The organism is Agrobacterium rubi TR3 = NBRC 13261, assembly GCF_000739935.1.
Classification (GTDB): domain Bacteria; phylum Pseudomonadota; class Alphaproteobacteria; order Rhizobiales; family Rhizobiaceae; genus Agrobacterium; species Agrobacterium rubi.
Genome location: NZ_BBJU01000014.1, coordinates 1 through 57,189 on the forward strand (window position 1 = coordinate 1; position 57,189 = coordinate 57,189).

Consider the following 57,189-nt stretch of genomic DNA (forward strand, 5'->3'; position numbering starts at 1 on the left):
GCTTATCCGAAGCCTTAGAGATGGGCGAGAGGTATCCACGAGTCGATCTCCCCCCTTGAGGGGGAGATGTCCGGCAGGACAGAGGGGGGTAAGCCCCACCCACCATCCTACCCTATACAAAAAGCCCAGATTTTCCCCATGAACCTCTGAAAATCCATGCATTGCAACGCGTCTTTGACCCTTCGCCATTGCAAAGCCGCATCGTGAGCATTATTCCGCATGGCACATACGGTCATTGGACCGCTTTTTGATGGCTGGCCCGGATCATGCGGTTGGGAACAGCGACGAAGGATGATGGATGATGAAGTCTGACAATGATGTGGTGATTACCGGGGTCGGTATCGTGACCTGTCATGGTGTCGGTATCGACGCCCATATTGCGCTGCTGTCGGCAGGCGCTGCACCTGACGCAATCGTCGAAACCGAAAAGTTCGCGCCGTATCCCATTCATCCACTGCCGGAGATCGACTGGTCGAGCCAGATTGGCCGCAAGGATCAGCGTCAGATGGAAAACTGGCAGCGCCTCGGCGTCTTTGCCGCCGGTCTGGCGCTGGATGATGCGGGCCTGAAGACGGATGCAGAGGCCTGCGGCACTATGGACATGATCGTCGCCGCCGGTGGTGGCGAGCGCGATATCAATGTCGATACGCTGATCGTGGATGAAGGCCTGAAGCGCAACGACCGCGAAGTCATGCTCAACGAAAAGCTGACGACCGAATTGCGCCCGACGCTGTTTCTGGCCCAGCTCTCCAACCTCATGGCTGGCAATATCTCAATCGTCCACAAGGTCACCGGCTCGTCTCGTACCTTTATGGGTGAGGAAGCGGCTGGTATCTCTGCCGTCGAGACCGCATTTTATCGCATCCGCTCCGGCGAATCGAGCCACGCACTTGTCGGCGGCGCCTTTGCAGCCGAACGTCCCGACATGACCCTGCTGTTCGAAGCCATCGGCGCGCATGCGCAGGGGCAGTGGCAGCCGCTGTGGTCGCGCTCTGAAGGCGAGGGCGGTGGCATGATCACCGGCTCCGTCGGTGCATTCCTCGTTCTCGAATCACGCAAGCGGGCAGAAGCACGCGGCGCAAAGATTTACGCCCGCATCGACGCCATCGAAGGTGATCGCGGCGCGCGTGACGACAATAAGCTGGAAACCCGGCTGGAGCGTCTTCTTGCGCCTGCAAAGGATGACGAAACGACGGTCGTTTTCTCCGGCGCCAGCGGCTACGACGCCGTGACGGGTCGCGAGAAGGATGTGCTGGCAAAAGTGCTGCCGACATCCGCCATTCGCGGATTCGGCGGTGTCACCGGTCATGGACTTGAAGCGCAGTTTCCACTCGGCCTCGCGCTTGCGGCACTTGCACTGCAAAGCGGCGCAAAGGTTCCAGCCTTCGATACTTCCGCCGAAAAGCCGATGACTTCTGCCGCCACGCAGGCCGTCGTCACCACCGTTGGCCATGTTCGCGGCGAAGGCGTTGCCGTGCTTTCCACAGATGCTTGAGGAGTAGACACCATGGCGTCCAGCAGTTTCAAGGATCACCTCGGTCGTCCCATCGTCGCCGTTACCGGCATGGGCATCATCACGTCGTTGGGCCAAGGGCTCGATGATAACTGGGCGGCGTTGACCTCGGGCAAATCGGGCATCCACAAGATCACCCGTTTCCCGACCGACAACCTGTCCACCAAGATTTGCGGCACGGTGGATTTCATCGAGATTCCCAAGCCCAATTCCGTCGAACGCTCCTTCGCCTTTGCGCGCGAAACCACCATCGAGGCGCTGGCGCAAGCGGGTCTTTCCGGTGATTTCAACGGTCCGCTGTTTCTGGCCGCACCACCTATTGAGCCGGAGTGGAGCGCCCGTTTCGAACTTGGCGACCGTTCTCCACCCGCTGCAAAGCCGGGCGACGCCTATGACCGTTTCATGGCGGCGCTGCGGGAGCGTCCCGATCCTGCGTTTCACGAGGCGGCCCTGTTCGGCGCCATCTCCGAGCGTCTCGCAGACCGTTTCGGCACACGTGGCTTGCCCGTCACCCTGTCCACGGCCTGTGCGTCGGGTGCCACGGCCATTCAGCTTGGTGTCGAAGCCATCCGCCAGGGGCGCACGGACCGTGCGCTGACGGTCGCGACCGATGGTTCGGTCAGTGCCGAAGCCCTTATTCGCTTTTCGCTTCTGTCGGCTCTCTCCACCCAGAACGACCCGCCGGAAAAGGCCTCCAAGCCCTTCAGCAAGGATCGCGATGGCTTCGTGATTGCCGAAGGTGCCGCAACGCTGGTGCTGGAATCGCTGGAAGCTGCCGTCGCCCGTGGCGCGAAAATTCTCGGCATCATCAAGGGCGCTGGCGAAAAGGCCGATAGCTTCCACCGCACGCGCTCATCGCCAGACGGTGGCCCGGCCATTGCGACGATCCGCGCGGCGCTGGCCGATGCTGGTGTTGCCGAAGGCGATATCAACTACATCAACGCCCACGGCACCTCGACGCCTGAGAACGACAAGATGGAATATGGCTCCATGCTCGCAGTCTTTGGCGAAGGGCTGAAATCCATTCCTGTCTCTTCGAACAAGTCGATGATCGGCCATACGTTGACGGCAGCGGGTGCGGTGGAAGCAGTGTTTTCGCTGCAAACCATGCTGACCGGCACCGTGCCGCCGACCATCAACTACACCAACCCCGACCCGACGATTGCGCTCGATGTGGTGCCGAATGTGAAGCGCGATGCGGAGGTTACCGCCGTGCTATCCAACTCCTTCGGCTTCGGCGGCCAGAACGCAAGCCTTGTCATGACGCGGGAACCGGCTTAATCGGTTTCCCAAATCGAAAACAATAAGAACGCCTCCAGGCGAAGGACTTCATTATGCGCGCCTTGCAACTCGTTGATGATCGTAAACTTGAAAGAGTGGACCTGCCCGAGCCGGAAGCTCCTGCACCCGGTGAAGTCACGCTCCGGGTCAAGGCCGTAGCTCTGAACCACATCGATGTGTGGGGCTGGCGCGGCATGGCATTTGCCAAGCGCAAGATGCCGCTCACCATCGGTGCGGAAGCATCCGGCGTGGTCGAGGCCATCGGCCCCGGCGTGTCCAATGTTCTGCCGGGCCAGCTCGTGTCCATCTATGGCGCCCGCACCTGCGGTCGCTGCCACCACTGCGTGGCCGGTCGCGATAATCTGTGCGAAAACGTCGCCGGTGTTCACGGCTTCCATCTGGATGGCTTCGCACAGGAAAAGATCAATATTCCCGCCCGCCAGCTCGTTCTGGCGCCGCCGGGCATCGATGCTGTTGCGGCGGCGCTTGCGCCTGTTACCTTCGGCACCGTTGAACACATGCTGTTCGACAACGCCAAGCTCCAGCCGGGCGAAACCATCCTCATTCACGCTGGCGGCTCCGGCATCGGTTCGGCGGCCATCCAGCTTGCCAAGAAAATGGGCTGCACCGTCATCACGACCGTCGGTTCCGATGACAAGATCGAGCGGGCCAAGGCGCTGGGCGCAGACCACGTCATCAACTACCGCGTGGACCGCTTCGAAGGCGTCGTGCGCAAGCTGACGAAGAAAAAGGGCGTCGATGTCGTGTTCGAACACGTCGGCAAGGACACCTGGGCAGGCTCCATGTTCTGCTTGAAGCGTGGCGGTCGTCTCGTCACCTGCGGCTCCACATCGGGCGTTTCCTCTGAAATCAACCTGATGATGCTGTTCCAGCAGCAGTTGAAACTGCTCGGCTCCTTCGGTTGCCGCATGGAAAACATGGCCGATGCCATGCAGAAAATGGCGCGGGGCCTTGTGCATCCGGTCATCGATACCGAAGTAACCTTCGATACGATCGAGATGGCGCTGGAGCGGATGGAAAGCCGTCAAGTCTTCGGCAAAATCGTTCTGCGGATGGATTGACCCTTTTGAAAATGTTTATAACGCGCATGGTCCTGGCGTTCGAAAACTTTCGCCAGTGGCTGAATGCGACGATTGCCTTTAGCGTTCTGAACCTGCTGAAGCTTTTGCCTGCCGATCCGGCCATCAATTTCGCAGACAGGATGGCCCGCAAAATCGGGCCGAAAACGCCACGCCATAAGCTCATGCTGTTCAATCTGGCGCGCGCCTACCCTGAGAAATCGGAGGAGGAGCGTCTCGAGATTGCCCTGGATAGCTGGGGCAATATGGGCCGCCTTGCTGCCGAATACGTCTTTCTGGACCGCCTGTTCGATTTCGATCCGGCAAACAGCAAGCCGGGCAGGGTGGAAGTCATCGGCACGGAGACCTTTCTGGAGCTGCGCGACAATCCGCGTCCCTTCATCGTCTTTACCGCCCATTCTGGCAATTTCGAGCTGCTGCCCGTGGCAGGATCGGCCTTCGGCCTCGATGTGACGGTGCTGTTCCGCCCGCCGAACAACCCTTATGTGGCAAAGCGCATCTTCGATTTCCGCAAGGAGCGTATGGGCAACCTCGTGCCGTCGCATACCGGTTCGTCCTTCGCACTGGCGCGTCAGCTGGAAAAGGGCGGCGGCATCGGCGTTCTCGTGGACCAGAAATTCCGCAAAGGCCTGCCTACCAAATTCTTCGGCAATGACGTGCTGACCAACCCGCTTTTGGCAAAACTGGTGCGCCAGTTCGGTTGCGATGTGTTTCCGGCCCGCTGCATTCGTCTGCCGGACAATCGCTATCGTCTGGAAATTGAACCGAAGGTCGAGATTCCGTTGAACGAAAAGGGCGCTGTCGATGTTCAGAAGACCGCGCAGCTTCTCAACGACAAGGTGGAAAGCTGGGTGCGCGAATATCCTGGTCAATGGTTATGGTATCACGACCGCTGGCACATAAAGCGCAACATTAAAGACTAGACTATCCATTGTCAGGCCGAATGCCGATATGATCATCTCAGGATTGTGAATGTATATTGTTCTTCACAATTTCTGGCATTTGTTAAAGACCTGACGCGTGTGTTATTTTGCTTTCAGTTTGTATGGGTAGGCTGTTCCTCGTTACGTCATTTTAACATGATATGTTGACGTGGGTCATGCCGCTGGGCCGGAGAGTATCGAGCGTGCGAATGGCGCACAATCATCCGGGGGGGATTTGGGTTGAAAGCGTTGATTGACTTGTTCTGGCAGCGATATTTGGAGTTGAAGGGAGCCGTTGAGCGCAACGAAGCCCAGAAAGTCCTATTTTTGGATCGTGAACTCGATTCGCTGTTGGAAAACATCACCAGCAAGAAGACAAAAAACTCCACGGAAGTGCTCGAGCAATTTCGCTTTGCGATCGATCTCCTCAATGAAGAGGCTGAGGATACGGGTTGCGTTCAACGCAATTCTGAGTTGCTTCGCCGTTTGGTCGACAGATATATCGGTGCTGGCCTGCCCTATGATGGCGTGGCACCCGATGGGGAGCCCGCAAGCTGGAGCCCTTACGTCATTCTGGATGAAGACCGGCTGGATGATCTCAATGAGCGGGTCTTCGTTGTCTCTCCCGGTTATCGAATCAACTACACTAACGCCGTCAATGCCCAATGCTATGAGGTGAAGACCGACGAGATGGTTGGTAAGCACATCGCCGAGTTCATCGGTATTCGCCACTTTCAGCAGGCTTTGCGTGAAAAGCTCGATGCGTGCTTCAAAGGTGAGGCTGCCAAATACACCTATGCCGAAGACATCGATGGCCGCACCGTGGTGCGCTCTTACGAAATGTCCCCGTGCTATTCGCCGTCCTACAAGCTCGTGGGGGCAATTATTGTCGTCAAGGAACTAGCGGACCGCAGGACCAGAGCGGTCGCGTAAATAATCGCTATGTCTTTTGACATGTCAAAATATGTTGAACATCATTTTCAGCGATGTAGCGGCCTTTTGGTATCAAGAGATTATTACAGCGTATAACCGTAATCTCACATAATTTTGAAACGATCGATGCCATTTGAGTATATTTTGAATTGTTTTGTAGTAATTTTATGTTTTGTAAATGAGTTAATTCATCGTCCAGAATGCTACGGTATCGGCGTTCTTCTTATAATAAATTTTAATCAAAGCGATTCGTTACTAGGTAAAATCTAGTGTGTTGACCAATTGAACGCTGATAGTGTTCATGTTACCCGGCGTCGAAATTTTTGGTTCGGTGCCTGGTTTTCTCTTGCGGGTATAGTGCGTATCACCGAAGCATGGAGTTGCCGAACATCTGATATCGGCGTCGAAACTCTTGAACGGATGAAGAGGTCTTTGGTTGAACTCAAATTATGTGGCCGCAGAAATATGGTCGCTGAGTTGGTTCGGCTTTTAAAACCAGGGGGATAAGATGGAGGCTCAACTGCAAGAATTTTTCGCTGCTTTCTCGCTGAAATGCATGCAGTTGAAACATGCCGTCGCCTGTGGTCACGATGATCTTGTCCGTGTGCTGGACAAGGAACTCGAGCCTATCATTGCCGATATTCTCGAGTTCCGGGCGCAGACGCGAGAAGATGCGCATATGCAATTGCAATTCCTCAATGGCCTCATCCGGGATGAAGCCGAGGACCGTTCGATGGTGACCCGTCGCAGTGCGGCGATGTCGATGCTGATCGATCGATATTTTCGGCGCATTCCTGAAGAAAGGGACAGCTTTGCGCAGACTGGCCCCGGAGAAAAGCCGTTCGTGTTCGAAGCCCCGGAGCAACCGCTGTTCAACGAGGCGATTCTCGATTGCCTGCCTGACCGCGTGGCCGTGATCACCCGCGATTATCGCTATCTCTATGCCAATCAGGCCAATGCGCGGTTCTTAAAGCGAACGCCACTGTCGATGATCGGCTGCCACGTCTCCGAGTTTATCGGCGAAGATAGTTTCAACAAAATGGCAAAGACAGCATTCGACCGCTGCTTCAAGGGTGCCACGGTTGACTATATCCACCACGGTCACCGTAGTTTCGACAATTTCTCTACACGTTGCCGCATGACGCCTTTGCGTGGCGTCAATAACGAGGTGTTCGGCGCCGTCGTCGTTCTTCAGGATATCAAGGCCGAGGCAGCGCTGGAGTGTAACTGATACTTCCAGCGGCTAGAGGCCAAACACTCTCGCCCCAATCCACGCGAGTGCACCGGCGTCGATCAAAAGCTTCGTTGCCATCGCTATGCATGAGATCACGAGCAGAGGGCGGATGATCTTGGCGCCGTTGCTCATGGCAAGGCGCGAGCCGAGCTGCGCGCCGATGAACTGGCCAAGCCCCATAATGATGCCGAGTTTCCACATGATCGCGCCGTTGACGGTAAAGATGAGGAAGCTGCCGAAGTTCGAGCCTAAGTTCAAAAGCTTGGTATGGGCTGTGGCTTTCAACATCCCGAAACCGGCAAGCCAGACGAAGGCCAGCATATAGAACGAACCGGCGCCCGGCCCGAAAATACCATCATAAAAACCGACCAGCGGAACGGCCGTCAGCCCGAACAGAAACGGCGTGATCCGGCGGTGGCTGTCGATGTCGCTGAGGTTTGGTTTGAAGGCGAAATAGATGGCGATGGCAATCAGCAGAAACGGCATGATGGCCCGCAAGATATCCGGCGGCACATAGGATGCCGTCAGAGCGCCGAAAATGCCGCCGAGGAAGGCCATGAAGGCCATAGGAAATTGTTTTTTGAGGTCGACATGGCCTTTTCGCGCATAGGCAATCGTTGCCGAAGCCGAGCCGAATTGGGCTTGCAGCTTGTTCGTTCCCAGCGCCTCGAGTGGTGGAATGCCCATGATGAGCATGGCAGGCAAAACAATCAGGCCCCCGCCGCCAGCAATCGAATCCACGAAGCCCGCAAAGATGGCAACAAGAAACAGGATGAGAAAAAGCTGGAGGGCGATGTCTTGCAAGGGAGCATTCCGGAAGGGCTGTGGTGATTGATGGTTCTGTGTCATTGAACGCCACCCTTTGCAATGCTTTTCCCGAGCGGTCCCAGGGGCATTGTGTCATTTGTACGGGTGTTTATGGTGCGCTCGCTGCTTCGCCATTGCTTGGGCGATTCCGCCTGCATAAAAATTCGAGGACATGGCATGCATAAGGTAATTTTCGACACAGACCCCGGCATCGATGACGCAATGGCGCTGCTGTTTCTGCACCGTCACCCGGATATCGATCTGGTCGGCGTTACCACGGTGTTCGGCAACGCACCGCTGGACATGACCACTCGCAATGCGCTGTTCCTCAAGCAGCAATGGGGCATGACGGCTCCCGTGGCCAAGGGCGCAGGCGTGACGTTCGATCCATCGCGCCCGGAAGGCCACTGGCCGACATTTATTCATGGCGATGACGGGCTCGGGAATATCGGTGTTCCCGACACGATCGACTTGCCGCTCGATCCGCGCCCGGCCCACAATTTCATTATTGATACCGTCAAGGCAAACCCAGGCGAAGTCACGTTGATCGCCGTTGGTCGCATGACCAACCTTGCGCTAGCCCTTCGCGAAGATCCCGATTTTGCCGCCTTGGTCAAAGATGTTATCATCATGGGCGGTGCCTTCGACATCAACGGCAATGTCAGCCCGGCCGCGGAGGCCAATATTCACGGTGACCCGGAGGCTGCGGATGTGGTGTTTACCGCGCCATGGCGTGTCACCATCGTCGGACTGGACGTGACGACGGGCACCGTCATGACATCGAAGTTCATGGACGAAATGGCGAAAGAGGGCGGGGCACCTGTCCAGCTTCTGTCCGATCTGTCGCAGTTCTACATTGAGTTCTACAATCAGCGCACTGGCGACGGCATGGTGGTGCATGACGCTTGCGCCTGCGTCTACCTGACCAACCCTGAGCTTTTCGAAACCCGCAGCGGTGCGGTTCGCGTCGTTTGCGGCGGCATTGCCGATGGGCAGACGATACAGAAGCCCGATGGCGTCGGCTTTCCGCCGGGAAATTGGGACGGACACCCCAGCCAGCTGGTTTGCACTGATATCCAGCCTGAACGTGTGCTTTCGGTCATCCGTTCGGCAATTGTGCAGGGCGAGCGCGGCTGATTGGTCGCGCGCGCCGCCAAACTCAGCGGCTTGCCTTGCATTTTTGAAAAAACTCGCGTTATGCAGGTTTTCGTAAAGTCGCGTTGTTTGTTCTGGCTGCGGGCAACTGCGGAAAACCCATTCGTGTTTTCCGGTACATGCGTTACACTTAAACTATACGGGCCCGATCTGTTCGTGTCGGCTGTATTTGAAACCAAACAACGAACGTTTTGTGAGCCGGTCATTCGGTTCATGTCCACGAGGAAAAGATGGAAGAGTTTCACAAGGTCAAGCGTCTGCCGCAATACGTGTTCGAACAGGTCAACCGTTTGAAAGCGAGCGCGCGAGCGGGTGGAGCCGACATTATCGACCTTGGCATGGGCAATCCCGACCTTCCGACACCGAAGGCCATTGTCGACAAGCTGTGCGAAGTCGTTCAGGACCCGCGCACACACCGTTACTCCTCGTCCAAGGGCATTCCCGGCCTTCGTCGTGCGCAGGCCGGCTATTACGCCCGCCGCTTCGGTGTGAAGCTGAACCCGGATACGCAGGTCGTAGCCACGCTGGGCTCCAAGGAAGGCTTCGCCAACATGGCGCAGGCCATCACCGCACCCGGTGATGTCATCCTTTGCCCCAACCCGACCTATCCGATCCACGCCTTCGGCTTCCTCATGGCAGGCGGCGTCATCCGCTCCATGAATGTGGAGCCCGATGAGACTTTCTTCGGTCCCCTGGAGCGCGCCGTGCGCCACTCCATCCCGAAGCCGTTGGCGCTGATCATCAACTATCCGTCGAACCCCACGGCCCACGTCGCATCGCTGGATTTCTACAAGGACATCATCGCATTCGCCAAGAAGCATGACCTCATCGTGCTGTCGGACCTTGCCTATTCGGAAATCTACTTCGACGATGCGAACCCGCCGCCATCCGTTCTGGAAGTGCCGGGTGCGATGGACGTTGCGGTGGAATTCACCTCCATGTCCAAGACGTTCTCCATGCCTGGCTGGCGCATGGGCTTTGCCGTCGGCAACGAGCGTCTCATCAGCGCGCTGACGCGGGTCAAGTCCTATCTGGATTACGGCGCCTTCACCCCCATCCAGGTCGCTGCCACCCACGCGCTGAATGGTGATGGTTCCGATATCGCTGAAGTACGCAGTGTCTATCGCCGTCGCCGCGATGTCATGGTCGATACATTCGGCAAGGCTGGCTTCGAAGTGCCACCGCCCGCCGCCACCATGTTCGCTTGGGCGAAAATTCCGGAAAAATTCCGCCATCTCGGCTCGCTGGAATTCTCCAAGCTCTTGGTCGAAAAGGCCGATATTGCGGTCGCACCGGGCGTCGGCTTCGGTGAAATGGGCGATGATTATGTCCGCCTGGCCCTCGTCGAAAACGAGCACAGAATTCGTCAGGCCGCGCGCAATTTGAAGCGCTTCCTGTCGACTGCGGACGATACGTTGCACAACGTCGTTTCGCTCAACGCCCACCGTTAAGGGCATCAAACCGGGTGGCCGTCTCAGGCCACCTCTCAATTTTTAGCAAATCAGGAATATACCCATGGCAGATTCATTGAGAATCGGCATAGCGGGACTCGGCACTGTCGGCTCTTCGCTCGTGCGCATCCTCCAGCAGAGAAGCAAGGAACTTGCGATTACCTGCGGACGCGCAATTGAGATTATTGCCGTCAGCGCGCGCGATCGTTCGCGTGATCGCGGTCTGGATCTCGCCGGTATTACCTGGTTCGATACGCCCGAAGAGATGGCGAAAAAAGCCGAAATCGATGTTCTGGTGGAGCTGGTCGGTGGTGCGTCCGGCGCTGCCGAAAAGGCCGTGCGCGCCGCCTTGTCTCGTGGCATCCATGTGGTAACGGCCAACAAGGCGCTGCTGGCGAAACACGGTGTCGAGCTTGCCATTATGGCGGAAGAAAAGGGCGCATTGCTGAACTTTGAAGCTGCGGTGGCTGGTGGTATCCCCATCATCAAGGCGCTGCGCGAATCGCTGACCGGCAACCATGTGTCGCGCATTTACGGCATCATGAACGGCACCTGCAATTACATCCTGACCAAGATGGAAAAGGAAGGCCTGTCGTTTGAAGCCTGCCTGAAAGAAGCGCAGCGGCTGGGTTACGCGGAAGCCGATCCAGCCTTCGACATTGAAGGCAATGATACCGCCCACAAGCTGGCGATCCTGACGACGCTTGCCTTCGGCTCCAAGATTGCGGCCGATGACATTTATCTCGAGGGCATCTCGAATATCTCCATCGAGGATATTCAGGCCGCCGCAGACCTGGGTTATCGCATCAAGCTTCTTGGCGTGGCGCATGTGACCGAGTCCGGTATAGAACAACGCGTGCATCCGACCATGGTACCTCTGGACTCGGTTATCGCGCAGGTAGACGGCGTCACCAACGCCGTGGCCGTCGAATCCGACATTCTCGGCGAACTGCTGATGGTTGGCCCCGGCGCTGGTGGCAACGCCACGGCATCCGCCGTGCTGGGTGACATCGCCGACATTGCCAAGAGCCGTCCCGGCGTTCAGCAGGTACCGGTGCTTGGTCGTCCCGCCAAATCGCTCACCGAATACCGTCGTGCCAAGATGAAGAGCCACGAAGGCGGTTATTTCATTCGCCTGACGGTGAAGGACAAGGCCGGTGTTTTCGCCTCCATCGCCACACGCATGGCGGAAAACAACATCTCGCTGGAATCCATCGTGCAGCATTCGCGGGTTCACACTGAAGGTGGTCCGCAGACCATCATTCTCGTCACCCACGCGACGATGGAAGATGCCATCCGCAAGGCGGTCAAAGCCATTAAGAGCGAAAAATATCTGGTCAACGAGCCGCAGGTCATCCGCATCGAACGCACCTGATTGCCGCGACGCAGGTTGGAACTAAACCAAGGCCATCGCCGCAAGGCGGTGGCTTTTCGCATGTGGGATAAAGTCCTACAGTTGGACAACAGATGGAGAGGCGTGTGATCAATATCCGTGCAGCCAGGGAAGGCGAGTCGTCCGTGCTTGCGGCGATCGGGCTGCGGGCATGGGCGAATGCGACATCGGCCATTGGCGTGACGGAAGCGCTGCGGGAAAACGCGCGTGTCGCTTTCGAAAATTTCACGCATTCATCATGGCGCGCCATCATTTTGGCAGAGGCGGGCGGCGTGGTTGTCGGCTGGGCGGCGCGCGAACACTTCGATGAGACGATCACCGATTTCTGGGTCGATCCTGTCTATCAACGCCAAGGCGTCGGCACGGCACTTCTCGCCGACATCGAACGGCAGATCGAGGCCCGCGGTTTGCCTTTGGCCAAGCTGGAAAGCCACGCGCAAAACGATCAGGCCGTGTCCTTTTTCCGCAAGCATGGTTACAGCGTCAGCTGGCTCTCGATGAAATATTCGACCAAACTGGACCGCGAGGTGCAGTCCGTCGGCCTACAAAAGCAACTGGTCGATATGGACATCGGTGGTTACGGGTTCGGCTTTTGAGCCGCTGCGTTCATCGTGTCGAACACGGTTTTTGGCCAGTGTGGTAGGATGACGAAAGACGCTCCAATCCCGATTTGCAGAATGATGATCCAAATCAGATAACGGCGAAACGGTTCTTTTCGCGTTTTATGGCGCAGAAACCGTTGTGCCAGCACGGCGCCTAAGCTTCCGCCCAGCAAAGCCAGCCACAACAGCGTGCTTTCACGCACGCGCCATGTTCCTGTTCTGGCCGCTCTCTTGTCCCACCCATAGATGAGGAAAACGACCAGGTTGAAGGTAAGATAGGTGGCGACGGCCAAGAGTGGGATCATCATGCGATGAGTGACATTGAAAATTGTAAAGGATCCGTATTCAGCAGCATGAAATCTCGTCGCTTCCCGTGTTCGGCGCGACAAGCCTTGCGCCACAGTGCCAATTGTTCTACCTCACCATAGACAGAAATTCCGTATATTAAGAGCTTGATATGACCCTTGTAGACGTGCGCACACCAGACCCGAAACGCTTCATTCCCGGCGCGACCGGCGATTGGGAAATCGTCATCGGCATGGAGGTTCACGCTCAGGTTCTCTCCAATTCCAAGCTGTTTTCCGGCGCGTCCACCACGTTCGGCAATGCGCCGAATTCCAACGTCTCGCTGGTCGATGCCGCCATGCCCGGCATGCTGCCCGTGATCAACGAGGAATGCGTGGCGCAGGCCGTGCGGACTGGTTTGGGCTTGAAGGCACAGATCAATAAGCGCTCCATCTTCGACCGCAAGAACTACTTCTATCCCGACCTGCCGCAGGGCTACCAGATTTCGCAGTTCAAGGACCCCATCGTCGGTGAGGGCCAGATCATCATTTCGCTCGGACCCGACCGTCAGGGCAATTTCGAGGATATCGAAATCGGCATTGAGCGGCTGCATCTGGAGCAGGATGCGGGCAAGTCGATGCACGATCAGCACCCGACGATGTCTTATGTGGACCTCAACCGTTCCGGCGTGGCGCTGATGGAAATCGTCTCCAAGCCCGATATGCGCTCGTCTGACGAAGCCAAGGCTTATATGACGAAGCTGCGCTCCATCGTGCGCTATCTCGGCACCTGTGATGGCAACATGGACGAAGGCTCCATGCGTGCGGACGTCAACGTTTCCGTGCGCAGACCCGGTGAGGGCTTCGGCACCCGTTGCGAAATCAAGAACGTCAATTCCATCCGCTTCATCGGTCAGGCCATCGAATACGAGGCACGTCGCCAGATCGCCATTCTGGAAGATGGCGGCAGCATCGACCAGGAAACCCGCCTGTTCGATCCCGGCAAGGGCGAGACGCGCTCCATGCGCTCCAAGGAAGACGCGCATGATTATCGCTACTTCCCCGACCCAGACCTGCTGCCGCTGGAATTCGACGATGCGTTCATCGAGAAGATGAGCAAGGATTTGCCGGAACTGCCGGATGACAAGAAGGCGCGGTTTGTCAGCGAACTCGGCCTGTCGGTCTATGATGCATCGATCCTCGTGTCTGAAAAGGCGATCGCTGATTATTACGAGCTCGTTGCCGAAGGACGGGATGGCAAAATTGCTGCGAACTGGGTGATCAACGATCTCTTGGGTGCGCTGAACAAGGCGAGCAAGGGTATCGAAGAGACACCTGTTTCCGCCGATCAGCTGGGCGGCATCATCGATCTCATCAAGGCCAACACCATCTCCGGCAAGATCGCCAAAGATTTGTTCGAGATCGTCTGGAACGAGGGTGGCAATCCGGCGGAGATCGTGGAAAGCCGTGGCATGAAGCAGGTCACCGACACCGGCGCCATCGAAAAGGCCGTGGACGAGATCATCGCTGCCAACCCGGATCAGGTCGAAAAGGTCAAGGCCAAGCCAACGCTTGCCGGCTGGTTCGTCGGTCAGGTCATGAAGGCCACCGGCGGCAAAGCCAACCCACAGGCTGTGCAGGAACTGGTCAAGGCGAAGTTGGGTATCGAGGAGTAATCACTGCTGGCTGGGATTATCTCGGCTTACAGTGTTAGACTGAAAACATCGCTTCCGTCATCCTCGGGCTTGTCCCGAGGATCTAACGAACCACAACATCAAACGTGGTCAGATCCTCGGGACAAGCCCGAGGATGACGTCGAGTGGAGTTAGAGATCGAGTGCGACAATGCCGGGATTTCTCCTGGCTTTTCCATTCTTAGATGGAGCAAGACGTGTTTTTCATTCGCACCGCCAGTGAGCGCGATATTGAGCCGGTGAGGGCGCTTTTGGCGCGCACGTGGCACGCCACCTTCGACGCGATCTATGGAGCGCCACGGGTCAGTGAACTGATCACGCAGTGGCATTCTCCGGCTGCGATGAAAGAACGCGTCCAGAAAAAGGGTGGCGAGTTTCTGGTGGCGGATGATGGCAAGCGCATCGGTGGCATGGGCTATGCAGCGATGTCAGCCAAGATGTCGAAAACGGCTTTGCTACACCAGCTCTATGTCGATCCACATTTTCAGCGCCAAGGCGTTGGGCGCGATATCTTCGCGGAGCTTGAGACGTGTTTTCCCGACGCCGAAATCATGCGCCTCGAGGTGGAGCCAAAAAACACCGCCGCCATTGCCTTTTATGAAGGGCTGGGTTTTGTCGAGGTCGATCGAGTGGAGCGCATGGCCGGGGTTGAGGGACTGCCGGGCATCGCCATGGAAAAGACGCTGGCCCGATGACCGAAGCGCGAGACCATCTCATCATTCGTTTTGCGCGAGAAACTGACCTTCCTCATCTCGTCGCGATGTTTGCCGCTGATGATGTGGGCGGCCACGGTGACACGGTGGAAGAAGCGGCAATGCCGGATTATCTGGCGGCCTTTCACGCCATCGAGGCGTCTCCCAACGAGACGCTTTATGTGGCGGAACTGGATGGAGAGGTCGTCGGTACGTTTCAGACCGTGATTCTCACGAAGCTCGTCGGTCGCGGTGCTGTGACGATGAAGATCGAAGCGGTCCAGACGCGGGCTGATATGCGTGGTCGCGGCATCGGTGCCATTATGATCCGTCATTGTATCGAGGATGCTGGGCAGCGCGGTGTGAAAACGATCGAGCTGGGATCGAATATGGCGCGGCTCGATGCCCACAGGTTTTACGAACGGCTGGGGTTCGACAAGCGACATTTCGGCTTCAGCATGAAGCTGAAATAGCGGCGGCTGGAACGGGAAATACTGGACAATTGTTGCATGGAGCGGCATAAGCTTGTGCTGTGCTGCGCACATCAAATCGCTGCGGTGCACTCAAGCCCGAGGAACTGATAATGAAGACTCTCCTGACGCAAATCTTCACCTGGTGGAACGGCCAGACGATTGGAACGCGCTTTCACACATGGCGTTTCGGCAAGAAGGTCGGCACGGATGAGTTGGGCAATACCTATTACGAAGGCGGCACCACATCCTGGGGCATGCCACGTCGCTGGGTCATCTATAATGGTTACGCCGAAGCCTCCGCCATTACGCCCGGCTGGCATGGCTGGATGCATTATCGCACCGACGTTCCGCCGAGCGAGGAAAACTACGCTGCTCGCGAGTGGGAGAAGCCGCATCTGCCGAACATGACCGGCACATCGAAAGCCTACCGCCCGCAGGGCTCGCTGGCTGTTGCCGGTGAACGTCCACGCGTAACCGGCGACTACGACGCCTGGACGCCCGGCAACTGAGTAGGCCGGCGAGGGTGGTTTGCCTTTTGCGTTTCAGCGCGATTTGCTGATGCGAACGACGTAGGCAGTCACCCGTTTTTGCCACATTCCGCCTGTAGGCGTTGAGCCCGCACTGATGGTGCGGGAAATCTTTCTGGAGACGGTTCGATATGGGAAAATTCACGCGAGATGGTTCTTTGCGTGCGCTGGCTGTGTCGCTTGTCGCGCTTTCGGCCACGGCTGTTACCGTGTCTTCCGCTTCCGCAGCCCGCATCGAAAACCGCGTCGCCGTCTTTTCCGGCATCGACAAGATCACTGGCCGCATTACATCTTTCGATGTCTATCTGAACGAAACCGTGCAGTTCGGTGCGCTCCAGGTCACGCCAAAGGTCTGCTATTCGCGTGACGATACCGAAGCGCAGAAGATTGATGCCTTCATTGAGGTCGATGAAATCACCCTCGACCGCAAGATCAAGCGCATCTTCACCGGCTGGATGTTTGCCGACAGCCCCGGCCTGAATGCCGTTGAGCACCCGATCTACGACGTGTGGCTGACGGGCTGCAAGCAGGATTCGGACGTGCCTGCTCCGACGTCGGCCAGCAAATAATCCCAACAGTCAGAATGTCAGGCTTGGTCGATTGACGGCGGGCTCAAGCATTTTCGCATACTCGGCTTTCGGAACATCGATCGCGCCGAAGGTCTTGAGATGCTCAGTCGTGAACTGTGTGTCGAGGAGAGTGAAGCCTTTTTCGCGCAAGTGCTCGACCAGATGCACGAGGCAAATCTTAGACGCATTGGTGCGGCGCGAAAACATGCTCTCCCCGAAGAAAGCTGAGCCGAGCGATACGCCATAGAGGCCACCGACAAGCTCGTCGCCCTCCCACGCCTCGACGCTATGCGCGTGGCCGATTTCGTGCAGTTCGGTATAGAGGCGGCGGATTGTGGCGTTGATCCAGGTGCTGGGGCGGTCGTCGGCTTGCTCTGCGCAACTGGCCATCACACCTTTGAAATCCGTGTCGAAGCGAATGTCGAACGGACGTTTGCGAATGACTTTGGCAAGACTTTTGGAAACGTGGAAGTCATCGAGCGGGATGATGCCGCGCATCTCCGGCTCGACCCAGAAGAGTTCCGGGTCATCTGCCGAATCGGCCATGGGAAACAGGCCGATGGAGTAGGCGCGCAGCAGAATGTCGACATCGATGTCGCTGTTTCTGCCGCGCCGTCCCATCTCTTACTTCGCGTCGCCGGCCAGATATTTTTCCAGCCAGTGGATGTCGTAGTCGCCCTTCAGGATGTCTTCGTTTTGCAGAAGGTCCTGAAACAGCGGCAGAGTTGTCTTGATGCCGTCCACCACGAACTCGTCGAGCGCCCGGATCAGACGACGAATGCATTCATCGCGATTGCGTCCGTGGACGATCAGCTTGCCGATCATGCTGTCGTAGTATGGCGGGATTTTGTAGCCCTGATAGGCGCCAGAATCGACGCGAACGCCGAGGCCACCGGGTGTGTGGAAGTAGGTCAATGTACCAGGCGACGGCACGAAGGTGCGCGGGTCCTCGGCGTTGATGCGGCATTCGATGGCGTGGCCATTGAACTTCACTTCGTCCTGCGTGACCGAAAGGCCTTGGCCGGAGGCGACGCGAATCTGCTCCTGCACGAGGTCCATGCCGGTGATGGCTTCCGTGACCGGATGCTCCACCTGAAGACGGGTGTTCATTTCGATGAAATAGAACTCGCCATTCTCATAGAGGAACTCGATGGTGCCAGCACCTCGATATTTCAGCTTACGCATGGCATCGGCGCAAATCTCGCCGATCTTCATACGCTGCTCAACGGTGAGTGCTGGTGAGTTGGCTTCTTCCAGAACCTTCTGGTGACGGCGCTGCAACGAGCAATCGCGTTCACCCAAATGGATGGCCTTGCCTTCACCATCGCCGAACACCTGAACTTCGATGTGGCGTGGCTTGCCGAGGTATTTTTCCATATAGACGGCGTCATTACCAAAAGCGGCAAGCGCTTCGGAACGGGCCGTCGAGACGGCTTCCTCGACTTCCGATTCGTCCTTTGCGACTTTCATGCCGCGTCCGCCACCACCGGCCGTTGCCTTGATGAGAACCGGGAAGCCGATCTTGCGAGCGATTTCCAGCGCGTTCTCAGGCTTCACTTCGCCGTCAGAGCCGGGAACAACGGGAATGCCCAGTTCCAGCGCGGTCTGCTTGGCGGTGATCTTGTCACCCATGATGCGGATGTGGTCGGCGGTCGGTCCGATGAAGGTGATGCCGTGGGCATCGAGAATATCGGCGAACTTGGCGTTTTCCGACAGGAACCCGTAGCCGGGGTGAACGGCATCCGCGCCGGTGATTTCGCAGGCCGCAACGATCTGGTGGATGTTGAGGTAGCTGTCACGCGAAGGCGGTGGGCCGATGCAAACGCTTTCGTCGGCAAGGCGCACATGCATGGCATCTGCGTCTGCCGTGGAATGCACTGCGACAGTTGGAATGCCGAGTTCCTTGGCGGCACGCAACACGCGAAGGGCGATTTCGCCGCGATTGGCGATGAGGATCTTGGATACCATGAAATCAGCCCTTATTCGATGACCACGAGGGCTTCACCATACTCTACGGGCTGCGAGTCGTTGACGATGATTTCCGTAACCTTGCCGGACTTCGGAGCCGGGATCTGGTTCATGGTTTTCATGGCTTCAACGATCAGAAGCGTCTGGCCTTCCTTGACGGTTGCGCCGACTTCGACGAACGGACGTGCACCCGGAGCAGAAGAAAGATAAACGGTGCCAACCATTGGCGACGTGACGGTGTTTGCCGGGTTGCGGGCAGGGGCAGCAGGAGCGGCGGTGCCAGGTCCAACCGCCGGTGCTGCGGCTGCAGGGGCGGCAGCGGGCGCCGGTGCGTAATGTGTGGGTGCCGTTGCATAAATCGGCGCGGCAGGCGCTGCACGAGACACACGAATGCGCAAATCGTCCTGCTCGACTTCGATCTCGGAAAGATCGGTGTCGTTGAGAATGTTCGCGAGGTCGCGGATCAGTTCCTTGTCGATACCGTTTTTCTTTTCAGACATGACAAACCCTATTTCTGATTGTTTCTTTTTATGCCGTGATATTCTTCAAGGCGTTGAGCGCCATGATGTAGCCATACGGCCCGAAACCGCAGATCATTCCCTTTGCGGCGGGCGCTATCATCGATTTATGGCGGAATTCCTCGCGTGCGTGGATGTTGGAAATGTGCACTTCCAGCACAGGAACAGAAATGGCGCGTATGGCATCATGCATCGCAATTGACGTGTGGCCATAGGCGCCGGGATTGATGACGACACCGGCGGCGCGCTCGCCAGCCTCATGCAAAAGGTCAACCAGGGCGCCCTCATGGTTGGACTGATGACACTCGACCGTAAAGCCAAGCTCTTCACCAGCCTTCACGCAATCGGCCTCGATGTCCTTCAGCGTCTTGCCGCCATAGATGCCGGGCTCTCGTTTTCCCAACATGTTGAGATTGGGGCCATTCAGGACGAAGATTGTGTTGCTCATTTGCAGTTCCGTCAAAAAATCAGGGCCACCTATAGACCGCGTAACCTCCAAGGAAAAGCCCCGAAGCGCGCAAACAACCTCTTGTCCTTAATCTTCTGGGCTTTCTGCGTGTTTTCGAGCGTATTTTATGAGCAAGTCGCCTTGCCGCAGCTGCGCATATTGGCAATCTTTTCTTTCAACGGCACAGCGCCGACAGCGCCAAACACGGCCTCATTGCCGATAATGTAGGACGGCGTACCCGTGATGCCGAGATTGGTGGCAAGCTGGTAGGTTTCCTTGACCTGCGCATCATTGGAGTTTTCCGCCATGGATTTGCGGATATCCGCTTCCTTGATGCCGAGCGTTTCAGCGACTTCGATGGCGCTTTCTTCATTGGCGCGACCGGTGCTGCCGAGCAATGTCCGCTGGAATTCGGGGTATTTCTCCGGCGCGATCAGCTTTACGGCGTTCGAAACCTTGTGGGCTTCCACCGATTCGGGTCCAAGAATAGGAAATTCTTTCAGAACGAAACGGACGTTCTTGTCGGTTTTGAGGATCGTGTCCACATCGCTCATGGCGCGCTTGCAATAGCCGCAATTGTAATCGAAGAATTCGACCAGCGTGACATCGCCCTTGGGGTTGCCGAGCGACAGATCGTATTTCGATTCGAAGATGGCCTTCTGGTTATCGGCCACGGCATCGGCCGCCTTTGCATTGCGCGTTTCATACTGTTTGCGCTCAAGAGCATCCTGCACTTCCAGCATGATTTCTGGGTTCTCGATCAGATATTCCTTGATGAAAGCGCCGAACTCTTTTTTCTGCTGATCATCCAGCGCGTGCGCGGGCAGGGAGACGAAAAGGGTCGAAAGGGCCGTCAGGCAGGCAAAGGCTGTGGATTTGATGGAAAGTGCCATGGGGTCCTCGTGGTGTCATGGGCAGGTGCGATGTCTCACCTCACGCATTACCTTAATTTCATTCAATTGCCATATCGCAAATTAAATCTCTCCGTTGCGATCTTGTCATTGTGAAGGCCGTCATAATGCGGCACATCTTCCCATAGAATTTCGAGAAAGAGTATATTTTTGATTACCTTGTCCAAGCGAAGTGCGGTTGAGCCATTCCATGCCATGGATATTCTGGCGGAGGCGAATCGACGCAGGCAGGCGGGACGTCCTGTTATCTCCATGGCTGTCGGCCAACCATCCCATGCAGCACCCAAGGCATCGCTTGCGGCCGCCGAAGAGGCACTCAAGCATGGTCGGATCGGCTACACCGATGCGCTGGGATTGCGTGAACTGCGCGAGGCAATCGCGACAAGCTACAGGCTGCGCCATAGCACGATCATCGATCCCGCGCGCATTGCGGTGACCACGGGGTCATCGGCAGCGTTCAATCTGGCATTTCTCAGCCTGTTCGATGTGGGCGACGCCGTCGCCATCGCGCGGCCTGGATATCCAGCCTACCGCAACATTCTCAAGGCGCTGGGTCTGACGGTCGTTGAAGTGCCGGTAACGGCCGAAACCGGCTATACGCTGACGCCTGCGAGCCTCGAGCGCGCCGAAACCAGGGCCGGGCGAAAGTTGAAGGGCGTGCTTCTGGCAAGTCCTGCAAACCCCACCGGGACTGTGACGGGGCGTGAGGCACTGAAGCGCCTGGTGACCTATTGCGACAGCCGCAATATCGCGTTCATTTCGGATGAAATCTACCACGGTCTGACATTTGTCGGCGAAGAGACGAGTGCCACCGAAATCAGCGACAATGCCGTCGTCATCAACTCCTTTTCCAAATATTACTGCATGACCGGCTGGCGTATTGGCTGGATGGTATTGCCGGAAGTGCTCATCCGCCCGATCGAATGTCTGGCCCAGAGCATGTATATTTCGGCGCCGGAGCTGTCGCAGCTTGCCGCAATTGCTGCCTTTTCCGTCGAGGACGAGTTGGATGTCTACAAGGAAAGTTACCGCACCAATCGCGACTTCCTTTTGAGCCGCCTGCCGGAGCTCGGGCTGCCGCTGGTTTCGCCGATGGATGGTGCTTTCTATGCCTATGTCGACATCAGCCGATACTCGAACGACAGTATGGAGTTCGCAAAGCTGATGCTGGCGGAAATCGACGTTGCCGCCACACCTGGTCTCGATTTTGATCCGGTCGACGGCCATCGTGCGCTGCGATTTTCCTATGCGGGTTCGGAATCCGAGATAGCCGAGGCCGTCGGGCGTATTGCAGGCTGGCTCAAGTAAAGCTACTCAACAGCTTGCAGCTTTGCTGTGCTTTCCCATCAATGATTTTGGTTCGTCCTGATCGGTCATTCGCGATATTCTCTTTCCCAAAATGATGGGAGAACACGATGACGACAGATAAGGTAGCAGTGGTAACGGCGGGTGGCAGTGGCATGGGGGCGGCTGTTGCCAAGCGTCTGGCCGCTGATGGTTATAAGGTTGCCATCCTCTCATCCTCCGGCAAGGGTGAGGCTCTCGCAACCGAACTTGGCGGTATCGGGGTCACAGGCTCCAACCAATCCAATGACGACCTACAGCGGTTGATCGACCTGACACTGGAAACATTCGGACGCATCGACGTGCTGGTCAACAGTGCGGGGCATGGCCCTCGCGCGCCGATCCTCGATATTACCGATGAGCAGTGGCATACGGGCCTTGATGTTTATTTGCTGAATGTCATTCGCCCGACTCGCTTGGTGACGCCCACCATGGTGTCTCAAAAATCCGGCACGATCATCAATATATCGACGGCCTGGGCATTTGAGCCCAGCGATATGTTTCCCACATCTGCTGTGTTCCGGTCAGGTCTTTCCGCCTTCACGAAAATCTTTTCGGATACCTACGCGCCTGACAATGTGCGGATGAACAACGTCCTGCCGGGCTGGATCGACAGCCTACCAGCGACCGAACAGCGCCGGGAGATGGTGCCAATGCAGCGTTACGGAAAAAGTGAAGAAATAGCCGCCACCGTCGCCTTTCTTGCCTCCGATGGTGCCGGTTATATCACCGGTCAAAACCTTCGCGTGGACGGAGGACTAACCCGTTCTGTGTAAACGACATTAGTGCTAATAAGCGCATTTTGCGTTCGCTCTTACTCCAGCGAAGGCCTGTCATTCCAGGGAATCCGGTCATTTTGAAGGAACCACGTCGTTATCGCCGCGTTATTCAACCCAAGGGTAAGCGTTTCAATTTGAACACGACACTCGTGTAAGAAAACAGGTGGTCTGATCCATGGGACAGAGAAATCCAATTGCCAGACAAGTGGTCTTGGTTGTCGAAGACGATCCGCTGCTTCGCATGATGGCGGTTGATCTCGTGGAAGACGCAGGTTTCGACGCGATCGAGGCGTGTGATTCGGACGAAGCTGTCGAAATATTGCAAACGCGCCCAGATGTGAAAGTTCTTTTCACCGACGTCGATATGCCCGGCAAGATGGATGGTGTTGCACTCGCCAATTGGGCACGCCGAAGCGTCGTGCCACTGGGTATCGTTCTGACCTCGGGTCACTACAGGCCAGAAGATGAGGATTTACCAGACCGGAGTATTTTCTTCGCCAAACCCTATGATTTCGAAAAGGTCATGAAGACGCTGAGACTTATGAGTGCGTGAGGCGGAAGTTTCGTGTTTGCTAATAGGTAACCATAGCTCAAACGTCTGTTTAGCGATTAAGTGTTCTTAAAAGACCTCTGTTTATAGTGTCCCTCAAGGCTATAAGAGTTTTTGGGGGTACTATGAACTTTCTGGGAATCACAGGCATGCAGTATTCTGGCGTGCCATTTCACGACACACGAATATTGCTTGCTGAAGATTCCAACGTCTTTACTCAGATGATCGGCGCGAGGCTCAAGGAGCTGCTGGGTTTGAGCGTTGAGGTGTGCCGGAACTTCGAAGAGCTGCAGGAATGCTACGAGCGTTCTTCCGAAGAAGTTACTCTCGCCATTTCCAATATCAATCTTCCAGGCGCTGAAAATGGCGAGGCTTTGGAATATCTTGTCGATCTTTCGATACCGACGATCGTTTTCACCAGCACCTTCCATGAAGACACGCGTGAGAAGCTCATCACCAAGGAAGTGGTCGACTATATCCTGAAAGACAATGTCTTTGCGGTCGATATGCTGACGGAATCGGTTTGCCGCTTCCTCACCAACCACCGTCACCACGTGCTCATCGTCGATGATAGTCCAACGGCGCGAGCTCTGCTCTCCAGCCGCCTTAAGCGTTACAATTTCCGCGTCAGCCTTGCTGAGAGCGGTGCGAAGGCGCTGGAAATTCTCAAGAACAATCCAGACATCGGTCTTGTGGTGACGGATTACAACATGCCTGATATCGACGGCTTTGAGCTGACGCGGCGCATTCGCACCATGCGCGGTTCGCATGAGTTGCGCATTATCGGTGTTTCCTCGTCCACGAACCGCCTTCTGTCTGCACGCTTCTTGAAGGCCGGCGGTAACGACTTCATGCTGCGTCCGTTCATCGACGAAGAATTTTATTGCCGCGTCAATCAGAACCTCGACACGCTTGTCCAGATCAAGTCGGCGAGAACGCAGAACGCTAAGGCTGCTGCATAAGTCTGAAAGAGCAGGGCCGTCAGGTTTCCTGCTCTATCGGCCTGCCCATGGCAAGTTTTTCGGATAGTTCCGGGCCAAGCTTATCCACATAGGCTTGGTCCGGTGACGTTCCCAGAGCATCCAGCGTCTTGGAGAAGAAGCAGCGCGCCGCAGCCGCCGCCACGATGTCGAAGATTTCGGCATCGGTCAGGGCATGGGTTTTGAGAGCATCGATATCGGCTTGCGTCACCGACGTCGCATCGCGAACCACATTTGTCGCGAAAATCATGATGGCGCGCTCCTGCTCGTTGAGGGGCGCATCGTCTTCGATGTTGACGATGGCTTCCAGCTCGTCTTTGGAGACGCCGTCGCGTGCCAGAACGGCGCCATGCGCCAGCATGCAATAGGAAGAGCGCAGTTCGCGGGCTGCGGCCAGCGTGACCAACTCATAGCGCCTCGGCTCGATATTGCCACGAAGGCTGACCAACAGCGCACTCCAGCTTTCCATGACCTCCGGGCGATGGCCGAACGCGCGGTACATATTCGGCAGATAGCCATGAACATGCTCGGCACTATCGTACATCTCCGCAATCTTGCGGCTGGTTTTCGGCTCTGGCGGCGCGATGAACATCGGGTTCTCCTGCATTTCAACTGCTTCTAAAATGCGTGAGTGCGAGATTGGATCATTTTCAGCCGATGTTTTTTGTCACAGCTGAGATTCGAGCGGCAATATCCCCATAACTATCGTCATGATACGGCGGCTGAGGCTGGCGTAGGGCTCGCTGGCATAGTGCTGCGGCTTGCCCTTGACGACACCGTTCCAGACGACGTTACGGCGCTGGTTCAGCGTGAGTTCAAAGCTCATTTCCTGGCGGATTTCTTCGCTGAAGATAGCGTCCATTTCCTCGACCAATTCAGGCGATGTGAACAGTACGCCCATTTCGGTGTTCAGCGACATCGAGCGGGGATCGAAGTTGAGGGAGCCGATAAAGCCGATCTCACCATCGCGCGTGAAAGCCTTGGTGTGGAGGCTGGCCTGACCGGAGCCACGCAGCGAAAAAGAGGAGTTTTGATCCGCCAAAGCGCGCAGTTCATGGATTTTGATGCCGTTGATCAACAGGGGGCGTCTGTAGCGCGAATATCCGGCGTGGACGGCAGCGACATCCGTGGCGGCCAGTGAGTTCGTCAAAACGCAGACCGAAACGCCGTCTGCCGAAAGGCGCGACAGGGTTTCGACGCCTTTCAGACCGGGAATGAAGTAGGGAGACGTTATCCGAAGCTTAGTCGTCGTCTCATCCATGATGGGCAGCAGGGTTTCCATGACGTAGTTATGACCATGGCGTCGCTTGCCGGCGGCCTTCTCTGGCGGGTCGGCAACGACCTGCACGGTTTCCACCCAATGCAGCTTGTCGGAGTTGAGGAAGTCGCCGGAATGGTGCTGGCTTTCGACCTGTGCCAGATAGGGCTGTGCTGCGCTGCCGGCCGCCAAGGCATCCATCCGGCGTCTCAATTTCGCGAGCTTGTTGGGGCGCCTTGCGAGCAACGATCTGACCGGCACCGCAACCGCACTGTTCCAGTAGTCGTCGAAAATCTCCTCTGCCTGACCGACACAGTCTCCATGCGCGATGACATCGAAATCTCTGAAATTCGCCAGCTCTGCGGCGTCGAAATAGGCGTCGCCAATATTACGCCCGCCAACGATCAAAACCCTGCCATCGGCAATCCAAGCCTTGTTGTGCATGCGCCGGTTGACGCTGCGAAACCGCAGGACCATCTCCAGCCCGCGACGGAACACGTTTTCCCTTGCTTTCGTGGGATTGAACAGTCGCAGTTCGATATTGCGATGGCTATCGATGGCGTGAAAGGCGCGATCGGGAATCGAGACGCCCAGATCATCGAGAAGCAGACGCACGCGAACCCCACGGTCCGCAGCGGCGATGACCTCACGCATCATCAGCTGACCAGTCAGATCGGCGTTCCACATGTAGTACATGAGGTCGAGGCTGCGGGCGGCTGCCCTCGCAGAGCCGACGCGGGCCGCAAAAGCGCCGAGGTTGGACTGGACGAGGGAGAGCGCGTTCGGCTCTTGGCGTCCATTGCTGACATGTTTCCAATGGAGGTCAAGCGGGGTCGCATCGTCCACTGTCGGCAATGCCGTGGAAGCGATTTTGATGATGATTTTGTCGCGGTGGCGCGATGCGAGTGCCATTGCGGCCACGATCATCACAACAAGCAGAACACAGATGGCGATCGTTACATTCACAGCGATAGGGTCACCTGCATCAGTTGTACGCTTTTATATCGGTTGAAATCAATGGATTTCAATGCCGCGCTTGTCGGCTTCTTCCTTGATGATGTCTTCAACGATCTCGCGTTTTAGTCCGGGATTTCCGAGCAGGTAATCATCGGCGATTTCGAAAATGGATTTGGGGCTTTCCGTGCGATTGAGGGTATCGAGATCCTGGCCGATTTGCTCGCGCAGTTGGGTGTAGTCATCCATCGTCGTTCCTCCATCATGTGGAGGTAGAATGCGCGGGCGGTGTCTGGGTTCCTGTCGCGTTTGAAATGAGGATATTGCATTGGCAGGCCACGCCAGCCATAAGCGACAGATCAGGTGCTTGCCTCTGGGCGGGAGAATCGGGAACGCGGTGAAAATCCGCGACGTGCCCAACGCTGTAAGGTGGACGCGTGTTGCCATAGGCCACTGAGATAATCGGGAAGGCGGCAAGACGGGGTTGAAGCCAAGTCAGAAGACCGGCCTGATATGATAGACCGAACCGCATGGACGGCGGCAGGTTTTGAGGAGGCGGGTCGTTTTGCGGCGCGCGCCTTGCATTGTTGGGGATTAACGATGCCACAGGACGACTTCGATCACGCGCTGGTGCCAGCGCAGGAATTTTCCGACGTCGACAAGCAAGCCGTTTACCGCGCCATCGAAACGCGACGGGACGTGCGTGACCAGTTTCTGCCAGAGCCACTTTCCGACGACTTGATCGACAGGTTGCTGAAAGCCGCCCACGCTGCCCCCTCCGTCGGCTTCATGCAGCCGTGGAATTTTACGCTGGTGACCGACGAAGAGGTGAAGCAGCGCGCGTGGGAAGCTTTCTCTCGTGCCAATACGGAAGCTTCTGAAATGTTCGGGCAGGAACAGCAGACACTGTATCGCAGCCTGAAGCTCGAAGGCATCCGCAAGGCTCCGCTGTCGATCTGTGTGACTTGTGATCCGACCCGTGGAGGCGATGTCGTGTTAGGCCGCACCCACAACCCGCGCATGGATGTGTACTCGACCGTTTGCGCCATCCAGAACTTGTGGCTCGCTGCGCGGGCAGAGGGCGTCGGTGTGGGTTGGGTCAGTATCTTCCACGACGACGACATACGCGATATTCTAAGCATTCCGCCACACATCGAAATTGTCGCATGGCTGTGCGTCGGGCATGTCGACACGCTCTATGGAGAGCCGGAACTGGCGGTGAAAGGCTGGCGGCAGCGTCTGCCACTGGAGGAATTGGTGTTTCGCGACAGATGGGGCGCGAAATAATAGAGTAACCCTATTGCTGCTGAGGCTGTGCACCCTTCAGAGCCGGGTTTTTCAGGTCGATGCGGCTTTGCTCTTCCGGCAGGAATTGCGGACCGACCATGCGCACCTTGTTGTTTGCCGGATCGTAATCCCGCTCTGGCACGGGTTCCGCCTTAGCCTCCGGCTTGATATCTGTCGGCTTGGTGGCGATATCACCCTTCGGTGACGTGATGGTGGTGATGCTGGAGCCGTTTTGCAAAGCGGTGGACTGCGGCGCTTTCGCCTGGTTTTCCTGCTTTTTCATCTGGTCCTGATAGGCGGCCATGTTGCAACTGCAAGAAGGCCCGCGGCTAGAGGCGGGATTGTTGCGGTAAGCAAAGGCGGTTGGCATGGACGCATAGGGCTGGCCGGTTTTCGCAGACACCATATCCGAACTCTCCTGGCCTTCCATTGCGTGGTAGAACAGTTCCGTCTGCGTGCCGGGGCACATGCGCTGGCACTGCGCGGCTTGGTCGCGGAAATCCAGCGGTGTGGCATCGGACGAAATCGGGAAGAACGCGCCGTCGCAGGTGCGCACGCACAGCGTTCTCAAGCCGCCCTGCATCGGCATATTGGGCGATGGGGCGTAGTCTGAGTGATCGGGTTCATTGAATGGATCGCCGGGGCCACGAATATCCTGATCCTGCGATGGATCAGTGGATGCCATGGACGGCGACTGTTCATCGAGACAGCCATTCTGATCCAGCGCAGCCATGATGTTCTCGCGGCTGTTTTGCGCATTATCGGCACGCTGCGCGGCCAGCATTCGGTCGCGATCTTCCGCAATCATCGCGCGCTCAGCCTCAGCCTGTACCAGCGCATCGCCGATTTCGCCGCACATCTGCGCGTTCGGATTGCCGTAAACGATGATGCTGCCCGACGAGCAGCCATAGCCGCGCATGTCGTTCTTGATGCGGCGGATGAGAATATTCTGCTGTGCCAGCGCACTGGCGAAGCGACGAATCTCGGCGGTGTTGCCCATGATGCGCGTCGGCTGGGTCAACTCGGCCCGCAAGTCATCGCATATGTCATTTGCTTGCACCGACAGGGGTGCCGCGAACAGAACCGTTACAAGTGTGCCGATCAATCGGCCTCGGCGCGGGATCAATTGTCTGTCCGTTTCCGGCCCGCAATCCTGCGTGCCATACCCTGTTGATCGTCGTCAGCGGAATGCGGACGACGAATATGCATTCAGGATAACATAGGGCCGTGCCGCAAAGCGGCAACAGCCAGTTCAAAATTGCGTTAACCCGGACTTACACCGAAGGGTGTGAGGCCTGAACAGTCGCAAGGGCTGCCATGTTGACCACACCACGCGATGTCACCGTCGGTGACAGGATGTGAACGGGCAGGGCGGAACCTAGAAGGATCGGGCCGACATGCAGGCCTTCCGTCATGGTGCGCACGACGCCGAGCGTGATGTTGGCCGAATCGAGGTTCGGGAAGACCAGCAGGTTTGCTTCGCCCGACAGCGCGCTGTTGGGCATGGCTCTCTTGCGCAGGATTTCCGATAGCGCCGATCCGCCCTGCATTTCGCCGTCGATTTCAAGTTCCGGCGCTGTACTGCGCACCAACTGAAGCGCACGACGCATCTTGCGGGCACTTTCCGAATCGCGCGAGCCGAAGTTGGAATGGCTGACCAGGGCTATCTTCGGCGTGATGCCAAAGCGCTTGATTTCCTTGGAGGCGAGGATTGCCAGTTCCGCGATATCTTCTGAGGTGGGCTCGTAATTGACGAAAGTATCCGTCAGGAAAATCGCGCCCTGCTGGGTAATCAGCAGGCTGAGACCGCCAAAAGTGTGGGCGCCCTGGCTCTTGCCTATGATTTGATTGACGTCGCGCAGATGGCGGTCGAAGCGTCCTTCCAGACCGCAGATCAGCGCATCGGCCTCGCCGCGCTTGACCGAGAGCGCGCCGATGACGGTGCTGTTGGTGCGCACGATTGTGCGTGCTGCTTCCGGGTTGATGCCGGCGCGACCGACGACTGCAAAGTAGTCGTCGACATATTCGCGGTAGCGCGGATCGTCTTCGGGGTTCACGACGGCAAAGTCGGTATTGGGGCGAATGCGAAGGCCGAAACGCTTCAGACGGGTCTCGATGATCTGCGGGCGACCGATGAGGATGGGAACGCCGGTGCCTTCTTCCAGCAGAACCTGGGCTGCGCGTAGCACGCGTTCGTCTTCGCCTTCGGCAAAGATGATGCGTTTCTTTTCTGCCGTTTTCGCCAGATTGAAGATCGGCTTCATGATGAAGCCCGAACGCCAGACGAATCGGTTCAGCTGATCGAGATAGGCGTCGAAATCGGTAATGGGGCGCGCAGCTACGCCGCTTGCGGCGGCCGCACGCGCAACGGCAGGTGCGATGCGCAGGATGAGACGTGGATCGAACGGCGAGGGGATGAGGTAGTTCGGGCCGAAAATGGGAGTCTCGTCGCTATAGGCTTTCGCCGCGACTTCCGAGACTTCTTCGCGTGCCAGTTCCGCAATCGCGTGGACGGCGGCCATCTTCATTTCTTCGTTGATGGTGGTCGCACCGCAATCAAGCGCGCCGCGGAAGATGTAGGGGAAGCACAGAACGTTGTTGACCTGGTTCGGAAAGTCCGAGCGACCGGTGCAGATCATCGCATCCGGGCGGGCTGTGCGCGCCAGTTCAGGCATGATTTCCGGGTTAGGGTTGGCCAGTGCCAGAATGAGCGGCTTTGGTGCCATGCGAGCCAGAAGCTCCGGCTTCAAGACACCGGCGGCGGACAGGCCGAGGAACACGTCGGCACCATCGATGCTCTCGCTCAGAACCCGCTTATCGGTCTTTTGTGCATAGACTTCTTTCCACTCGTCCATCAGCGTGTTGCGACCTTCGTAGACGAGGCCTTCGATGTCGTGAACCCAGATGTTTTCACGCTTTGCACCGAGTACGACCAGCAGGTTGAGGCAGGCAAGGGCCGCAGCACCCGCACCCGATGCCACGATCTTGACCTCGCCAATCGTCTTGCCGGCCAACTCCAGCGCGTTGGTGACGGCTGCGGCGACAATGATGGCAGTGCCGTGCTGGTCATCGTGGAACACGGGGATGTTCATTTTCTCGCGAAGCTGGCGCTCCACTTCGAAACATTCCGGGGCCTTGATGTCTTCGAGGTTGATGCCGCCGAAGGTGGGCTCCAATGCCGAAATGGTCGAGACCATGTCGTTGATGCCGGGAGCGTCGATTTCGATGTCGAACACGTCGATGCCAGCAAATTTCTTGAAGAGAACCGCTTTGCCTTCCATCACGGGCTTGGAAGCGAGAGGGCCGATATTGCCTAGGCCGAGAACAGCCGTGCCATTGGAAATGACGGCGACCAGATTGGCGCGCGCGGTATATTCGGCAGCCATTTCTGGGTTTTCATGAATGGCAAGGCAGGGAGCGGCAACGCCGGGCGAATAGGCAAGCGCCAGATCGCGCTGGTTACCCAGCGGTTTGGAGGCTTGGATTTCCAGTTTTCCGGGGCGCGGGTAGCGGTGATAGAAAAGCGCCTGTTCTTCCAGATCCGCATTGGCGTTGGTGGTTTTCGTGTTGCCCGTTTCCTGAGAACTCATTCTGTCACCGCTTATTTCAAGTTTCTTCGAGGCCTTTGCATACAACAATCAGCTTGTGCGTACAGCCGTTTATTTTACCTGATAAAAGCAAAGTCGGTACTTTCGCTTGTGCTCAAAAGAGAGTTTCGCGTGCTGAATTGCCCCTTTGTCATCTTGCTGAAACACGAGTCTGTTTTTCCAGTGATGAAGATTGCCGAGTACAGGGGGAAGAGTTCCATGGCCGGGCAAAGCGAAACCAGACAGTTCAGAACATTATTCATTTCCGATGTGCATCTTGGCTCCAAAGCCGCCAAGACGGATTTCCTGTTGGATTTCCTGCGATACCATGAAGCCGAGACGATCATTCTCGTCGGTGATATCATCGACGGCTGGCGTCTTCGCCGCAACTGGTACTGGCCGCAGGGCTGCAACGACGTGGTCCAGAAGCTGCTGCGAAAGGCCCGAAAGGGAACGCGCATCGTCTACATTCCCGGTAACCACGACGAATTCCTTCGCGAATTTCCCGGCACGCACTTTGGCGGTATCGAAGTGGCCGAGCGGATGATCCACGAAGCTGCCGACGGCAAGAAATATCTGGTCATTCACGGTGACGAATTCGACGTGGTCGTCCGCAACGCCCGCCTGCTCGCCTATCTGGGTGACTGGGCATATGATGCGGCCATTGCCATCAATGTGCTTCTGGCCGCCGTTCGTCGCCGGATCGGGCTTCCTTACTGGTCGTTCTCGGCCTGGGCGAAGCTTCAGGTGAAGCATGCCGTCAACTTCATTGGCGAGTTCCAGCGCGTGGTGGCGGATGAAGCGCGCCGCAATAATGTCGACGGCGTTATCTGCGGGCACATTCACCACGCGGTGATGGAAGATATTGACGGTATCCGTTACATCAATACCGGTGACTGGGTGGAAAGCTGCACGGCGGTTGCCGAGACGATGGATGGAACATTCGAACTGATCACCTGGATGAAGTCCGATGATCAAACCGAAGAACATAGCGTTGGCGAGTTGGAGCCTATCGCATTCCCCAAGCTCATCGGCAAATACGCGGCTTGAAAGCAGGCGTTTTGTTCAGCCCCAGAGTTGCGGCTCTGGGGGGTGAACGAGCGATCCATCATAGATCAGCCCTGGAACATGATCCCGCGCCAGCAGTAGCGGGCCGTCCAGATCGGCAAAGGCCGTATCCTGCGCCAGCAGGACGGCCGGTGCCATGCCAAGCGATGTGCCGAGCATGCAGCCGACCATGACCGTATAACCAAGCCGATCCGCCTCGCGCTTCATGAGTAGGGCTTCTGTCAGCCCGCCCGTCTTGTCGAGCTTGATGTTGATGGCGTCGTAACGGTCGCGCAGAGAGGCCAAATCCGTCGTCAGATGCACGCTTTCATCCGCACAGATCGGAACGGGCCGGGCAATGCGCGAGAGGATGTGGTCTTTGCCGGCAGGAAGTGGTTGCTCGATCAGTGCGATCTTCAGTTCGGCGGCGAGAGCGAAATGATGCTCGACATTCTCTTCGGTCCATCCCTCGTTGGCATCGATGATGATCTGTGCGCCAGGTGCTGCGGCGCGCACTGCACGAAGGCGGGCTTCATCATCGACCGTGCCGGTTTTGATTTTCAACAGAGGGCGGTGGGCGTTTTCAGCGGCTTTTGCCGCCATGCTGTCCGCGTCGCCGAGTGAAATCGTATAGGCGGTTACGATTGGCTGTGGTGGCTTCGTCAGGATCGATGCGGCGACGCTTTTGCCCGAAAGCTTGGCCTCAATATCCCACAAGGCACAGTCCACTGCATTGCGTGCCGCGCCTGGTTTCATGATGTCCTGAAGTGTCACTCGGTCCAGACCGTCCGCCACGGCGTCTGCCAGTGCACGAATATCCGCCATGACGCCCTCGATGGTCTCGCCATAGCGAGCGTAAGGAACGCATTCGCCAATGCCTTTGACCTCGCCGTCACCAATCGTGCAGCGAACCACGTGAATTTCGGTGCGGCTGCCGCGTGATATGGTGAAACTGCCAGCAACAGGGAATGTTTCGGCTGTGGCTTCAATGTAACGACGCATGAAAATTGCCTTAGAGGTGACGAATAAACCTGTAAACAGACGAAAAATCACCTGTTTTCATCCGCAGGGCAGTGGCTTGCTGATCCGGCAGTCGATATGAATCGTTACAGAATCTTTAAGAAGCTGCATTCGCTTGGAGCAAGATGCAAGAACTTCAGACAAAACAACAGGCGCAACCTGCATCAATCTCAGCCGATGACAACGCTGAGGGTGGCAATGCGCGCTATGTTCTGAGTGGCTCCTGGCGTAACGCCAACATTCATCCCGTGCTGGCCGATATCGAAAAAATCGAGAAGTCCGGAAAAGGCAGCCCTGTTACGGTTGACCTTTCAGATGTTGATGACATCGATACGACAGGCGCATGGATTTTGCGCCGCATGAGCTATCGGCTGGAGCAGGCTGGTACGCAGGTCGCATTTGAAGGCAATGAGCGGGTCGAAGGCATCATCACCGCTTTGCCGGATGAGGCGCCGCTGCCGCCAAAGGACACGAATAAAAAAGGCATCGTCGAGCGCATATTCGACCCGATCGGCAAAAACGTCTTGCAGGCGGGCGCCGATTTTCTGGCGGGCATGTATATTCTGGGCTCTGCCGTTCGCGGCGCGCAGATGAAGCTGGGGCGAGGGCGCGGCGTTTCGCCGGCGGCCATCGTCAACCAGATCGACCATATGGGCGTTCGCGCCGTTCCCATCATTCTGCTGATGTCATTCCTGATCGGCGCGATCATTGCCCAGCAGGGCGCGTTCCAGCTGCGGTATTTCGGCGCCGAAGTTTTCGTGGTCGACCTCGTCGGCATCCTGCAATTGCGTGAAATCGGCGTGCTTTTGACCGCAATCATGATTGCCGGTCGTTCGGGAAGCGCGATCACCGCCGAAATCGGCTCCATGAAAATGCGCGAGGAAATCGATGCATTGAAGGTCATCGGGTTGAACCCGGTGGGCGTGCTGGTGTTTCCGCGCCTCGTGGCGCTGACGATTGCGCTGCCGCTTTTGACCATCATTGCCAACTTTGCGGCGCTGTTCGGTGCGGCCGTGGTCTCGCTTCTGTATTCTGGCATCACATTCGAGGTCTTCGTATCGCGTCTGCATTCGGCGGTGGAAGCGTCCACCATCGCATCGGGCATGATAAAGGCACCGTTCATGGCGCTCATCATCGGCATTGTTGCTGCCGTCGAAGGCATGAAGGTTGGCGGCAGTGCAGAATCGCTGGGTCAGCACGTGACATCGTCCGTGGTAAAGTCCATTTTCGTCGTGATCCTGGTCGATGGCGTCTTCGCTATCTTCTATGCAGCCATCGATTTTTAAGGAGAGGCTGTGCAGGACCACGCAGTGAAGACAGACGAAAACAAGAAGAAAGACCGGGAAGTCATTCTCTCGGTGGAAGGTGTGACAGTTGCGTTCGGGGATAAGGTCGTTCTCGATAATCTCGATCTCGACGTTTACAGAGGCGAAATCCTCGGCTTCATCGGCCCTTCGGGTGCCGGTAAGTCCGTGCTGATGCGCGCGGTTCTGCGTTTGCTGCCCCGCCAGGGTGGAACCATCAAGATTCTCGGGACGGATTACGACAAGGCGACGGAAGAAGAGCGCATGGGGCTGGATACACGTCTAGGCGTGCTGTTCCAGCAGGGCGCGCTGTTTTCCGGCCTGACCGTCAAGGAAAACATCCAGCTTCCGATGCGCGAATATCTGGATTTGCCGCAGCAGTTGATGGATGAACTCGCTGCGTTGAAAATCGAGATGGTGGGCTTGGCAGCCGACGCCGCGGACAAGTATCCGTCCGAACTCTCAGGTGGCATGATCAAGCGCGCAGCACTGGCCCGCGCCTTGTCGCTCGATCCCGATCTCGTTTTTCTGGATGAGCCAACATCCGGGCTTGACCCGATCGGTGCTGCTGAATTCGATATGCTGATTGCGCGGCTGCGCGATTCGTTGGGCTTAACCGTCTATATGGTGACGCACGACCTCGACAGCCTGTTTTCGGTCTGTGACCGCATAGCCGTTCTCGGCGACAAGAAAGTCGCCGTCGAAGGCACACTCGAGGAAATGTTCGCGAGCGACGATCCTTGGGTTCAATCCTATTTCCGCGGAAAGCGGGCACGCGCCGTCGTTCTTCCCGATGGCACGCAACACATTCCGGGGAGTGACGGATAGCCATGGAAACAAAGGCAAATTACACCATCGTCGGAATTTTCACGCTGATCATCATCGCAGCCGCCTTTGGCTTCGTGTATTGGATGGCGGAATTCGGACGCGGCGGACCAACCGCCCAATTGACGATCCGTATTCCAGGCTCTGCCAACGGCCTGTCCGTCGGTTCGCCGGTACGGTTCAACGGTATTCCCGTGGGCACCGTGCGCGGTCTGTCTATCGACCGTGATGATCCGGCCTATTCGATTGCGTTCACGGAGGTGCAGGCCGATGCGCCGGTGTTTCCGTCCACCCGCGCTGTTCTTGAAATTCAGGGCCTGACGGGTGCTGCCTATATCGAGCTTTCCGGTGGCCGTAACAATGAAGAAAGGATTTTGCAAAAGTCCTTCGACACCGGTGTGCCGGCAGAATTGACCGCCGACCTTTCGAGCGTGACCAACCTTCTGGCAACGGCCGATAAGATTTTGAAACGCGCTGATGGCGCCATCGGTGAGCTGCAGGGCTTCGTGCAGGATGCGCGCGGACCTTTGACACAGACGGTGCGCAACGCCGAGAAATTCTCCACTGCTCTTGCGGCAAATTCCGATGGCATCGAGAACTTCCTCGAAAGCCTGAGCTCGCTCTCCACGACGGTTCAGTCGGTTTCGGTTCGTCTCGACAGCACGCTGACGGCAGTCGAGGATCTGGTGAAGTCCGTGGATTCGCAGAAGATCGATTCGATCCTGAGCAATGTCGACAAGGTCACGTCCGATGTTGCGTCTGCCTCAGGTGGCATTCAGGACGTGATGGAAACGGTTCAGCGGACCTCGCGCAACTTCGAACAGGCGAGTTCCGAGGTTCAGGTTGTCGTGAAGCGTGCCGATACACTGTTGGCATCGGTTGATGCAGCAAAGGTCGGCAACGCCGTGGAAGACGTTTCAGCGGCGACGGCCGATGTCCGTCAGGCCATCTCCACCTTCCGCCAGATTGCTGACGATGTCGGCACGCGTCGTCCTGACATTGATCAGGCGATTGCCGACTTCACCGATATGTCTCGCAAGCTGAATGCCGCGTCCAGCCGCGTGGATGGAATTTTGGCGAAAGTCGATGGTTTGCTGGGAACCGACGACGCCAATTCGCTCTTCTCCAAGGCACGTGAGACATTGGCATCGTTCAAGGCTGTCGCTGACAATATCAACATGCGCGTTGGTCCTATCGCAGACAATCTGGCACGGTTCTCCAGCTCTGGCTTGAAGGACTTCCAGGCACTGATTGGCAGCACACGCCAGACGGTGGACAATCTGAACAACACGATCACGAATTTCGATCGCGATCCGCAGCGCCTGATCTTTGGTGGCGAGAACGTGAAACAATATGATGGCCGAACAAGGCGTTGACGGGGGTAGGAATTTGAAAGTTTCGTTGATGCATTGGCAGGGTAATATTCCCGGCCGGACCAAAGTTGTCGTCGTGATGCCGTTGCTTGCCGGGTTGCTGGCCGGTTGCGGCAGTGCCAAGAACGACACGTTCGATCTTTCGGTCTCCTCGACACCGGTGACGCAGGGCGCATCGCTGCGCTCTCGCCAGTTGCTGATTGCCGAACCGACGGCCCTGAAGGCGCTGGACAGCGAAAACATCGTTGTGCGCCTGTCGGGCTCGGAAGTTCAGTATCTGGCCAATTCGCAGTGGAGCGACCGCCTGCCGCGCATGGTGCAGTCCAAGCTGGTGGAAGCTTTCGAAGATACTGGCAAGCTTGGTGGCGTTGGCCGTCCGGGGCAGGGTCTCGCGATCGACTACCAGGTCGTGACCGATATCCGTGCCTTTGAAGTCGATACGACGAAGAACCTCGCTACCATCGAGATTTCCGTGAAGTTGCTGAACGACAAGAACGGCACCGTCAGAGCGCAGGAGGTGTTTCGCTCCAGTGCACGCGTCAATGGTTCAGGCAGCGCAAATCTCGTGAAAGCTCTCGACAGCGCATTCGCGTTGTCGTCGCGCGAAATTGTCAGCTGGACGCTGCGCTCGCTCTAAGTAACGGCCTATTGAAAACCCAAACGCCGCGTATCTGACGATGCGCGGCGTTTTTGTTTCCGGGTTATTTCGCCGCGTTCTCGGTCTGCCATTCTGGCAAGGGAAACAGCCTGTCGTAGCACCAGTTGAAGACGAAGGCGTAGACCACGTAGAAGAGCGCGAAGGACACGTCCATGACGAGCGCGTGCATGATGCTGATGTCGAGATACCACGCGATGAAGGGCATCAGGACCAGCAGCAGGCCGAGTTCGAACAGCACGGCATGCGCGACGCGGATGGCCACTGTCTTTTGCGTCGTGCCCAGCTTGCGCTGCATGACGTGATCGAAGCCTAGATTGTAGAGGTAATTCCACGCCGTGGCGATGGTTGCGCTGACCACGCCGACGACACCGATATCCTCAGCCGGCATGCCGAAGACGACAGATCCAAGCGGTATGATCAGAGCAAGGCCGATGATTTCAAAGCTGAGGGCGTGACGGATACGATCACCGATCGTTCGCATGGGGATTCTCCAGAAAGTCCGGGCCGTCCCGTATGCTGTTGCCCCAATGGCCGAGGTCGTCCTCGCTCGCTCCATATAAATCCTGTGCCGGTTTTCTTCAAGTCTGTTGCTCCACCCTAAAAAAAGCCCTCCCGGTTGGACCGGAAGGGCTTGATCTGGTGCCGACACGTCAGTGCTTAGCTGAAGCGTCCGGCCGCATGGGCAAGCATCGTGTAGACCTTGCCAGTGTCAGAGGTGAGGTACGATTGCGTAACCGTGCGGTCGCGGTCCGTTCTTGCGACATCTGCCAGCAGTTTTTCAAAATCGGAGATGTAGCGATCGACGGCGGTACGGAATTCCGTTTCGCGTTCGTACTTGCGCTTGATCTCGTCAAATGTCTGCTGACCCTTCAGCGTATAGAGGCGGCGTGTAAACACGTCGCGTTCGCCACGCTGGTAGCGGCCCCACAATTCGACCGACGCATCGTGATCGATGGCGCGGGCGATATCGACGGAGAGCGAGTTCAGCGATTCCACGACGTGACGCGGGTTGCGGGTGTCGCTGGCGCGTGTCTGCGGTTCCTGCTGTTGGCGTGGCGCAGGAGCAGACTGTGTCGTCGTTTCCTGGCCGTCACGCGAGGCACCGCGAAGGAGATCGCTGATCCAGCCGCCGCCTTCTTCGCGGCGCTGTACAGGTGCTGCGAGACCCGCCTGCGGTGGAGCGTTTCTCGTTTCCGCTGGTGCGGTGTTGCGGATGATCGGAGCCGACTGTGTTGGCTGCTGCTGGATCGGGCGGGGCGCTACGGGCGCAGGTGCGATGGCCGCAGCTGACTGTTCGCGGGCTTCCACGCGCGGTGGCTGCGGTTGAACGGGGGCAGGTGCGGGCGCCGCCACCGGCGCAGCCTTTGTTGCTGCGATGGCGCGGGCTGCAGGCTCTGAAATTTCCAGCTGCTGGGTCGAGCGACCGACGAGCTGCGAGATGTCCTGCAAGGCCTTGATCTGCTCGGAAACGGCGCGGCGCATGGCAGCGGCACTTTCCTTGGCTTCTTCCGGCAGGTCGAATGCGCCGCGCTTCAGTTCTGCTCGCGTCGAATCCAGTTCCTTGCGAATATCGGCGCTGGAGCGGCGGATTTCGTCGGTCGCACCGGCAAAGCGGGTCACGGCCTCTTCGACCGCTTCACGCAAGGTCTCGCGCAGCACGGCTGCTGCTGCATTCGACTTATCGGTCGCGTTGCCAAGCAGCTTGTCCACATCGGCAAGCGACGTCGCGACGCCGCCGCGAAGGCGGTTGACCAGCGCGTCGGAGTATTTCTGTGCTTCGGCCATCGTTCCTTCGATGGAGCGGCTTGCATCCTCGCCGGCAGAGAGCAGCGCGCCGCGCATGTTCTGTGCTGCGGTTTCAGCGCGCTTCTCTGTCTCGTCGAGCGAGCGGCCGATCTCGTTGAAAGATGAACCAAGGTTGTCGCGCAGCTTGCCCGCGACGTTGGATGAGCGCTGTTCGACATCGGCAAAGGTCTGTTCGACCATGCCCATCACGCCCCGCATGGAGGATTCGATTTCTTCCGAGCGGGTCAATAGACCGACCGAAAGCGTGCGCAGGGCTTCCTGGCGCTCTTCCAATGTCCCGACAAGGCTCGTCTGTGCGGCGTTGAGCAATTCGGACGCTTGCGACAGAACGGTAGAGTGTTCTTCAAAGCGACCGACAATGCCCGCGACCTGAGACAAGGTCTGGCCCGAGATGTTGGTCAGGCGGTCGATCTTGCCTTCGAGTAGGCGGCTGGAGCTGGACAGCATGTCCGAAGCACGGGATGCCGATTCCGAGAAGCTCGACGTTGCCGTGTTGAGAGACTGATCGGCGGCCTTCAGTTCCTGCGATGCGCGAACGACGGCAACGTTGAGGTCATCGACCGCGCCGGTCACGACATCAGCCATGCCGGAGTGCGTTTCGGTCAGCATCGTCGTGCTCTTGCGGGTCGCCGCAACCAGCTTTTCGGCAGCGTCGTTACCCGCCTTGGCGTAATCATCGATGGCCTGCTCGACAAGCTGCGCCATGCCGCTGTTGCTTTCGGCCAGCAGGCTTGCGCTCTGCTGTGCGGCGGTGACGATTTTTTCTGCCGCGTTCTGGCCGACCGTCGCGTAATCGTTGACGATAGGCTTGGCTTTTTCTTCGATGAGGCGGGACAGTTCGGCAGAGCGGCTGGCCAGCATGGAGTTGAGTTCGCGGGTGCGGGTATCGAGCGTGGTGCGGATGGATTCGCCGCGGGCGTCCAATGCGCTTTCGGCGTTGGACAGCGTTTCGGAGATCGCGCCGACCTGCGAACGCACGACGGCCTCGGCTTCCGCGACCTTGTTGACGATCGCGTTTCCAGCCTCCGAGAAGGTCTGTGCGACGGCGGCAGCCTGGCCTGAAAGGCGGCCCTGCGCATCTGAGATGCGACCGACGATTTCATCCGAGCGCTGTTCGATAGCACGGGTAAATTCGTCGTTACGGGCTCTGACCTGCTCGGTAAATTCTGCGCCCGTTTTGGCCAGAAGCTCAGTGGAGCGCAGCGCTTCGCTGTCCATGCTTTGCGTTGCATTGACCACGGCATCACGCAGGCTGACGGCGAGACCAGAGGCCTTGCCTTCGATTGTGCGGTTGACGTTATCAAGACCGATGGTCAAGGCGCGGTCCATGGTGCCGAGACGCTCATCGATACGAGCCGTGCCAGTATCCAGCACACCGGCAATGCGCTGCGTGGCGTCGTCGCTGGTGCGCACGAAATCAGCCGTTTTACCGTCCAGCGTGTCGGAAATCTTGCGGCTGGCCTCTTCGATGGAGGTGTTCACATTGCCGAGATTCGTCTGGATGCGATTTTGCAGGCTGTCGATGTTGGTTTCCAGCCGCGCACCGGTCTCATCGAGACGCGTGGAAACGGTGCTGACCGACTGTTCGACGCGCGACGACAAAGCGTCGGCAGCACTGCCGATTTCGCGAGCGGCGTCGCCAATCTTGTCGGCCACGACACCGGCGCTGTTTCTGAGGCGCTCTTCGAGCGTGGCACCGCTGGTATCAATGGTGCGCTGAAGCGCCTCCTGCTGGTTTTCCAGCGACATTTCCAGCATGCTGGTGCTGGATGCAATCGTGGTGCCCAACGACATAGCCTGCTCGGACAGAAGATCGCTCATACGCTCTTGTGCCGAACCCAGGGTTTCGGCGAGTGCCGAATGATTCTGATCCAGAGTAGAGCGCAGCTGTTCGTGCGAGGACACCAGATTGTTTTCGAGGCGCGAGACGCCGCTTTCCATGGTGTTGGAGAACCTGCCAGCACCACCTTCGATGGCTGTCTCGATGCGATTGGCGGCCGTGTTGACGGTCTCTTCAATCAGGATGCCGTTGCGCTCCACGGTTCGCGTGATCGCATCGGCCTGAACGCCGAGCATAGTGTCGAGGCGCAGGTGTCCGACCGCGAGTGCTTCTTCGATGGTGGAAGCAGTGGAGGCCAAGCGATGTTCGGCACCCGCCACGGATTGCGTAAGGGTCGCCGTGCGGCTGTCGAGCGTTTCCGTGATGCGCTCTTCTGCTCCAGAGATCGCCATGTCGATGGCGAGCGAGCGGCTGTCCATGGCATCGGCAATACGGTCTTCGACACCCGATACGACATTGGCAAGGGCTGCTGTACGGCTATCGAGCGTATCGGAGATGCGACCTTCGACGCCGGAAACAGCGCTGGTGAGCGCATTTGTACGGGTATCGAGTGTTTCTTCCAGACGCTCCTGCGCGCCTGAGAACGCCATATCGATGGCCATGGTGCGGCTATCGAGCGTATCGGCAATACGTTCTTCAACGCCGGAGACGACATTGTTGAGGGCAGCTGTTCTGCTGTCGAGCGTTTCCGCAATGCGGTTTTCGACGCCGGAAACGACCGTGTTGAGCGCAGCCGTGCGGCTATCGAGTGTTTCTGCGATCCGCTCTTCGGCACCTGAAAATGCCATGTCGATGGCCATGGTGCGGCTATCGAGTGTGTCGGCAATGCGGGTCTCAACACCGGCAACGGCGCTGGTCAGCGCGGTCGTGCCATTGAGAAGCGTATCCGAGATCCGGCCTTCGACGCCAGACACCACCGTGTTGAGTGCTGCCGTGCGGGTGTCAAGCGTTTCAGCGATCCGCTCTTCTGCACCCGAGAATGCCATATCGATGGCCATGGTGCGGCTGTCGAGCGTATCAGCAATGCGTTCTTCGACGCCGGAGACGACGTTGGAAAGCGCGCTTGTGCGGTTGTCCAGGGTTTCCGCAAGACGCTCTTCGGCAGTCGAAAACGCCATATCGATAGCCATTGTGCGGCTGTCAAGCGTATCGGCGATACGTTCTTCGACACCGGAAACGACGCTGTTGAGTGCGGCTGTTCGGCTGTCAAGCGTTTCGGCAATACGGTCTTCAACACCGCTGACGGCATTGGTGAGAGCTGTCGTGCCGTTGAGCAGCGTGTCCGAAATGCGGCTTTCGACGCCGGAGACCACGGTGTTAAGGGCTGCTGTGCGGGTATCCAGGGTTTCCGCAATGCGCTCTTCCGCGCCTGAAAAGGCCATGTCGATGGCCATGGTACGGCTGTCGAGCGTATCGGCAATGCGTTCTTCGGCACCGGAAACAGCACTGGTCAGCGCGCTGGTGCGGCTATCGAGTGTTTCAGATAGGCGCTCTTCGGCTGTCGAGAAGGCCATGTCCAAAGCCATGGTACGGCTGTCGAGTGCGTCAGCGATGCGCTCTTCCACGCCCGATACAACGCTGCTAAGAGCTGAGGTACGGCTATCGAGGGTGTTGGCGATACGGTCTTCGACGCCCGCAACGGCGTTATGGATCGCAGCGGTGCGGCTGTCGAGCGTATCAGCCAGACGGTCTTCGACACCGGAGACTGCGCCGGTAATTGCGGCTGCGCGGCTGTCGAGTGTTTCGGCCAGGCGACGCTCGACATCGGCAACGATGCTGTTGATGGCGGCTGCGCGTTCATCGAGAAGGGCTGCGAGGTGCTGGGCTGTACCGGAAACGGAGCCGGTTATGGCCTCAGTGCGGCTTGCCAGCGCATCGTCGAAACGGTTCTGGCTGTCGGAGAGGGCGCTGACCAAAGCTGTGCTGCGTTCCGCCAGAACGGCATCGATCTTTTCGTGTGTGGTGCTGAACGCGCTGGTGATTTCCGTTGTGCGGGCGCCAATGGCGTCGCTAAGCTCGCGGGTGTGGCTTTCGAGCGAGCTTTCCAGCATTTCCTGGCCGGTACCCAGTGTCGTCGCCAAGGCAAAGGACTGGTCGGTGAGGGCGGTGCTCAAACGCTCAATGCCGGAATTCAACGTGCTGTCGATGGTATCGGTACCACCGGAAACGGTCTCGTTGATCCGTGCGAGGCTTTCCATCAGCTTGCTGTCGAGGCTGCCGGCGCGCTGGTCGAAGGCGCTGGTGAATTCGGCAACGCGCTCGTCGAATGCAGAGTTGACGAGGCCGACGGTGGTCTGAAGCTTTTCTTCGAAGAGGCCCGAACGCAAATCCAAATCCATGATCGCATCATCTGCACTGCTTTGCAGGTTCTGACGGAAGGAGAGGCCTTTTTCTTCCAGCGTTGTCGTCAACTGATCGAGAACGTTATCGAGCGAGCCGCCGATGACCTGCTGGCCGCGGTCGATATTCTGGGAAATCTCTTGGGTGCGCTTGGTCAGGATGTCGTTGAGCAGGCGCGTGCGGTCTTCGAGAACCTTGTTCAGGTTTTCCGTACCGCTGCTGACCGTGGAGGCCTGGGTCGCGAACTGTTCGAGCAAGAGGCGGCCGCGTTCATCCAGCGTGGTGCTCAAATCATGCAGGCGCAGATCGAACTCGTTGGAAATCGTGGCGCCAGATGTGTTCAATGCCTGAAGCAGATTGTCTGTCTTAGCGGCAATCAGCGTGCCCATGGCTTCCGTCGAAATTCGCGATTTCTCGAGCAAGGTCGCCGAACGGGTATCGATCATCGACGCAAAAGCCTCGCCGCTGGTGGCAAGGCGCATCGACAGTTCTTCACCGACGATCGACAGTTCTTCCTTGATCTGATCTTGCGCACCGATGATGGACGAGCGGATGCGCTCGGCATGATTGATGATGGCGTCGCGTTCTGCGCTCAGTTCGTGAACGAGGCTGCGGACACGCAACTCGTTGTCGGCATAGCTGCGCTCGAGTGCGTTCACTTCGGAATGCACGAGTGTTTCAAGCTCGGTCGCGCGGGCAATCGTGCGCTCGATGCCGTCATTCATCGCCGAAACTTCACGACGCACGGCCTGGCCGACCGACATGATGCGGTCGGATGCAATGGTTTCCGGCTCGGAAAGGCGCAGCGCCACTTCCGCCATGGAACGGGCAGCGTTGCGCAGATCGCGGGCGCGCGCCATCATGATGGCGAAGGCAAAGAACAGCATGATCGGCACGATGATGCCGATGATGATGGCCATGACTCCTGGAATGGCGAAAAGCTGTGCGAGCGACGAGACGTTCCAGATCAGGTCGCCATAGATGACATTGGCGAGACCGACGCCAGCGATGGCCCATAGAGCCGAGACGATGCTGGCGTTGCGAAGGGCAGCCGTAATCGAGCCGGCGTCCAGCGATTTCAGGATCATGGCGGGGCTGCGCTTGGAACCGTCATTGGCAGCTTCGAGAGAGGGCGATCGTGGGGCTTGTTCGGGGGCAGGGCGTTGTTGTTGCTGCGGCTCGGCCGGACGGGCTCTGGATTGATCTGGCACTCTGGTCTTTTCTGACACTTTGGCCTCCGCAGACTTGGGAGTGGTTCGTTTCCGAGGCTCCGGCTGGGTTTCGTACGCGCCGAGCTGCAAGGCATCTTCCAATGCCTGAAACGCAGTCTCGTCGATCGAGTCGCTGATCTTATTATTCGCCATGCGGTTACGCCTCGTTACATATACGCCCGGCCTCATGCCGTTCATCCGCTCGCCGCCGCTTACGAATATCCGCCACCATGCCTCAAGACACGATACCTGCCGGTATATAGTGCCTCGTTTCTTACTAAAGTCCTGAGAGCCGGTCGCCCAGCTGTCAGGCAAGATTACATCCACATGCCGGATTTACAAAACTTGAACGAAAGTCATGCGGCACGCAGTACCGTACTGACACATTTGTGGCTTTGAAACAATTAAAGCGACGCCCCAGTCTGTGCCAAGTGGCGGTTTGTTAACAGTTTTTAAACCTCGGTAGCAGGTGGAACGCCTTGTTTCGTATAAGTTTAACATAAATTAACCATAGCGGAAGATTTCCACTCTCGTTGTGCCCCAATTTAAGCTCATCGCAGCCCTAACCTGATTTAAAGCAGGACATATCTGCTTCAAAACAAGAAGCTGTACCCAAATGAGGAAATCTACAAAATGGCAGCGGTGAGTATCGCATTCGAAGCACCCGACAATTCGTTCGGTGCGGCCCCGGTCGGCAGCAAGCCAATCGACTTTGTCCATCTGGCGCGTCAGACCATGGGCGATAAGGAGCTGGAGATCGAAATCCTGCAGCTGTTCACTCGCAACGCCCGCACCTTGCTGCATGAACTTGCCACCGCCAACGATAACCAGATGAAGATGATCGCGCATCGCCTGAAGGGCTCAGCGGACGCCGTCGGCGCCTTCAAAGTATCGGCGACCGCAGAGGCAGTCGAAAATGGCAGCCGCGATAGTGCCGCTTTGGCAAAGGTTGCCGCTTCGGTGATCGAAGCCGAAAACTTCATTCTCAAGCTCTGCCGCTGATCTCTGTTTTCAGGGCATAGTCACAAGGCCGGTTTCGCCTGCATCCGTATAACGGGTTGCCAAGCGGACCCGGCCTTTCTATTTGTCTGTGGTCGGATCTGCTAAAGTCATCTGCGTCGCTCAGAGAAAACCAAGCGGGTGGCATTAAGAGATCCGACGTCTTCACATCTCAAACCATCATTTCTGGATTTCCGACATGACCAAACTGACCATCGTTGCCTTCGACGGCACGCAGCAAGAGTTCGATGTGAGCAATGGCTCCACCGTCATGGAAAACGCCGTGCGCAATTCCGTACCCGGCATCGATGCCGAATGTGGCGGCGCCTGCGCCTGCGCCACCTGTCATATCTATGTCGATGACGCCTGGAGTGAGCGCGTCGGCCCGCCGGAGCCTATGGAAGAGGACATGCTGGATTTTGCGTTCGACGTGCGCCCGACATCGCGGCTGTCCTGTCAGATCAAAATGACGGATGCGCTGGATGGGCTCGTCGTGCATGTGCCGGAACGCCAAGGCTGATCGAACCGCGTTTGCTGATCTTTCCAGCCACAAAAAACCTCGCTGTCCGTTTCGCGGGATAGCGAGGCGAGGTGGGAGCGTCACCTTGGTCGGGGAGGAATGTCCAAGGTTCAAGACGCGCCGGGAGAACCAGTCTGTCCGGATTGATATGATAAAAAATTCTACTGGAAATTGAATACATCACGGGCGAGCCTTAAGCTACGCCAAGAACTCAACGATCATTATCCGGCTGCGTATTGAGATTCACGGATTTCTGGTTGCGTTAAAGCTTTAATAAATGCAACCAAATGCCGAATTTAAAATAATATTCGCCTATATCGTTCTATCTTGATGACTTCTGCTGGAGCCTGTGGGTGAGCAGGCGGCTCATCCGTGCATCGAAATTTTTCGACTCGACCACGTCGAAACGCATCTGGTCTTTGTCATGCGCATTCATGACCTCCTGCGTTGTTTTCGTGACAAGTGCCTGCATCTCCTCACAACTATCTTGCGGGCGAAGCGATTGTAACCGTTTGTCGAGGGTGCGGGCATAATTGCGAGCGATTTCCGCATGCCGCTCCTCGTGTCGTTTGATATCAGCTGATAACGTGTCCCAGATGAGAGCCAGATCGGCTGTCGTGCGACGTCGATTTGTCCAGCGCGGCAACAGAATTTTCGTGTGGAGTTTTACCTCTACCGTGCCGACGCCGCATTTTCGGTCTTTTTCGACATAGGTGATTTCGCCACCGAACTTGATTTCCGTGGCACCCGGGTGACGCGCGCCTGTCGCCTTTGTCATCGGCCCTCGGTGAGAAAGCTCATGATCCAAATCCTCTGCCGTCTTGCCGCCAATACTGAAATAGGAGAAGGATTTGGTCATCACCGCTTCCGCATCTGCGGATTGCGGAAGCGTCAGTAGCAGGGTTAGAGAGAGGAGGGCGCAAACTGCGCGGTAGTGGTGCTTCATTGCCCGGCCTTCCGGTTGAACTTGACGGATGATTGCGGCATAGAGCGGCCAGCGTGATGCGGGGTGGAGGGACCACGCTCCAACGCGTCGAGCCTATGCATTGCGATTGCCGAAATTCGATTTGGATTTCAACGGCAATGCTGTAGGCGGAGTGAAGGCGATATGAATGGTGGGCACTCCGTTGTTCCCGAAAGGCGTTACGTTCCGTGATAACAGCCAGTGACAATGTGTGGCAAGTCGCACATGGGCGCTCCCTGAAACTTGATGGGGATGGCCTTATTATGGCTATCGTCAATGCGACACCGGATTCGTTTTCAGACGGTGGTCGATACCTAGGCGAAGAACGAGCCGTGTCTCACGCGCTGGCCTGCGTAAGGGATGGTGCCCATATCATCGATATCGGTGGAGAATCGACGCGGCCTGGTGCGGAGCCCGTGACGGCGCAGCAAGAGCAGGACCGTGTTCTTCCGGTCATCGAGTGTTTGGCGAAAGAAACCGATGTTTTGATTTCGATCGATACCTATCGAGCGGAAACGGCAAAGCTGGCCGTGGAGGCGGGCGCTCACATCGTCAACGATGTCTTCGGTCTGCAAAAAGATGAGAAGATGGCGGGCGCGGTGGCCAGCACGGGTGCGGGCGTCTGCATCATGCATACGGGGCGAGAGCGGCAGACACTGCCCGACGTTATCGCCGACCAGTTCGCGTTTCTCAACCACTCGCTCGACATCGCGGCCAAGGCCGGCATTTCCCGCAACGCGATTATGCTCGACCCAGGTTTTGGTTTTGCCAAGGACACCACTGAAAACGTCGCGCTCATGTCGCGTTTCGATGAGCTTGCCGCTTTCGGTCTGCCTATTCTGGCGGGCACGTCGCGCAAGCGCTTTATCGGTGCTCTGACGGAACGTGATGACGCGGAAGAGAGAGATGTCGGCACGGCGGCAACCACTGCCATTCTTCGCCTAGCGGGCGCTCATGTTTTCCGTGTACACAATGTAGCGATGACGCGTGACGCCCTCACAATAGCAGACGCCATTCTGGCGCATAAAAAACAAAACGGGGAGGGGCGATATTGAGCCTTTATACGATACTTTTGAAGAACTGTTCGTTTTTCGCCCGCCACGGTTTGCTGGAGCAGGAGGAAACGCTGGGTCAGCGCTTCTTCGTGGATGCGGAGATGGAGGTCGAGGCCGGAAACGCACTCGAGACCGACGACATCCAAAACACGGTCGATTATGGCGTTGCTTTTGCCGTGATCGAGAAGATCGTGGCTGGCCAGAGGCGGTACCTCATCGAAGCCCTGGCGAACGACATCGCCACGGCGTTGCGCAGCCGTTATCCGCAGATCGTGCGCGTAAAAATCACGGTACGCAAGCCATCAGCACCCGTTCCCGGCATTCTCGATTATGCGCAGGTCAGCATAGAGCAGCATGGGTGATGGCATGACTTTGGCAGCACTGGGCCTGGGTGGTAATCTCGGCGATCCGCCCGCTGCGATGGCGCAGGCGCTCGACGCCATTTCGCGCCATGACCATTGCCGCTTGGTAGCCGTGTCGCAGCTTTACAGCACGCCGCCTTGGGGCAATACGGATCAGGCCGACTTCTTCAACTGTTGTGCCCTTGTCGAGACCTCGCTGGAACCGGAGGCGCTTCTGGACCTCTGCCTCGACATCGAGCGGGGAATGAAGCGCGTTCGCGACGAACGTTGGGGACCGCGCACCATCGACATCGACGTGCTGACCTATGGCGATGCCGACATCGTCACCGAACGCGTCGAGATTCCGCATCCGCGCATGACTGAGCGGGCATTCGTTTTGATACCTCTGTCCGATATCGCACCGGACTTGGTGGTTAAAGACCGAACGATTGCTGACTGGCTTGACGATGCGGATACGACCGGCATCAAACGCGCAAACAAAAAACGGGAGTGGTGGGCACTCCCGTTTTCGTCAGTCTGAGTTGATGTGTCGGATTATGGTTTGATCGATCCGACCGGCATCTGATCGATGTTGCGGGCCAGTGTCAGTCCGATCACCGGGACCATCTGGTCTGCGACCTTGACGGAAATCGTGATGTTCATGGATGTGTTGTTGGTCACGCGGGCAACCATGGCACCATTCAGCTTGGCGCGGTTGATGCCGACAACGACCTTGTCGCCGCTGACCTGGCCCGAAACGATATCAAGTCCTTTGCCTTCTGAGCCGTCCAAGAACTTGCCTTCGTAGCTGTTGCCCTTCTTGGCAATGACAGCGGACATGGGTTGCTTGAAGACGCCAACGCGGCATGTGCCACCTAGCTTGATGCCGGTTTCTTTGTCGCCAATCGGCTCGCCGGTCAGGTCGCAGGTGAACTTGGTGCCTTTGTATTTGCCCGCAACGATTTCGCCGGGGCCAGACCAGGCGCCGGCAACGGAGCCGAAGAACACGTCATCACGTGAAGCGGCCTGGACGTCTGAGACGGCAAGTCCGCCACTGACGGTCATTACGGCGGCAAGTCCGCCCAGTAGCGAAAAGAAGCGCGAATACATGATACTTTCCCTGGCGAATTGGCCGCTGTGTGTGAGTATCAATTTATGTCGCGAATGGTTAATGCTTGGTTTAATTCCACGCAATTAGCCGCTGGCATCGTAACCTTTCGGGGCAGCGAAGCCTTGCAGATCAGGGCTTTTCGATGGTTTTGGCACCTCTTAAATCAGGTGTGAGATCGGATACGAAGTCACCGATGCCCGGACGTTTCAGTGCCTTGAAAGGCAAGGGGCGGCACAGATCCATGGCGGCGATGCCGATTCGGGCTGTCATCAAGCCGTTGATCACGCCTTCGCCCAATCGCGCCGAAAGCCGCGAGGCGAGGCCATGGCCAAGCACCTGTTGCGCAATGCCGTCGCCCACCGCGATCGAGCCTGTGACGGCCAGATGGGCGATGACATCGCGCAGCAGCCGCAACATGCCGAGCGTGCCAGGACGGCCGCCATAAAGCTCTGCCATCGTGCGCACCAGCCTTGTGACCTCGAACAGCACATAGGCGAGATCGACCACAGCGCGCGGGCTGACCGCCGTCACCACGGAGACGCGCTTGGACGAGTTCAATATGAGAGCACGCGCCTGCCGGTCAAGCGGGCTCAACAGCTCGCGTTCGGCAAGGTCGATGAGGTGAGGACCATCGATTACATCGTTTTCAGTGTCCTTCAGCGCCGCGCGGCCTCTGGCGGTTTCAGCGCGGTGAGACAGGATGGCGTTCAGCCTGACAATAACAGCGCGGGCGGCTGACGGCTTTTTTTCGAGTGCCGCTTTTTCCGCATCCAGTTTCAGCGACTGAACGGCATTGAGCCGCATGATGCCCATCGCCTCGCGCCCAACCAGAACAAGGACGGCGAAGATGGCGATGACAAGTGCTGCACTTGCGGTGTAGCCCAGCCAATCGGACCGCGAAAACAGATCGCGTATCAGCTGGTCGGCCCACACTCCGAAAGCAAGCGAGAGAAGCACGCCAAAGGCCCCGATCGCCAGCTTGCCGAAGGAGAAACGGTGCTTGCGGGGCGTTGCAATGGGAAGGGCCGCAGCGTCAATTTCTTCTGGACCGATGAACGGGTCTTCCTCATCCGGTGTCATGGAGATGTCAGCATCGAAGCTGCGCGGTGCGCGTTTCGGTTCTGCGGCTCGGTCTGCTGCAGGTTCGCTTTCGAGCGTGAAGGCGGCGGGTCTGCGACTTGTCGGGGTGGCGTCGTCTTTCATGCGAGTTTATCTCCGAACAGGAACTGCATGGCGCGATCGAGCCTGATGTGCGGAACGGAAAGTTTGATGCCGCCGGTGCTTTCCTCTAGCTTGGGTGGGCGGAAGCGCACGACATTCACATCCGGCAAGCTGGCCGCTTCACCTTCGACATCAAGCACGCGGAACATCGGTTCAGGGTCTTCGGGCAGATCGCCGGGGAAAATGGCTGTGGTGCGATTGCCATCGAAAACCTCGCCGTTGATCTTTTCGCCTGACATGGGTGTTCCCACAATCACGGGCAACGATTGGCCGTCCTGACGAACGCTCGCCTCCTTGGTGGCGCGAACCGACGCCAAGGCCATGACTTCGATGCCCGCACCACTCATGCCGATCGTGGTGATCGCGCGGTCCACCAGACGGCGTGTCAGGTTTTCCAGCCGGTCGTGGCTTTCGTGATGAAGATGGTCGGCCTTTGTTGCGGCGACCAAAACCTTGTCGATGCGTCGGCCAATCAATGATGATAACAGGCTGTTCTTGCCGGGCCGGAAGCAGGCGAGCACGTCACCCAAAGCTCTCTCAAGGTCCTGCACCGCTTCCGGTCCGCGATTGACGGCCTGTAGCGCGTCTATCAGCACGATCTGACGATCCAGCCGAGCAAAATGCTCGCGGAAGAAGGGTTTGACCACGATGGATTTGTACGCCTCGTAGCGACGTTCCATCATGGCGCGCAAAGAGCCTTTCGGCGCTTTCTCATCTGTGAGGCCGGGAAGCGGAGAAAAGGTGAGGGCAGGCGACCCTTCGAGATCACCCGGCATCAGAAAGCGTCCGGGCGGTAGCGTCGAGAGCGAGCGCTCATCCGACTTGCAAACGCGAAGATAGGCAGCAAAGCTTTCCGCCAGTCTGCGCGCCGTCATTTCATCGGCAGGCGCGTTGATGTCGAGCGAATGGGCGATCTCCAGCCAGTCGCGGGCAAGATCGGCGCGCACGCCGCCACCAGCCAGCGCCACGGTGGCGTCGCTGAACGTCTTGTAGTCCTGGTTCAGCAACGGCAGGTCCAGCAGCCATTCGCCGGGGTAATCGACGATATCGATGGCGAGTTTTCCCGATGAGAACCAGCGACCCCAGCCACTCGCGCTTTGATAGTCAAGCGTGATGCGCAGCTCGGAGATCGCGCGAGTGGAATCCGGCCAGATACGGTCCCGCACCAGCGCCTGAATATGATCTTCATACTGAAAGCGCGGAATAGCATCGTCCGGCTGTGGTTCGAGCTGCACGTTCGAGACGCGCCCGGAGCGAATGGCTTCAAACAGCGGCAGGCGGCCACCATTCAGAAGGTTGTGAACGAGCGACGAGATGAAAACCGTCTTGCCCGCACGCGAAAGCCCCGTCACGCCCAGCCGCAAGGTCGGATTGGTCAGTGCGCTTGCGCGGTCTGCCAGATTGTCGATCGCAATCAGCGCGCTATCGGTGACGGAGGTAAAGGATGGCGGCAATGAATGTTTCCCACAAAATATTTCAACGTTCTGGAAATATATAGGTCGGCGGCTTGCCCAAAAAAGAAGCGGCTCCGGGAAAGTTTTGCAAGGCTGTCAGAGGTCAGGGCGCGATGAATTCCCGCATCTGCCATCGTGCAGCGTCGGCGTTGCTTTCGGATGCGGCATCAAGCACCACAAGCCCGGCCGTCGGAAATCCATTTGGAAGGGTGTGCTCCATTCCATGTGTCCCCAGCAAAGCCTCGGCGACGGCCTCGATGGTCGGGTTATGGCCGACCAGCATGACCGATTGTGCCGAGCTATGCCCGGAGATTAGCGCAAGGTAGGTCTCGACTTGAGCGTTGTACATCTCATCGACATAGGTGATCTCGAAGGCATCATTGAAGGCCCGCCTGACGGCCTGCGCCGTTTCCCGGCATCGAACTGCAGTAGAACTGAGAACAACGTCGGGAACAAAGCCTCTTGTCGCCATGCGCTCACCGATCAGTTCGGCTTCGGCGTAACCCTTGTTGTCGAGTTGTCGGTCGAAGTCGTGCTCGCCCGGATTTGCCCAGGCAGCATTCGCGTGGCGCAACAAGTAGACCCGGAATGGTGGCGGTTGAAGCACTGGCATGTCCGGATATCCTACTCGACTTTAAACATCGCCCAGCAGCCTTACATGAATAGACGGGTACCTCGCAAGTGGCGTCCGGTATAGGCAAGTCCTGATAATGTGATGAAAGAAATAATCCGTGTTTTGCGAATAGAGCTTAAAAAATAACCCTTTAGCTGAATTTTATGACAGATTTAAAAATGTCCGAAAACTGTTCTGCGCACTTGAACGGCCATACGTCATTGGAGTATACCCGCGCAATATGAGATGTTCTTCGAGGAGAATCGCGTGAGTGAGAAGATCGATCTTAGCAGCTATGTGCTCTCGGAAAACGATGAGTTCATGAATGCCAATCAGCGGGCCTATTTCAGGTCCAAGCTGATTGCCTGGAAGAACGACATTTTGAGAGAAGCGCGGGAGACCCTTGGTCATCTCGCAGAAGAAAGTGCCAACCACCCCGACTTGGCAGACAGGGCATCATCTGAAACAGACCGGGCCATCGAACTGCGTGCCCGCGACCGTCAGAGAAAACTCATCTCAAAAATCGACGCTGCTCTTCAGCGCATTGACGATGGCACTTACGGCTACTGTGAAGAAACAGGCGAGCCCATCGGCATCAAAAGACTGGATGCCCGCCCCATCGCCACACTCTCCATCGAAGCCCAGGAACGCCACGAGCGCCGTGAGAAAGTCTACCGCGACGAGTGAGTGGTCTTACAGAGGTTTCTGAGATTTAAGAAATAGGACGGCCGTTTCGGAAGCGAAGCGGCCTTTTCTTTTGGGCGCATTGTTGTCGATTGCTGCTGACAAACGCGCTGGTGTTATCTCCTATCTTCGCGCCATCCAAGCGGACCCGTCCTTCACTCCATTGAGCGTGTTCGGATTTACTCAACCAATCGCATACCCCAAAAACGAAAGAGGCCCCGCCATGCGGAGCCTCGATCTCTTGGGTTCTATCAGCGTGGCTTAAAAGAAGCCGCGTCTTTGCCACCAGCCGCCCTTGCGGGGCTTGGATGGGTCGCCTTCGGCACCGTCTGTTGATGCCGAGGCTGAGGTGACGACCGGCTCAGAGGACGAGACGTTTTCACCGCGGTTGGCGCGAACGGGCTTTGCGTTTTCCGCAGGCACTTCGGTTCCCAAATCAGCAGATGCTTCTCCGACTTCCTCGATGGCTGCTTCGGAGACTGTTACGTTCACGACAACTGGCTCGACGGTTTCGACAGGCGCAGGGGTTGGTGCCGGGGCAACAGCAGGTTCTGCTTCTGCGGATGCTTCAGGTGCTGTTTCCTTTGCCTTGCGGGTGCGGCGTGGCTTCTTCGGCTTTTCCGTTTCTTCCACGGTTGGCGTCGGTGCTTCGGCCTCGACTGCTTCTACGACGGCGGGCTCTTCGACGCCCTCGATCGCAGCGGCGGCAGCACCGTCTTCGACAGCTTCAGATGTTTCAGGCTCAGTGCCATCCTCATCGATGATGTTGCCATTTTCGTCACGGTTGCGACGTCCACCCCGTTTGCCACGGCGGCGGCGTTTGCGCTTGCCATCGTCGCTGGAGGTACCATCAGTCGTTTCCAGCGTAGAGGTTGAAGCCTCGTCGTCGGATTCGCCTTCGGCATCATCGTCCTGATCGTCGGATGACGTGTCATCATCGGAATCGCCTTGAGCCTCAGTGCCATTCTGGCTGCCCTTGCCGCGACGACGACGACGACGCTTGCGCTTGCGCTTGCCATCTTCGGCCGTATCGGCCTGAGTCGGACGTGCTTCTGTCTTCTCGGCCTTGACGACGACTTCTTCCTCGTCTTCATCCTCATCGGCCTCGATGATGATGTCGTCTTCCTCTTCTTCGAAGGCAGGAAGCATCTGGATGAGGCTTTCGATCTTGACCGGGTTTTCGACGGCTTCACCGCGATCGATCGCGAAGTGCTGCGCACCGACGCTGGCATCAGCCGCGATGATGATGGCAACGCCGAAGCGGGCTTCATAATCGACAATGGTTGCGCGCTTGTGGTTCAGCAGATAGAGCGCCGTGTCCGGTGTGCAGCGAACCGTGATGTTGTGCGTGGTGTTGCGCAGCAGATATTCCTCGACGCCGCGCAGAACATGCAGAGCTATGGAGGATTCGGAGCGAACATGGCCCGTGCCGCCGCAATGCGAGCAGACCTGGGTTGTGGATTCCAGAACCGATGCGCGGATGCGCTGGCGCGACATTTCCAGAAGGCCGAAATGCGAGATGCGGCCGACCTGAATGCGGGCGCGGTCGTTCTTCAGGCAATCCTTGAGCTTCTTTTCGACGGAGCGATTGTTGCGCTTTTCTTCCATGTCGATGAAGTCGACGACGACGAGACCGGCAAGGTCGCGAAGACGCAGCTGGCGGGCCACTTCTTCCGCGGCTTCCAGGTTGGTCTGAACGGCTGTCTCTTCAATCGAGTGTTCGCGGGTCGAACGACCAGAGTTCACGTCGATCGCAACCAGAGCTTCCGTCTGGTTGATGATGAGGTAACCACCGGACTTCAACGTCACCTGCGGCTGCAACATACGGTCGAGCTGCGCTTCGATGCCCGAACGCGAGAAGATCGGATGAATGTCGCGGTAAGGCTGAACCACCTTGGCATGGCTCGGCATCAGCATCTTCATGAAGTCTTTCGCTTCACGATAGCCTTCTTCGCCTGATACTATGATCTCGCTGATGTCCTTGTTGTAGAGATCGCGGATCGAACGCTTGATGAGCGATCCTTCTTCATACACGAGGCAAGGAGCCGTGGAATTGAGCGTCAGCGTGCGGACGTTTTCCCACAGACGCATCAAATATTCGAAGTCGCGCTTGATTTCGACGCGGGTGCGGTTGGCACCGGCTGTGCGCAGAATAACGCCCATGCCCTGCGGTACTTCCAGATCGCGAGCGATTTCCTTGAGACGCTTACGGTCCGTCGGCTGGGTGATCTTGCGGGAGATACCGCCGCCACGCGCCGTGTTCGGCATGAGAACCGAATAACGACCAGCGAGCGACAGATAGGTTGTCAGCGCAGCGCCCTTGTTGCCGCGTTCTTCCTTGGCAACCTGAACCAAAAGGATCTGGCGGCGCTTGATGACTTCCTGAATGCGGTACTGCTTGCGTGGCTTACGCGAAACGCGGTCCGGAACTTCTTCCATCGCATCTTCGGCGCCAACGGATTCAATGACTTCCTTTTCGTGATGTTCGTCATCATCATCGTCGTCATCGTCATTACCACGACGGCTAAGACCTTCGACTTCTTCGGAAATCGTGTCGGTATCGACCATGGCAGCCATTTCGCCGCCCTTGCTGCCATCGTCTTCAGAACCATCGTCCGAAGGGGCTGCATCGGCAGATGCTTCATCTGCTTCGGTCTTTTTCTTCGTGCGGGGACGACGAACGCGCTTCTTCGGCTTTTCGTCTTCGGTTGGTGCTTCTTCAGCAACAGCCTCGACAACTTCGACGTCGGTTTCGACCGGCTCTGCGGCGATCTCGGCAGGTGTATCGGCCTCATCGGCGGCGTCGGTTGCCGAAACGATACCGATATCCGGCTGATCGGCCTGGGATAGATCAACGGAGCGCGACGCCGCGGACGATTGTTCGTTTGGCGCGTCGTTGGCGGATTCGAAATCGTCGTTACGACGGTGATCTTCGGCTTCCGCTCTCAGCAGGGCCTGCCTGTCGGCCAGGGGAATCTGGTAATAATCCGGGTGAATTTCTGCAAAAGCGAGAAATCCGTGGCGATTGCCACCGTAATCGACGAATGCTGCCTGAAGGGAAGGCTCTACGCGTGTCACCTTGGCAAGATAGATATTGCCGCGGATTTGTTTTTTGTGTTCGGACTCAAAATCGAATTCTTCGATCCGGTTTCCCCGAACGACGACTACGCGTGTCTCCTCTTCATGGGAGGCGTCGATAAGCATTTTGTCTGCCATGTAAGCTGTGCTCCTCGGCGCAGCCCTGTCTTATACGAGAACAGGCCCGCCGCAGGGACGGGCCTTTCATCTATGGTCGAGGGTGTGCCGGAAATGAAGTTTCTTGCCCGGCGTCTGTAAACTGGCAGCATCCGAACACATGGCAGAGCATAAAGCCTGCTCGTTGTATCCGGTTCATATGAAAGCTGCTGCAACGACATCATTGGCCAAGCGAGAACGACTTTAATAAATAGACCCCGAAGGATCCGATGAAAATGCTCTCCTCGAGCGTGCGGTGGCATGCCACCGGGTATTGTTCTGGCCACGGCCAGAATTGATCCAGTTTCAGGAGAAAAATGCAGCGACGGCAGATGATTGCCCGATTTTACAGCGC

At 57.4% G+C, this 57,189-nt stretch carries 52 protein-coding genes and 1 riboswitch; of the genes, 31 read left to right on the top strand and 21 right to left on the bottom strand.

All coding sequences use genetic code 11. The features are described from left to right. The first annotated feature begins 298 nt into the window (after positions 1-298). The 6 genes from RRU01S_RS11140 to RRU01S_RS11165 all read left to right on the top strand — a co-directional run bounded on the left by RRU01S_RS11140 (position 299) and on the right by RRU01S_RS11165 (position 6,981). Positions 299-1,495 carry a beta-ketoacyl-ACP synthase gene (locus RRU01S_RS11140; protein WP_045230366.1) on the top strand — a complete coding sequence of 399 codons (1,197 nt, stop codon included), beginning with the start codon at positions 299-301 and terminating at the stop codon, positions 1,493-1,495. A gap of 12 nt (positions 1,496-1,507) precedes the next feature. Next, positions 1,508-2,794 (top strand): beta-ketoacyl-ACP synthase, encoded by a 1,287-nt coding sequence (locus RRU01S_RS11145; RefSeq protein WP_045230367.1) that lies wholly within the window; start codon positions 1,508-1,510, stop codon positions 2,792-2,794. Between the two features lie 53 nt (positions 2,795-2,847). Beyond that, complete coding sequence (locus RRU01S_RS11150; RefSeq protein ID WP_045230368.1) at positions 2,848-3,876, top strand: zinc-binding dehydrogenase; 1,029 nt, start codon at positions 2,848-2,850, stop codon at positions 3,874-3,876. A gap of 11 nt (positions 3,877-3,887) precedes the next feature. Next, on the top strand, positions 3,888-4,817 hold the full coding sequence (locus RRU01S_RS11155) for a lipid A biosynthesis lauroyl acyltransferase (protein ID WP_045230369.1): 930 nt from the start codon (positions 3,888-3,890) through the stop codon (positions 4,815-4,817). A gap of 282 nt (positions 4,818-5,099) precedes the next feature. Further along, positions 5,100-5,750 (top strand): PAS domain-containing protein, encoded by a 651-nt coding sequence (locus RRU01S_RS11160; protein ID WP_338082026.1) that lies wholly within the window; start codon positions 5,100-5,102, stop codon positions 5,748-5,750. 508 nt (positions 5,751-6,258) lie between these two features. Continuing rightward, positions 6,259-6,981, top strand: a complete 723-nt coding sequence (locus RRU01S_RS11165; protein WP_045230371.1) for a PAS domain-containing protein — start codon at positions 6,259-6,261, stop codon at positions 6,979-6,981. Positions 6,982-6,993: 12 nt separating this feature from the next. Here RRU01S_RS11165 and RRU01S_RS11170 read toward each other — a convergent pair whose 3' ends face one another. Further along, the gene (locus RRU01S_RS11170; protein WP_045230603.1) at positions 6,994-7,788 is read right to left on the bottom strand and encodes a TSUP family transporter; all 795 of its coding nucleotides are present in this window, start codon (positions 7,786-7,788) and stop codon (positions 6,994-6,996) included. Between the two features lie 180 nt (positions 7,789-7,968). On the opposite strand from RRU01S_RS11170, the gene RRU01S_RS11175 reads away from it, so the two are divergent. From RRU01S_RS11175 to RRU01S_RS11190, 4 genes are all read left to right on the top strand, one after another. Further along, positions 7,969-8,928, top strand: a complete 960-nt coding sequence (locus tag RRU01S_RS11175; RefSeq protein WP_045230604.1) for a nucleoside hydrolase — start codon at positions 7,969-7,971, stop codon at positions 8,926-8,928. A gap of 248 nt (positions 8,929-9,176) precedes the next feature. Beyond that, positions 9,177-10,397, top strand: a complete 1,221-nt coding sequence (locus RRU01S_RS11180) for an LL-diaminopimelate aminotransferase (RefSeq protein ID WP_045230372.1) — start codon at positions 9,177-9,179, stop codon at positions 10,395-10,397. A gap of 64 nt (positions 10,398-10,461) precedes the next feature. Further along, positions 10,462-11,772: a homoserine dehydrogenase gene (locus RRU01S_RS11185; protein ID WP_045230373.1), complete on the top strand. Its 1,311-nt coding sequence runs from the start codon at positions 10,462-10,464 to the stop codon at positions 11,770-11,772. 104 nt (positions 11,773-11,876) lie between these two features. Beyond that, a complete protein-coding gene (locus tag RRU01S_RS11190; protein WP_045230605.1) occupies positions 11,877-12,386 on the top strand; it encodes a GNAT family N-acetyltransferase in 510 nt (169 codons plus the stop codon). Here the strand turns inward: RRU01S_RS11190 and RRU01S_RS11195 are convergent. Beyond that, positions 12,368-12,700, bottom strand: coding sequence for a DUF1294 domain-containing protein (locus RRU01S_RS11195; RefSeq protein WP_045230374.1), 333 nt, complete (start codon positions 12,698-12,700; stop codon positions 12,368-12,370). The genes RRU01S_RS11190 and RRU01S_RS11195 overlap by 19 nt on opposite strands. 149 nt (positions 12,701-12,849) lie before the next feature. Between RRU01S_RS11195 and gatB the strand changes: the two genes are divergently transcribed. The 5 genes from gatB (at position 12,850) to RRU01S_RS11220 (ending at position 16,630) form a co-directional block, all read left to right on the top strand. Then, positions 12,850-14,352: an Asp-tRNA(Asn)/Glu-tRNA(Gln) amidotransferase subunit GatB gene (gatB, locus tag RRU01S_RS11200; protein WP_045230375.1), complete on the top strand. Its 1,503-nt coding sequence runs from the start codon at positions 12,850-12,852 to the stop codon at positions 14,350-14,352. Positions 14,353-14,566: 214 nt separating this feature from the next. Beyond that, the gene (locus tag RRU01S_RS11205) at positions 14,567-15,064 is read left to right on the top strand and encodes a GNAT family N-acetyltransferase (protein WP_045230606.1); all 498 of its coding nucleotides are present in this window, start codon (positions 14,567-14,569) and stop codon (positions 15,062-15,064) included. After that, positions 15,061-15,534, top strand: a complete 474-nt coding sequence (locus RRU01S_RS11210) for a GNAT family N-acetyltransferase (protein ID WP_045230376.1) — start codon at positions 15,061-15,063, stop codon at positions 15,532-15,534. The genes RRU01S_RS11205 and RRU01S_RS11210 overlap by 4 nt, the downstream gene beginning before the upstream one ends. A gap of 110 nt (positions 15,535-15,644) precedes the next feature. Continuing rightward, the gene (locus tag RRU01S_RS11215) at positions 15,645-16,043 is read left to right on the top strand and encodes an NADH:ubiquinone oxidoreductase subunit NDUFA12 (protein ID WP_045230607.1); all 399 of its coding nucleotides are present in this window, start codon (positions 15,645-15,647) and stop codon (positions 16,041-16,043) included. Positions 16,044-16,192: 149 nt separating this feature from the next. Then, entirely contained in the window at positions 16,193-16,630 is a 438-nt protein-coding gene (locus RRU01S_RS11220; RefSeq protein ID WP_045230377.1) for a DUF2155 domain-containing protein, read from the top strand. A gap of 9 nt (positions 16,631-16,639) precedes the next feature. Here RRU01S_RS11220 and aat read toward each other — a convergent pair whose 3' ends face one another. The 5 genes from aat to RRU01S_RS11245 form a co-directional block, all read right to left on the bottom strand. After that, entirely contained in the window at positions 16,640-17,251 is a 612-nt protein-coding gene (aat, locus tag RRU01S_RS11225; RefSeq protein WP_045230378.1) for a leucyl/phenylalanyl-tRNA--protein transferase, read from the bottom strand. 3 nt (positions 17,252-17,254) lie between these two features. Further along, positions 17,255-18,598, bottom strand: a complete 1,344-nt coding sequence (gene accC / locus RRU01S_RS11230) for an acetyl-CoA carboxylase biotin carboxylase subunit (RefSeq protein ID WP_045230379.1) — start codon at positions 18,596-18,598, stop codon at positions 17,255-17,257. Positions 18,599-18,609: 11 nt separating this feature from the next. Then, the gene (gene accB, locus RRU01S_RS11235; protein ID WP_045230380.1) at positions 18,610-19,098 is read right to left on the bottom strand and encodes an acetyl-CoA carboxylase biotin carboxyl carrier protein; all 489 of its coding nucleotides are present in this window, start codon (positions 19,096-19,098) and stop codon (positions 18,610-18,612) included. A 28-nt stretch (positions 19,099-19,126) separates the two neighbouring features. Beyond that, on the bottom strand, positions 19,127-19,564 hold the full coding sequence (aroQ, locus tag RRU01S_RS11240; RefSeq protein ID WP_045230381.1) for a type II 3-dehydroquinate dehydratase: 438 nt from the start codon (positions 19,562-19,564) through the stop codon (positions 19,127-19,129). Between the two features lie 125 nt (positions 19,565-19,689). Next, positions 19,690-20,457, bottom strand: coding sequence for a DsbA family protein (locus RRU01S_RS11245; protein ID WP_045230382.1), 768 nt, complete (start codon positions 20,455-20,457; stop codon positions 19,690-19,692). Positions 20,458-20,625: 168 nt separating this feature from the next. Between RRU01S_RS11245 and RRU01S_RS11250 the strand changes: the two genes are divergently transcribed. The 4 genes from RRU01S_RS11250 (at position 20,626) to RRU01S_RS11265 (ending at position 24,110) form a co-directional block, all read left to right on the top strand. Next, entirely contained in the window at positions 20,626-21,783 is a 1,158-nt protein-coding gene (locus tag RRU01S_RS11250) for a pyridoxal phosphate-dependent aminotransferase (protein ID WP_045230383.1), read from the top strand. A 107-nt stretch (positions 21,784-21,890) separates the two neighbouring features. Then, a complete protein-coding gene (locus RRU01S_RS11255) occupies positions 21,891-22,595 on the top strand; it encodes an SDR family oxidoreductase (RefSeq protein WP_045230384.1) in 705 nt (234 codons plus the stop codon). A 178-nt stretch (positions 22,596-22,773) separates the two neighbouring features. Further along, positions 22,774-23,151 carry a response regulator gene (locus RRU01S_RS11260; RefSeq protein ID WP_045230385.1) on the top strand — a complete coding sequence of 126 codons (378 nt, stop codon included), beginning with the start codon at positions 22,774-22,776 and terminating at the stop codon, positions 23,149-23,151. A gap of 122 nt (positions 23,152-23,273) precedes the next feature. After that, positions 23,274-24,110, top strand: coding sequence for a response regulator (locus RRU01S_RS11265; protein WP_045230386.1), 837 nt, complete (start codon positions 23,274-23,276; stop codon positions 24,108-24,110). Positions 24,111-24,129: 19 nt separating this feature from the next. Here the strand turns inward: RRU01S_RS11265 and RRU01S_RS11270 are convergent, their stop codons facing one another. The 3 genes from RRU01S_RS11270 to RRU01S_RS11280 all read right to left on the bottom strand — a co-directional run bounded on the left by RRU01S_RS11270 (position 24,130) and on the right by RRU01S_RS11280 (position 26,589). Beyond that, entirely contained in the window at positions 24,130-24,720 is a 591-nt protein-coding gene (locus RRU01S_RS11270) for a carboxymuconolactone decarboxylase family protein (RefSeq protein WP_045230608.1), read from the bottom strand. A gap of 75 nt (positions 24,721-24,795) precedes the next feature. Further along, positions 24,796-26,313 carry a phospholipase D family protein gene (locus RRU01S_RS11275; protein ID WP_045230609.1) on the bottom strand — a complete coding sequence of 506 codons (1,518 nt, stop codon included), beginning with the start codon at positions 26,311-26,313 and terminating at the stop codon, positions 24,796-24,798. Positions 26,314-26,400: 87 nt separating this feature from the next. Then, positions 26,401-26,589, bottom strand: coding sequence for a hypothetical protein (locus RRU01S_RS11280; RefSeq protein ID WP_045230387.1), 189 nt, complete (start codon positions 26,587-26,589; stop codon positions 26,401-26,403). 95 nt (positions 26,590-26,684) lie between these two features. Further along, a riboswitch (cobalamin riboswitch) is annotated at positions 26,685-26,866 on the top strand. Between the two features lie 74 nt (positions 26,867-26,940). Between RRU01S_RS11280 and bluB the strand changes: the two genes are divergently transcribed. Next, positions 26,941-27,627 carry a 5,6-dimethylbenzimidazole synthase gene (bluB, locus tag RRU01S_RS11285; RefSeq protein WP_045230388.1) on the top strand — a complete coding sequence of 229 codons (687 nt, stop codon included), beginning with the start codon at positions 26,941-26,943 and terminating at the stop codon, positions 27,625-27,627. Between the two features lie 10 nt (positions 27,628-27,637). Here the strand turns inward: bluB and RRU01S_RS11290 are convergent, their stop codons facing one another. Both RRU01S_RS11290 and RRU01S_RS11295 read right to left on the bottom strand, forming a co-directional pair. Beyond that, positions 27,638-28,732, bottom strand: a complete 1,095-nt coding sequence (locus RRU01S_RS11290; RefSeq protein WP_234936065.1) for a DUF2865 domain-containing protein — start codon at positions 28,730-28,732, stop codon at positions 27,638-27,640. Positions 28,733-28,901: 169 nt separating this feature from the next. Beyond that, positions 28,902-31,217, bottom strand: coding sequence for an NADP-dependent malic enzyme (locus RRU01S_RS11295; RefSeq protein WP_045230389.1), 2,316 nt, complete (start codon positions 31,215-31,217; stop codon positions 28,902-28,904). 216 nt (positions 31,218-31,433) lie between these two features. Between RRU01S_RS11295 and RRU01S_RS11300 the strand changes: the two genes are divergently transcribed. Next, positions 31,434-32,264, top strand: coding sequence for a UDP-2,3-diacylglucosamine diphosphatase (locus RRU01S_RS11300; protein ID WP_045230390.1), 831 nt, complete (start codon positions 31,434-31,436; stop codon positions 32,262-32,264). Positions 32,265-32,279: 15 nt separating this feature from the next. On the opposite strand, the gene dgcA is transcribed toward RRU01S_RS11300, so the two are convergent. Then, entirely contained in the window at positions 32,280-33,263 is a 984-nt protein-coding gene (gene dgcA / locus RRU01S_RS11305) for an N-acetyl-D-Glu racemase DgcA (protein WP_045230391.1), read from the bottom strand. Positions 33,264-33,406: 143 nt separating this feature from the next. Here dgcA and RRU01S_RS11310 point away from each other — a divergent pair, with 143 nt between their 5' ends. The 4 genes from RRU01S_RS11310 to RRU01S_RS11325 are packed head-to-tail and all read left to right on the top strand — an operon-like array spanning position 33,407 to position 37,420. Next, a complete protein-coding gene (locus RRU01S_RS11310) occupies positions 33,407-34,567 on the top strand; it encodes an ABC transporter permease (protein WP_045230392.1) in 1,161 nt (386 codons plus the stop codon). Positions 34,568-34,591: 24 nt separating this feature from the next. Continuing rightward, positions 34,592-35,413, top strand: a complete 822-nt coding sequence (locus RRU01S_RS11315; RefSeq protein WP_234791105.1) for an ABC transporter ATP-binding protein — start codon at positions 34,592-34,594, stop codon at positions 35,411-35,413. A 2-nt stretch (positions 35,414-35,415) separates the two neighbouring features. After that, positions 35,416-36,786: an MlaD family protein gene (locus RRU01S_RS11320; protein ID WP_045230394.1), complete on the top strand. Its 1,371-nt coding sequence runs from the start codon at positions 35,416-35,418 to the stop codon at positions 36,784-36,786. Positions 36,787-36,814: 28 nt separating this feature from the next. Then, complete coding sequence (locus tag RRU01S_RS11325; protein WP_045230395.1) at positions 36,815-37,420, top strand: ABC-type transport auxiliary lipoprotein family protein; 606 nt, start codon at positions 36,815-36,817, stop codon at positions 37,418-37,420. Between the two features lie 64 nt (positions 37,421-37,484). On the opposite strand, the gene RRU01S_RS11330 is transcribed toward RRU01S_RS11325, so the two are convergent. Both RRU01S_RS11330 and RRU01S_RS11335 read right to left on the bottom strand, forming a co-directional pair. Beyond that, positions 37,485-37,922, bottom strand: coding sequence for a PACE efflux transporter (locus tag RRU01S_RS11330; RefSeq protein WP_045230396.1), 438 nt, complete (start codon positions 37,920-37,922; stop codon positions 37,485-37,487). 176 nt (positions 37,923-38,098) lie between these two features. Continuing rightward, positions 38,099-44,791 (bottom strand): apolipoprotein A-IV repeat region-like domain-containing protein, encoded by a 6,693-nt coding sequence (locus tag RRU01S_RS11335; protein WP_045230397.1) that lies wholly within the window; start codon positions 44,789-44,791, stop codon positions 38,099-38,101. Positions 44,792-45,271: 480 nt separating this feature from the next. On the opposite strand from RRU01S_RS11335, the gene RRU01S_RS11340 reads away from it, so the two are divergent. Both RRU01S_RS11340 and RRU01S_RS11345 read left to right on the top strand, forming a co-directional pair. Continuing rightward, positions 45,272-45,640, top strand: coding sequence for an Hpt domain-containing protein (locus RRU01S_RS11340; RefSeq protein WP_045230398.1), 369 nt, complete (start codon positions 45,272-45,274; stop codon positions 45,638-45,640). A gap of 196 nt (positions 45,641-45,836) precedes the next feature. Beyond that, positions 45,837-46,157 carry a 2Fe-2S iron-sulfur cluster-binding protein gene (locus RRU01S_RS11345; protein WP_045230399.1) on the top strand — a complete coding sequence of 107 codons (321 nt, stop codon included), beginning with the start codon at positions 45,837-45,839 and terminating at the stop codon, positions 46,155-46,157. Between the two features lie 322 nt (positions 46,158-46,479). Here RRU01S_RS11345 and RRU01S_RS11350 read toward each other — a convergent pair whose 3' ends face one another. Next, entirely contained in the window at positions 46,480-47,103 is a 624-nt protein-coding gene (locus tag RRU01S_RS11350; RefSeq protein WP_045230400.1) for a DUF922 domain-containing Zn-dependent protease, read from the bottom strand. A gap of 206 nt (positions 47,104-47,309) precedes the next feature. On the opposite strand from RRU01S_RS11350, the gene folP reads away from it, so the two are divergent. Genes folP through folK form a run of 3 tightly spaced genes read left to right on the top strand, consistent with a single transcriptional unit; the run spans position 47,310 to position 49,058 of the window. After that, the gene (gene folP / locus RRU01S_RS11355; RefSeq protein WP_045230401.1) at positions 47,310-48,176 is read left to right on the top strand and encodes a dihydropteroate synthase; all 867 of its coding nucleotides are present in this window, start codon (positions 47,310-47,312) and stop codon (positions 48,174-48,176) included. Then, positions 48,173-48,538 (top strand): dihydroneopterin aldolase, encoded by a 366-nt coding sequence (folB, locus tag RRU01S_RS11360; protein WP_045230402.1) that lies wholly within the window; start codon positions 48,173-48,175, stop codon positions 48,536-48,538. The genes folP and folB overlap by 4 nt, the downstream gene beginning before the upstream one ends. A gap of 4 nt (positions 48,539-48,542) precedes the next feature. Beyond that, a complete protein-coding gene (gene folK / locus RRU01S_RS11365) occupies positions 48,543-49,058 on the top strand; it encodes a 2-amino-4-hydroxy-6-hydroxymethyldihydropteridine diphosphokinase (RefSeq protein ID WP_045230611.1) in 516 nt (171 codons plus the stop codon). A gap of 14 nt (positions 49,059-49,072) precedes the next feature. Here the strand turns inward: folK and RRU01S_RS11370 are convergent, their stop codons facing one another. The 4 genes from RRU01S_RS11370 to RRU01S_RS11385 all read right to left on the bottom strand — a co-directional run bounded on the left by RRU01S_RS11370 (position 49,073) and on the right by RRU01S_RS11385 (position 52,916). Continuing rightward, positions 49,073-49,627: a hypothetical protein gene (locus RRU01S_RS11370; protein WP_045230403.1), complete on the bottom strand. Its 555-nt coding sequence runs from the start codon at positions 49,625-49,627 to the stop codon at positions 49,073-49,075. A gap of 130 nt (positions 49,628-49,757) precedes the next feature. Continuing rightward, on the bottom strand, positions 49,758-50,831 hold the full coding sequence (locus tag RRU01S_RS11375) for a YcjF family protein (RefSeq protein ID WP_045230404.1): 1,074 nt from the start codon (positions 50,829-50,831) through the stop codon (positions 49,758-49,760). Further along, positions 50,828-52,303, bottom strand: coding sequence for a YcjX family GTP-binding protein (locus RRU01S_RS11380; protein ID WP_045230405.1), 1,476 nt, complete (start codon positions 52,301-52,303; stop codon positions 50,828-50,830). The genes RRU01S_RS11375 and RRU01S_RS11380 overlap by 4 nt, the downstream gene beginning before the upstream one ends. A 103-nt stretch (positions 52,304-52,406) precedes the next feature. Next, positions 52,407-52,916 (bottom strand): SixA phosphatase family protein, encoded by a 510-nt coding sequence (locus RRU01S_RS11385; RefSeq protein ID WP_045230406.1) that lies wholly within the window; start codon positions 52,914-52,916, stop codon positions 52,407-52,409. 267 nt (positions 52,917-53,183) lie between these two features. Here RRU01S_RS11385 and dksA point away from each other — a divergent pair, with 267 nt between their 5' ends. Beyond that, entirely contained in the window at positions 53,184-53,603 is a 420-nt protein-coding gene (gene dksA, locus RRU01S_RS11390; protein WP_045230612.1) for an RNA polymerase-binding protein DksA, read from the top strand. Between the two features lie 258 nt (positions 53,604-53,861). Here dksA and RRU01S_RS11395 read toward each other — a convergent pair whose 3' ends face one another. After that, positions 53,862-56,816 carry an Rne/Rng family ribonuclease gene (locus RRU01S_RS11395; protein ID WP_045230407.1) on the bottom strand — a complete coding sequence of 985 codons (2,955 nt, stop codon included), beginning with the start codon at positions 56,814-56,816 and terminating at the stop codon, positions 53,862-53,864. Positions 56,817-57,189: the final 373 nt, after the last annotated feature.

Excerpts from the sequence above, each read along its gene's own strand:
- RRU01S_RS11140 (WP_045230366.1), top strand. The coding sequence starts at position 299 with ATGATGAAGTCTGACAATGATGTGGTGATTACCGGGGTCGGTATCGTG.
- RRU01S_RS11145 (WP_045230367.1), top strand. The coding sequence starts at position 1,508 with ATGGCGTCCAGCAGTTTCAAGGATCACCTCGGTCGTCCCATCGTCGCC.
- RRU01S_RS11150 (WP_045230368.1), top strand. The coding sequence starts at position 2,848 with ATGCGCGCCTTGCAACTCGTTGATGATCGTAAACTTGAAAGAGTGGAC.
- RRU01S_RS11155 (WP_045230369.1), top strand. The coding sequence starts at position 3,888 with ATGTTTATAACGCGCATGGTCCTGGCGTTCGAAAACTTTCGCCAGTGG.
- RRU01S_RS11165 (WP_045230371.1), top strand. The coding sequence starts at position 6,259 with ATGGAGGCTCAACTGCAAGAATTTTTCGCTGCTTTCTCGCTGAAATGC.
- RRU01S_RS11175 (WP_045230604.1), top strand. The coding sequence starts at position 7,969 with ATGCATAAGGTAATTTTCGACACAGACCCCGGCATCGATGACGCAATG.
- RRU01S_RS11180 (WP_045230372.1), top strand. The coding sequence starts at position 9,177 with ATGGAAGAGTTTCACAAGGTCAAGCGTCTGCCGCAATACGTGTTCGAA.
- RRU01S_RS11185 (WP_045230373.1), top strand. The coding sequence starts at position 10,462 with ATGGCAGATTCATTGAGAATCGGCATAGCGGGACTCGGCACTGTCGGC.
- RRU01S_RS11195 (WP_045230374.1), bottom strand. The coding sequence starts at position 12,700 with ATGATGATCCCACTCTTGGCCGTCGCCACCTATCTTACCTTCAACCTG.
- gatB (WP_045230375.1), top strand. The coding sequence starts at position 12,850 with ATGACCCTTGTAGACGTGCGCACACCAGACCCGAAACGCTTCATTCCC.
- RRU01S_RS11210 (WP_045230376.1), top strand. The coding sequence starts at position 15,061 with ATGACCGAAGCGCGAGACCATCTCATCATTCGTTTTGCGCGAGAAACT.
- RRU01S_RS11215 (WP_045230607.1), top strand. The coding sequence starts at position 15,645 with ATGAAGACTCTCCTGACGCAAATCTTCACCTGGTGGAACGGCCAGACG.
- RRU01S_RS11220 (WP_045230377.1), top strand. The coding sequence starts at position 16,193 with ATGGGAAAATTCACGCGAGATGGTTCTTTGCGTGCGCTGGCTGTGTCG.
- aat (WP_045230378.1), bottom strand. The coding sequence starts at position 17,251 with ATGGGACGGCGCGGCAGAAACAGCGACATCGATGTCGACATTCTGCTG.
- accC (WP_045230379.1), bottom strand. The coding sequence starts at position 18,598 with ATGGTATCCAAGATCCTCATCGCCAATCGCGGCGAAATCGCCCTTCGC.
- accB (WP_045230380.1), bottom strand. The coding sequence starts at position 19,098 with ATGTCTGAAAAGAAAAACGGTATCGACAAGGAACTGATCCGCGACCTC.
- aroQ (WP_045230381.1), bottom strand. The coding sequence starts at position 19,564 with ATGAGCAACACAATCTTCGTCCTGAATGGCCCCAATCTCAACATGTTG.
- RRU01S_RS11245 (WP_045230382.1), bottom strand. The coding sequence starts at position 20,457 with ATGGCACTTTCCATCAAATCCACAGCCTTTGCCTGCCTGACGGCCCTT.
- RRU01S_RS11255 (WP_045230384.1), top strand. The coding sequence starts at position 21,891 with ATGACGACAGATAAGGTAGCAGTGGTAACGGCGGGTGGCAGTGGCATG.
- RRU01S_RS11260 (WP_045230385.1), top strand. The coding sequence starts at position 22,774 with ATGGGACAGAGAAATCCAATTGCCAGACAAGTGGTCTTGGTTGTCGAA.
- RRU01S_RS11265 (WP_045230386.1), top strand. The coding sequence starts at position 23,274 with ATGAACTTTCTGGGAATCACAGGCATGCAGTATTCTGGCGTGCCATTT.
- RRU01S_RS11270 (WP_045230608.1), bottom strand. The coding sequence starts at position 24,720 with ATGTTCATCGCGCCGCCAGAGCCGAAAACCAGCCGCAAGATTGCGGAG.
- RRU01S_RS11275 (WP_045230609.1), bottom strand. The coding sequence starts at position 26,313 with ATGATCGTGGCCGCAATGGCACTCGCATCGCGCCACCGCGACAAAATC.
- RRU01S_RS11280 (WP_045230387.1), bottom strand. The coding sequence starts at position 26,589 with ATGGATGACTACACCCAACTGCGCGAGCAAATCGGCCAGGATCTCGAT.
- bluB (WP_045230388.1), top strand. The coding sequence starts at position 26,941 with ATGCCACAGGACGACTTCGATCACGCGCTGGTGCCAGCGCAGGAATTT.
- RRU01S_RS11295 (WP_045230389.1), bottom strand. The coding sequence starts at position 31,217 with ATGAGTTCTCAGGAAACGGGCAACACGAAAACCACCAACGCCAATGCG.
- RRU01S_RS11300 (WP_045230390.1), top strand. The coding sequence starts at position 31,434 with ATGGCCGGGCAAAGCGAAACCAGACAGTTCAGAACATTATTCATTTCC.
- dgcA (WP_045230391.1), bottom strand. The coding sequence starts at position 33,263 with ATGCGTCGTTACATTGAAGCCACAGCCGAAACATTCCCTGTTGCTGGC.
- RRU01S_RS11310 (WP_045230392.1), top strand. The coding sequence starts at position 33,407 with ATGCAAGAACTTCAGACAAAACAACAGGCGCAACCTGCATCAATCTCA.
- RRU01S_RS11320 (WP_045230394.1), top strand. The coding sequence starts at position 35,416 with ATGGAAACAAAGGCAAATTACACCATCGTCGGAATTTTCACGCTGATC.
- RRU01S_RS11325 (WP_045230395.1), top strand. The coding sequence starts at position 36,815 with ATGCATTGGCAGGGTAATATTCCCGGCCGGACCAAAGTTGTCGTCGTG.
- RRU01S_RS11330 (WP_045230396.1), bottom strand. The coding sequence starts at position 37,922 with ATGCGAACGATCGGTGATCGTATCCGTCACGCCCTCAGCTTTGAAATC.
- RRU01S_RS11335 (WP_045230397.1), bottom strand. The coding sequence starts at position 44,791 with ATGGCGAATAATAAGATCAGCGACTCGATCGACGAGACTGCGTTTCAG.
- RRU01S_RS11340 (WP_045230398.1), top strand. The coding sequence starts at position 45,272 with ATGGCAGCGGTGAGTATCGCATTCGAAGCACCCGACAATTCGTTCGGT.
- RRU01S_RS11345 (WP_045230399.1), top strand. The coding sequence starts at position 45,837 with ATGACCAAACTGACCATCGTTGCCTTCGACGGCACGCAGCAAGAGTTC.
- RRU01S_RS11350 (WP_045230400.1), bottom strand. The coding sequence starts at position 47,103 with ATGAAGCACCACTACCGCGCAGTTTGCGCCCTCCTCTCTCTAACCCTG.
- folK (WP_045230611.1), top strand. The coding sequence starts at position 48,543 with ATGACTTTGGCAGCACTGGGCCTGGGTGGTAATCTCGGCGATCCGCCC.
- RRU01S_RS11370 (WP_045230403.1), bottom strand. The coding sequence starts at position 49,627 with ATGTATTCGCGCTTCTTTTCGCTACTGGGCGGACTTGCCGCCGTAATG.
- RRU01S_RS11375 (WP_045230404.1), bottom strand. The coding sequence starts at position 50,831 with ATGAAAGACGACGCCACCCCGACAAGTCGCAGACCCGCCGCCTTCACG.
- RRU01S_RS11385 (WP_045230406.1), bottom strand. The coding sequence starts at position 52,916 with ATGCCAGTGCTTCAACCGCCACCATTCCGGGTCTACTTGTTGCGCCAC.
- RRU01S_RS11395 (WP_045230407.1), bottom strand. The coding sequence starts at position 56,816 with ATGGCAGACAAAATGCTTATCGACGCCTCCCATGAAGAGGAGACACGC.